At 36.6% G+C, this 49,065-nt stretch carries 37 protein-coding genes; 26 read left to right on the forward strand and 11 right to left on the reverse strand.

Annotated features, from left to right (window positions below; genetic code table 11):
- The 3 genes from SAGCYANO_RS06835 to SAGCYANO_RS06845 form a co-directional block, all read left to right on the forward strand.
- Nucleotides 1-2,415: AAA-like domain-containing protein (locus tag SAGCYANO_RS06835; protein WP_202219393.1), on the forward strand; the 2,415-nt coding region annotated here is incomplete at its 5' end.
- Between the two features lie 320 nt (nucleotides 2,416-2,735).
- Nucleotides 2,736-3,818, forward strand: a complete 1,083-nt coding sequence (locus tag SAGCYANO_RS06840) for an amidohydrolase family protein (protein ID WP_202219394.1) — start codon at nucleotides 2,736-2,738, stop codon at nucleotides 3,816-3,818.
- A gap of 443 nt (nucleotides 3,819-4,261) precedes the next feature.
- Nucleotides 4,262-5,452, forward strand: coding sequence for a transposase (locus SAGCYANO_RS06845; RefSeq protein ID WP_237395885.1), 1,191 nt, complete (start codon nucleotides 4,262-4,264; stop codon nucleotides 5,450-5,452).
- A gap of 23 nt (nucleotides 5,453-5,475) precedes the next feature.
- On the opposite strand, the gene SAGCYANO_RS06850 is transcribed toward SAGCYANO_RS06845, so the two are convergent.
- Entirely contained in the window at nucleotides 5,476-6,471 is a 996-nt protein-coding gene (locus SAGCYANO_RS06850) for a glycosyltransferase (protein WP_202219395.1), read from the reverse strand.
- Nucleotides 6,472-6,940: 469 nt separating this feature from the next.
- A complete protein-coding gene (alr, locus tag SAGCYANO_RS06855; RefSeq protein ID WP_202219396.1) occupies nucleotides 6,941-8,158 on the reverse strand; it encodes an alanine racemase in 1,218 nt (405 codons plus the stop codon).
- Between the two features lie 339 nt (nucleotides 8,159-8,497).
- Here alr and SAGCYANO_RS06860 point away from each other — a divergent pair, with 339 nt between their 5' ends.
- The 11 genes from SAGCYANO_RS06860 to SAGCYANO_RS06910 all read left to right on the forward strand — a co-directional run bounded on the left by SAGCYANO_RS06860 (nucleotide 8,498) and on the right by SAGCYANO_RS06910 (nucleotide 19,538).
- Nucleotides 8,498-8,995: an HNH endonuclease gene (locus SAGCYANO_RS06860; RefSeq protein ID WP_202219397.1), complete on the forward strand. Its 498-nt coding sequence runs from the start codon at nucleotides 8,498-8,500 to the stop codon at nucleotides 8,993-8,995.
- Between the two features lie 179 nt (nucleotides 8,996-9,174).
- Nucleotides 9,175-9,402: a hypothetical protein gene (locus tag SAGCYANO_RS06865; protein WP_202219398.1), complete on the forward strand. Its 228-nt coding sequence runs from the start codon at nucleotides 9,175-9,177 to the stop codon at nucleotides 9,400-9,402.
- A gap of 212 nt (nucleotides 9,403-9,614) precedes the next feature.
- Nucleotides 9,615-10,160 (forward strand): phosphohistidine phosphatase SixA, encoded by a 546-nt coding sequence (gene sixA, locus SAGCYANO_RS06870; protein WP_202219399.1) that lies wholly within the window; start codon nucleotides 9,615-9,617, stop codon nucleotides 10,158-10,160.
- Nucleotides 10,161-10,824: 664 nt separating this feature from the next.
- Nucleotides 10,825-11,967: a citrate synthase gene (locus SAGCYANO_RS06875; RefSeq protein WP_202219400.1), complete on the forward strand. Its 1,143-nt coding sequence runs from the start codon at nucleotides 10,825-10,827 to the stop codon at nucleotides 11,965-11,967.
- A 410-nt stretch (nucleotides 11,968-12,377) separates the two neighbouring features.
- Nucleotides 12,378-13,865: a chloride channel protein gene (locus SAGCYANO_RS06880; protein WP_237395887.1), complete on the forward strand. Its 1,488-nt coding sequence runs from the start codon at nucleotides 12,378-12,380 to the stop codon at nucleotides 13,863-13,865.
- Between the two features lie 473 nt (nucleotides 13,866-14,338).
- Nucleotides 14,339-14,800, forward strand: a complete 462-nt coding sequence (locus SAGCYANO_RS06885; RefSeq protein WP_202219401.1) for a GAF domain-containing protein — start codon at nucleotides 14,339-14,341, stop codon at nucleotides 14,798-14,800.
- Nucleotides 14,801-15,168: 368 nt separating this feature from the next.
- Nucleotides 15,169-16,287, forward strand: a complete 1,119-nt coding sequence (gene nuoH / locus SAGCYANO_RS06890) for an NADH-quinone oxidoreductase subunit NuoH (protein ID WP_202219402.1) — start codon at nucleotides 15,169-15,171, stop codon at nucleotides 16,285-16,287.
- Nucleotides 16,288-16,605: 318 nt separating this feature from the next.
- Complete coding sequence (gene ndhI / locus SAGCYANO_RS06895; protein WP_202219403.1) at nucleotides 16,606-17,220, forward strand: NAD(P)H-quinone oxidoreductase subunit I; 615 nt, start codon at nucleotides 16,606-16,608, stop codon at nucleotides 17,218-17,220.
- A 469-nt stretch (nucleotides 17,221-17,689) separates the two neighbouring features.
- Nucleotides 17,690-18,307: an NADH-quinone oxidoreductase subunit J gene (locus SAGCYANO_RS06900; RefSeq protein WP_202219404.1), complete on the forward strand. Its 618-nt coding sequence runs from the start codon at nucleotides 17,690-17,692 to the stop codon at nucleotides 18,305-18,307.
- A 27-nt stretch (nucleotides 18,308-18,334) separates the two neighbouring features.
- Nucleotides 18,335-18,640: an NADH-quinone oxidoreductase subunit NuoK gene (gene nuoK, locus SAGCYANO_RS06905; protein ID WP_202219423.1), complete on the forward strand. Its 306-nt coding sequence runs from the start codon at nucleotides 18,335-18,337 to the stop codon at nucleotides 18,638-18,640.
- Nucleotides 18,641-19,337: 697 nt separating this feature from the next.
- Nucleotides 19,338-19,538, forward strand: coding sequence for a hypothetical protein (locus SAGCYANO_RS06910; protein WP_202219405.1), 201 nt, complete (start codon nucleotides 19,338-19,340; stop codon nucleotides 19,536-19,538).
- Between the two features lie 457 nt (nucleotides 19,539-19,995).
- Here the strand turns inward: SAGCYANO_RS06910 and SAGCYANO_RS06915 are convergent, their stop codons facing one another.
- The 3 genes from SAGCYANO_RS06915 to SAGCYANO_RS06925 form a co-directional block, all read right to left on the reverse strand.
- Nucleotides 19,996-21,180 (reverse strand): transposase, encoded by a 1,185-nt coding sequence (locus tag SAGCYANO_RS06915; protein WP_237395889.1) that lies wholly within the window; start codon nucleotides 21,178-21,180, stop codon nucleotides 19,996-19,998.
- A 207-nt stretch (nucleotides 21,181-21,387) separates the two neighbouring features.
- A complete protein-coding gene (locus tag SAGCYANO_RS06920) occupies nucleotides 21,388-21,636 on the reverse strand; it encodes a helix-turn-helix domain-containing protein (RefSeq protein WP_202219407.1) in 249 nt (82 codons plus the stop codon).
- 367 nt (nucleotides 21,637-22,003) lie between these two features.
- The gene (locus SAGCYANO_RS06925; RefSeq protein ID WP_202219408.1) at nucleotides 22,004-22,909 is read right to left on the reverse strand and encodes a hypothetical protein; all 906 of its coding nucleotides are present in this window, start codon (nucleotides 22,907-22,909) and stop codon (nucleotides 22,004-22,006) included.
- A 1,015-nt stretch (nucleotides 22,910-23,924) separates the two neighbouring features.
- On the opposite strand from SAGCYANO_RS06925, the gene SAGCYANO_RS06930 reads away from it, so the two are divergent.
- A complete protein-coding gene (locus tag SAGCYANO_RS06930) occupies nucleotides 23,925-25,193 on the forward strand; it encodes a ribulose bisphosphate carboxylase small subunit (protein ID WP_202219409.1) in 1,269 nt (422 codons plus the stop codon).
- Between the two features lie 556 nt (nucleotides 25,194-25,749).
- Here SAGCYANO_RS06930 and SAGCYANO_RS06935 read toward each other — a convergent pair.
- Nucleotides 25,750-26,658, reverse strand: coding sequence for an ABC transporter permease (locus SAGCYANO_RS06935; protein WP_375339889.1), 909 nt, complete (start codon nucleotides 26,656-26,658; stop codon nucleotides 25,750-25,752).
- Nucleotides 26,659-28,161: 1,503 nt separating this feature from the next.
- On the opposite strand from SAGCYANO_RS06935, the gene SAGCYANO_RS06940 reads away from it, so the two are divergent.
- Nucleotides 28,162-29,373, forward strand: a complete 1,212-nt coding sequence (locus tag SAGCYANO_RS06940; RefSeq protein ID WP_202219411.1) for an HhoA/HhoB/HtrA family serine endopeptidase — start codon at nucleotides 28,162-28,164, stop codon at nucleotides 29,371-29,373.
- A 1,039-nt stretch (nucleotides 29,374-30,412) separates the two neighbouring features.
- Here the strand turns inward: SAGCYANO_RS06940 and SAGCYANO_RS06945 are convergent.
- On the reverse strand, nucleotides 30,413-30,556 hold the full coding sequence (locus tag SAGCYANO_RS06945) for a hypothetical protein (protein WP_202219412.1): 144 nt from the start codon (nucleotides 30,554-30,556) through the stop codon (nucleotides 30,413-30,415).
- A gap of 15 nt (nucleotides 30,557-30,571) precedes the next feature.
- Here SAGCYANO_RS06945 and SAGCYANO_RS06950 point away from each other — a divergent pair, with 15 nt between their 5' ends.
- The 3 genes from SAGCYANO_RS06950 to SAGCYANO_RS06955 all read left to right on the forward strand — a co-directional run bounded on the left by SAGCYANO_RS06950 (nucleotide 30,572) and on the right by SAGCYANO_RS06955 (nucleotide 33,515).
- Nucleotides 30,572-32,197, forward strand: coding sequence for a calcium-binding protein (locus SAGCYANO_RS06950; RefSeq protein ID WP_202219413.1), 1,626 nt, complete (start codon nucleotides 30,572-30,574; stop codon nucleotides 32,195-32,197).
- Between the two features lie 186 nt (nucleotides 32,198-32,383).
- Nucleotides 32,384-32,644, forward strand: coding sequence for a helix-turn-helix domain-containing protein (locus SAGCYANO_RS44260; RefSeq protein WP_237395891.1), 261 nt, complete (start codon nucleotides 32,384-32,386; stop codon nucleotides 32,642-32,644).
- Nucleotides 32,586-33,515 (forward strand): transposase, encoded by a 930-nt coding sequence (locus SAGCYANO_RS06955; protein ID WP_237395892.1) that lies wholly within the window; start codon nucleotides 32,586-32,588, stop codon nucleotides 33,513-33,515. Before SAGCYANO_RS44260 ends, SAGCYANO_RS06955 begins: the two co-directional genes overlap by 59 nt.
- A 226-nt stretch (nucleotides 33,516-33,741) precedes the next feature.
- Here the strand turns inward: SAGCYANO_RS06955 and SAGCYANO_RS47370 are convergent, their stop codons facing one another.
- The 3 genes from SAGCYANO_RS47370 to rd all read right to left on the reverse strand — a co-directional run bounded on the left by SAGCYANO_RS47370 (nucleotide 33,742) and on the right by rd (nucleotide 35,724).
- Nucleotides 33,742-33,867 carry a hypothetical protein gene (locus tag SAGCYANO_RS47370; protein ID WP_255502479.1) on the reverse strand — a complete coding sequence of 42 codons (126 nt, stop codon included), beginning with the start codon at nucleotides 33,865-33,867 and terminating at the stop codon, nucleotides 33,742-33,744.
- Between the two features lie 120 nt (nucleotides 33,868-33,987).
- Nucleotides 33,988-35,232, reverse strand: coding sequence for an NAD(P)/FAD-dependent oxidoreductase (locus SAGCYANO_RS06960; RefSeq protein WP_202219414.1), 1,245 nt, complete (start codon nucleotides 35,230-35,232; stop codon nucleotides 33,988-33,990).
- 327 nt (nucleotides 35,233-35,559) lie between these two features.
- Entirely contained in the window at nucleotides 35,560-35,724 is a 165-nt protein-coding gene (gene rd / locus SAGCYANO_RS06965; protein ID WP_202219415.1) for a rubredoxin, read from the reverse strand.
- 605 nt (nucleotides 35,725-36,329) lie between these two features.
- On the opposite strand from rd, the gene SAGCYANO_RS06970 reads away from it, so the two are divergent.
- From SAGCYANO_RS06970 to SAGCYANO_RS06985, 4 genes are all read left to right on the forward strand, one after another.
- The gene (locus SAGCYANO_RS06970) at nucleotides 36,330-36,935 is read left to right on the forward strand and encodes a hypothetical protein (RefSeq protein WP_202219416.1); all 606 of its coding nucleotides are present in this window, start codon (nucleotides 36,330-36,332) and stop codon (nucleotides 36,933-36,935) included.
- A 726-nt stretch (nucleotides 36,936-37,661) separates the two neighbouring features.
- Complete coding sequence (locus SAGCYANO_RS06975; RefSeq protein ID WP_202219417.1) at nucleotides 37,662-38,771, forward strand: CAP domain-containing protein; 1,110 nt, start codon at nucleotides 37,662-37,664, stop codon at nucleotides 38,769-38,771.
- A 476-nt stretch (nucleotides 38,772-39,247) separates the two neighbouring features.
- Entirely contained in the window at nucleotides 39,248-39,934 is a 687-nt protein-coding gene (locus SAGCYANO_RS06980; protein WP_202219418.1) for a polysaccharide deacetylase family protein, read from the forward strand.
- A 1,680-nt stretch (nucleotides 39,935-41,614) separates the two neighbouring features.
- Nucleotides 41,615-44,653, forward strand: coding sequence for an S-layer homology domain-containing protein (locus tag SAGCYANO_RS06985; protein ID WP_202219419.1), 3,039 nt, complete (start codon nucleotides 41,615-41,617; stop codon nucleotides 44,651-44,653).
- Nucleotides 44,654-45,226: 573 nt separating this feature from the next.
- Here the strand turns inward: SAGCYANO_RS06985 and SAGCYANO_RS06990 are convergent.
- Nucleotides 45,227-45,478: a hypothetical protein gene (locus SAGCYANO_RS06990; RefSeq protein WP_202219420.1), complete on the reverse strand. Its 252-nt coding sequence runs from the start codon at nucleotides 45,476-45,478 to the stop codon at nucleotides 45,227-45,229.
- A 342-nt stretch (nucleotides 45,479-45,820) separates the two neighbouring features.
- Between SAGCYANO_RS06990 and SAGCYANO_RS06995 the strand changes: the two genes are divergently transcribed.
- The 3 genes from SAGCYANO_RS06995 to SAGCYANO_RS07005 all read left to right on the forward strand — a co-directional run.
- The gene (locus SAGCYANO_RS06995) at nucleotides 45,821-46,480 is read left to right on the forward strand and encodes a PhnD/SsuA/transferrin family substrate-binding protein (RefSeq protein ID WP_237395894.1); all 660 of its coding nucleotides are present in this window, start codon (nucleotides 45,821-45,823) and stop codon (nucleotides 46,478-46,480) included.
- Nucleotides 46,480-46,659, forward strand: a complete 180-nt coding sequence (locus SAGCYANO_RS44265) for a hypothetical protein (protein ID WP_237395896.1) — start codon at nucleotides 46,480-46,482, stop codon at nucleotides 46,657-46,659. The genes SAGCYANO_RS06995 and SAGCYANO_RS44265 overlap by 1 nt, the downstream gene beginning before the upstream one ends.
- 1,157 nt (nucleotides 46,660-47,816) lie before the next feature.
- Nucleotides 47,817-49,065, forward strand: a 1,249-nt coding sequence (locus SAGCYANO_RS07005; RefSeq protein ID WP_202219421.1) for a sensor histidine kinase, incomplete at its 3' end; no start/stop codon positions are given.

Genomic DNA, 49,065 nt, shown 5'->3' on the forward strand with positions numbered 1-49,065 from the left:
CTCTTCAAAGATTACATTCAAGCTTTTAAAAATAGTCAATCTGCAGATATATATGTTGCTGAAATGATCGGATTTTTATGTAATCCACAGCATAATTTTTACTATTCCCTTACTTGTCTTGCTCATCACAATAATTGCGACGCAGAACAGCAAAAAGAATTACTAGAACAAGTAGAAAAAAATCAAGAGGATATGAAAATATGGGCTGGAAATTGCCGAGAAAACTTCCAACATAAATACGACCTAGTAGAAGCAGAAAAAGCCAGAATATTAGGACAAACTTTACAAGCACAAGAACTGTACGATCGCGCCATTCAAGGAGCAAAAAAATATGAATTTATCCATGAAGAAGCTTTAGCTTACGAACGAGCAGCAGAATTTTATCTCGCCCTCGTCGGTAGAGAAGAAATAGGTCAATTTTACCTCAAAAATGCCCATCATTGTTACATCCGTTGGGGAGCAAAAGCTAAAGTCAAACAGTTAGAATCAGAATATCCCCAATATTTATTAAGAGTAACAAATAAAAGTAAATTAAAAGGTATTAATCCAACTCTTTCTACCTCTAATACTGATGGAGAAATTCTCGACTTAACCACAGTAATGAAATCATCTCAAGCAATTTCTGGTGAAATTAAGCTCGAAAATCTCCTGTACAACTTAATGAAAATTACCATCGAAAATGCTGGAGCGCAAACAGGATTTTTAATTCTCTACCATCAAGGAAATTGGGCCGTCGAAGCTCAAGGAAAAATAGATAGCGACGAAGTAACTATTTTACAATCAATTCCTATAGAATCTACAGACCCCCAAACATCACTTCCCATTTTACCAACTACTGTTATTAACTATGTCATTCGCACTCAAAAATATATTGTACTTAACGACGCAGCTAACCAAGGAGAATTTATTAATGACCCTTATATTATCGCCACAAAATCTAAATCAATTCTCTGCACTCCCCTAATTAACCAAGGTCAATTAAGTGGAATAGTTTATTTAGAAAATAATTTAACCACAAATACATTCACTTCAGAAAGAGTCGAACTATTAAATATTTTATCTGCTCAAGCAGCAATTTCCATCGACAATTCCCGACTTTATCAAACCCTAGAACAAAGAGTAGAAGAACGCACAACAGAACTATCTAAAACCTTAGAGGTTCTCAAAGCAACTCAAGCAAAACTAATCTTTGAAAATGAGCTACTAAAAACTGGCAAACCCGCCTCTGATTTTAATTATAAAGTAGGTGGAAGTTTGCCCAATAATTCCCCTACTTATGTAGTCCGGCAAGCCGATCGCTCCCTCTATCAAGCCTTAAAACAAGGTGAATTTTGTTATATTTTGAATGCCCGACAAATGGGAAAATCTAGTCTGATGGTCAGAATGATCCACCATCTCAACCATGAAGGACATCATTGTGCAGCAGTAGATTTAACTCAAATTGGTAGTGAAAATGTGACCGTAGAACAATGGTATAAAGGATTAGCAGTGGATCTATTGCGTAGTTTTCGTTTAATGCAAAAATTTAATTTAATCAAATTTAAAACTTGGTGGAATGACAGATTAGATATTTCTCCCGTACAAAGATTAGGTCAATTTCTTGAAGATATTTTATTAGTTGAACTGAATAATGAGAACGATGAATCTATGAAAAAAGTCTTCATTTTTCTAGATGAAGTTGATACAATTTTAAGCTTAAAATTTCCAGTCAATGACTTTTTTGCCCTAATTCGCTCTTACTACAATAAACGAACCATCGATCCAGATTCTAGATATCAGAATCTCACCTTTGCTTTTTTTGGGGTAGCAACTCCTTCAGAATTAATGACTGATATTAGAAGAACCCCTTTTAATATTGGTAAAACAATTGAACTAGAAAGCTTCAAAAAACATGAAGCACAACCTTTATTATATGGAATAACAGAAAAAGTTAGTAATCCTCAAACTATGCTGCAAGAAATATTAAACTGGACCGGAGGACAACCTTTTTTAACTCAAAAATTATGTCAGTTAATTCGTAATTCAGAAATACCAATTCCGGTCAATGGTGAAGCTAAGTGGATAGAAAATTTAGTAGAAGAAAAAATCCTCAAAAATTGGGAAACTCAAGACGAACCAGAACATTTAAAAACCATTCGCGATCGTATTTTTCATAGTGAAAATAGAAGACAAATGCTCGAAATTTATCAACAATTATTAGAGCAAAAAGAGATAATGAGAACTAACAGTCCAGAAGAAAAAGAATTATGTTTATCAGGACTAGCAATTAAGCAAAATGAATTACTAAAAATTCATAACCGAATTTATGAATTAATATTTAATCGTAGTTGGACAGAAAAAATCTGCTTGAATTCAGGAGTCAGGAGTCGTAGGGGCGAATGGCATTCGCCCAGTCGTAGGGCGCGACACGCCTAAAATGGTGCATCGGGTAGGGGCGGGTTCCGCGGTAGGGGCGGGTTCCGCGTTAACTGAATGGTTTTACCCAGGACCTGGTGAACCCGCCCCGGTTTTACCCAGGACCTGGTGAACCCGCCCCCGCACCAATAATCGCTCCGCACAGTTTTAGCTGTGTCGGCCCACTACTGGATTGTTTCACCTAAAATAGTACATTAGCTTTTTTCGTAACCCCCCAATTCCCCTCCTGGGAGGGGTTAGGGGTGGGTTCCCATCACCCCATTTTCTAATGCAACATTTAAGATGAAACAGTCAACTACACGCTAAAATAGCCAATAAAAATGCTCAACGGATACAAAATTATAGACGCAGACTCCCACGTTATTGAACCTCCCCAGATTTGGGCAAAATACCTCGAACCTCAATTTCAAGACTTTGCCCCCTCCCTGGACATGAAAATTAAAGGGGAACCCATCAATGAAAAAATCTCCCAGCAAGTAGAAAAAGAGGGAAATAGACAGATGATGGAGGCTCACCCCCACGCTTATTTGAACCACTACGATGTTGAATCTCACGTCCAAGAAATGGTATTGATGGGAGTGGATATTGCCTTTATTTATCCTACTTCTGGACTGTGGTTATTTGCGATCGATACTTTGCCCCCAGCAGTCATCGGCGCTTTTACCCATGCCTACAATACATGGCTCTATGAAGAATTTTGTAGCTATGACCCCAGTCGGTTAAAAGGAGTAGGGGCAATGAATCTCCATGACCCCCAGGAGATGGTGAAAGAGCTACATAGAATTGCAAATTTTGGCTGGAAGGCGGTTTTTTTACGTCCTAACCCTGTCAAAGGAAGAATTTTGAGCGATTTAGAATACGAACCCTTTTGGAGTGCTTGCGAAGAATTAGATATAGCTGTAGGCATTCACGAAGCAACCCACGGTCGTTTACCCACCACAGGAGCAGATAGATTCAATAGTCGTTTTGCCCTCCATGCTTGTTCTCACCCCATGGAACAGATGATGGCACTATTGGCCTTAATTGAAGGAGGAGTATTAGAGCGTCATCCCAAGCTGAGGGTAGGATTTTTAGAGTCTGGTTGTGGTTGGTTGCCTTATTGGTTATGGCGGTTGGATGAAGAATACAAAAATTTACATTGGGAAGTCAAAGATATGGTAAAATTGCTGCCTTCAGAGTATTTTCGCCGTCAATGTTATATTGCTTTTGACCCATCTGAGGCTTATCTGACTCAGATTATTGATTACATTGGTTCTGACAATTTAATATTTGGTTCAGACTATCCCCACATGGATCATCAGCCAGATATTGTTAAGAATATTGTAGAGCTTGAGAAGAATTTATCTCAGGAGATAGTGAATAAGATTGTTTGGGATAATCCTAAATGTTTCTATAAAATGTAAAGAGGGAGTAGGGAACCCACCCCTAATATAAAATCCGGTTGAATACTTATCATATATTTGGGGGTGGGAAGTGTGGGGAGGGTGGGGAGTCTGGGGAGAAGGGGAGAAGGGGAGATTGAAGGCGAGAAAGTGTGGATAATTATAAACATATACTGTATAACCGGATTCTATATAATATCATGTTCCCCCTCCGGGGGAGCTACGCTAACGGATAATCAGTTATAAAAAAAACTTTATCCCTTTTAACCTTTTCTTCCCTTCTGCCTCCAGCATAGCTGCCTTCTGCCTTCTTCAACTCAGTAAATAAAGGAGTCCCGCACTATAATTTTTAATTTAGTGCCGGGAGGAATTTATAAATAATATTAATATCTGTTTTCTTGTTATTATTTCACCTTTTGAACTATAATAGAGTCATGAAACAGATAACGACTATATCCTGCAAATTGAAGATTACTCCAGAGTTGGCAAAAGAGATAGAAGCAACACTGGTAGAATATGCAAATGCTTGTCAGTTTATTCACGAAAATAGTGATAAAAAATTGACAAATAATGTAGCTATGCAATCTTTGATGTATGATACAGTTCGAGAAAACTTTCAGTTATCAGCACAAACAACAATTCATGCAATAAGACGAGTATGTGGTAATAGAAAAACTTCTATTACTAATCATATTAAAAAGGAATTAAGTTTTAGCCCAACATCAGTAGATTATGATAGTAGAACATTTAGTCTAGATACAAAAACATGGATTGTTAGTGTAAAGCTGCTAACTAAAAGAACTAAAATTGAATTACTAATAGGGAACTATCAACGTGGAATATTAAAGGGTAGTAAGTCTAAATCTGCTGTATTAAATAAAAGGAAAGATGGTAGCTATTACATAAATATTAATATTAATAATATAGCACCTGACCCAACAGATACAGACAAAGTAATTGGTATTGACTTGGGTAGAACAGATATTGCAACAACTTCCGAAAGTGATTCATGGTCGGGTAAAAAAATCACCAATAAAAGAAATCATTATTCTCAAATGAGAGCAGTTCTACAACAAAAAGCATCAAAAGGCACTCGTAGTAGTCGGCGTAGATGTCGGAAACTACAGCAACGGTTATCAGGCAAAGAACGACGCTTTCAGAAACATATTAACCATGAAATTACAACTTATTTAGTCAAGAAAGCAGCGACTAATAAGACATCAATCGCTATTGAAGATTTAACTAATATTAGAACTAGAACTAATCAACAACGTAGAACTAAGAAAGAAAGAAGATTGTCTAATAATTGGGCATTTTATCAGTTTCGGATGTTTCTAACTTATAAATGCCTGTTGAATGGAGTAAGACTAATATTAGTTAACCCGGCTTATACTTCCCAAACTTGCCACAAATGTTTGCATATTCATCCGACAAAAGGTAAATCATATAGGAATGGTAAGAATTATCATTGCAATCATTGTGGATGGGAAGGTGATGCTGACTATAATGGTGCTAAAAATATAGCTGCTTTGGGGCTGTCTGTAAACCAGCCTGGAGGCTCCTGGTTATTTTGTCAAGTTAGTAATCTTGATTTTAGACCAAGACAACTAACTATATGGGATATACTGGAGGGCTACAAAAAGCCAGCATCATAATCTTTGATTTGATGCCTGGTAGTTTACGAAACCTCACTATTACTGATCGCCCAACTCATTAAATTTTGCCACTCAGAAGTTTTAGCCAATTTATCGGCATCTAAATCATCCCCCACATTCTCAGAAAATCCTGTAAAACTATCAATCCAATTAATCACTGTTCCCACAGGTAAAAAAGGAGAATATTTCCAAGACCTTTGTAAATATTCCACCATTTCAGAATAGAAACCCGTATAGTACAAATACCAAGAACTCCAGACCAAAGTATTGTAACGCACCTGTTTTTCTAACAACTGAACCTCCAAAGGTAGAGACTCCGACGCAAAAAACTTATCCAACACCCCATTAATACACCGTGCCTGAGATATCCCATCTCGCATCGTATTTTGGTCGTGCTGGCGATAACAAACAGTAGACTCTCGCAACCAGTCCGCCTCACAACCCCGCAAAGCCAAACGCAACACTAAATCTACATCCTCCGCATGACCTAATCCTGGCTCAAAACTCCCCACCTGTTGTAACCAATATCGCCGAAACATCAAAGTACCCATTGTACCTATTGGTTTCCATCGCAACCACCCCTCTAAATCCAATTTCGGCACATAATCCCAAGGTGTCTCATCTTTAATAGTTTCACCATCTTGATTCACTCTGCGCCACCCACTGTGAACAATTCCCAAATTCGGTTGCGCATCAAATACTCCTACCTGAGCAGTCAGTTTATCCGGTAGAAAAAAATCATCTGCATCTAGAAAAGCAATTAACTCTCCCCGCGCCAGATCTATACCATGATTCCTAGCTGCTGAAACCCCTTGATTTTTTTGATATATATAACGGATAGTCTTAACATAAGGTTCCAAGACTAAAGAAGTATTGTCTGTGGAGCCATCATCAATGACAATTATTTCATAGGATTGATAAGTTTGGGATAAAACACTTTCGATGGCCTGGCGAATATAGCGATCGCCATTGTAAACGGGTATAATTACGCTTACCCGTGGAGTTGTAGTAGTTGACATCAATTTATTTAGTGGTAGGTCTTAAGTCTTAGGTTATAGGTTTTAGGTGGAAATTCAAGAGGGAACGCTGGATCTTGTAGAGACCTTCCATGGAAAGTCTCTATATTCCTTGAGAATTACAGCAAGTTCAAAAAATGGTAGTAGTGCATTGTAATTATAGCCAGTGGGAGCATCTTGCTCCCGTTCTAATTATTTTTGTCACGGTACAGACAGTGGGAGCATCTTGCTCCCGTTCCAATTATTTTTGTCACGGTATAGACAGTGGGAGCATCTTGCTCCCGTTCTCAGTTTTCCCGATCTCCACCTACCATTACTGGTGTTGATGATTTGAGGTATTACATCATGTCCGGATAATTAGAGATAGAACTCAGTTAAGGTCTGTTGTGCGCTAGCTAAACAAAAAACTTTCTCCTTCTATTCTTCTTTCTTCCCTTCTGACTCCTGACTCCTGACTCCTGACTCCTGACTCCTATTTCTCAACTCCTACACGAGGTAGTCGATGCTTAAAACTACAAAGAATTTCCCAGGAAATAGTCCCTAAAGTATTTGCCCAGTCTTCAGCAGAAATTTGATACTTACCTTGCTCCCCCAATAAAGTTACCACTTCACCTGTTTCTAGATCGGGAAGATCGCTCACATCCAACATCAATTGATCCATAGTAATAGCTCCCACTTGAGGAATCAATTTATCGCGCACAATAACTTTCATTTTATTAGAAAGGTTACGAGGTACACCATCAGCATAACCAATACCTACTACTGCTAAACGCATCCGCTTTTTGGCAATAAATTGATAACCATAACTAACACCAGTACCTGCTTCAATAGTTTTGACCTGTGTCACCCTAGCTTTAACCTGCATTGCGGGTTTTAAATTAACTTTCTGATGGAAGTGAGGTGCTGGATAGAGACCATAAAGAGCTAAACCCACTCGCACCATATCGTAATGTAAAGCAGAGTCAGTTAAAGTTGCTGCCGAGTTAGCAAAATGAAACTGTACATCACTAGAAAAACCTTCTCCATCAATACGACACGAACGTATTGCTTCCTCAAACCTGTCATGCTGCTTTCTCATCACTGTTTGGTCAGGACTATCTGCGGTAGCTAAGTGAGAATAAATACTAGCAATTTTTAAATTTGGTAATCTCTGGACAAACTGTACAAATTCTACTGCTTCTTGCCAAGGCATTCCTAACCGAGACATTCCTGTATCCAACATCAGATGCACTGGCATTGCTTTAGTGTAATGGGAAAGAGTCTCTGAAAAAACTAAAGCTTGCTGAGGCGTACAAATAGTTGGTTGAAGTTGCCAGTGAGCGATCGCTTGAATTTGCTCTGGTCGGTCTGTTGCCCCTAAAATTAAAATTGGTGCTTCAACTCCAGCTAACCTTAACTCTATTCCTTCTGGCACTGTTGCGACTGCCAACCAATCTGCACCTGCCTCTAAAATAGTTTGAGATACTTGACACGCTCCATGGCCATAAGCATCTGCTTTAACTACTCCCATTAATTTAGTTTTTGCTGATAGAATACTCTTAAGCTGTCGCACATTATAGGCCAATGCCCGGTCATTAATTTCTACCCAAGCTCTTTGACAAATTCCTCCATAAGCATCACTTTCTATGGAGTCCTGATTTAAGCTTTCTGTTACTAGAGTTTTAAAAGAAGCGTTTTCCCAACTCAACATTTTGACTCACTCCTCAATTAATTAACTTTCCGGTCTAAAACTATTTGCTACTATAATTAGCGATTATCAGGTTATATCGCTACAGCTTGAGAAGATTATTTTTATAGGGGATAGGGAATAGGGAGTAGGGAACAGTTAGTCTTAACAACCGTAGTTCAAACAATCCAAAATACAAAATTAAAAATACAAAATTATCAAATCATACCCGCCCATCAGCAACGCCAAATTTTTTATACCTTAATTTTGTCTGTCAGGAAATTGTTTAACTCTCAACTTTTGTCCCAAGGAAAGATTGATTGTGTTAACCTATGAGAAAATATTATCTTTTCAGAAATATCAATGGCCAATGTTTTAGTGTTGAACGCTTCTTATGAACCGCTCAATATCACGAGTTGGCGACGAGCGATCGTCTTGTTGCTCAAAGGTAAAGCGGAGCAGATTGAACATAACGGGGTATATATCCTGCCAGATATTCCCTTGCCCACAGTTATTCGACTGCGATACTATGTCCGAGTCCCTTATAAAGATATTCCTTTGACGCGCCGAAACATTATGCACCGAGATGGTAATTCCTGTCAATACTGTAATTATAAGGGCGATGATTTAACCTTAGATCATGTAATACCGCGATCGCGTGGTGGTGGCGATACCTGGGAAAATCTTGTGACTGCTTGTGTTCGCTGCAATGTCCGAAAAGGTAATCGCACTCCAAAAGAGGCTAATATGACTTTGCGTAATCTTCCTCGAAAACCCTATAGTGGCCTTTACTTTGAATTGACTAAACACGTTAAAAGTGGTAGGAATAAAGAATGGAAAAAATATGTGATTGGTTTATAAAGCCCCTGTCTATCTGAAGGCAGGGGTTTTTTGTATCTAAGTAGGGTTAGGAGACAGGAGACAGGAGACAACCCACCCCTAACCCCTCCCAGGAGGGGAAGACAGGAAAAATAGGAGGAGGTAGGAGTAAGAATTGTCCCAAGATTTTTCTGCCCAACTATGAGCCTAAAATACCCTCCATGCATGAGCATGAAGAACTGACTCCCAGGCACTTTTTTCGACCTCAAAAAGGCACTTGTCTTTATCTGTCAATGCTTTTAGATTTAATCAGTAAGCCCTCAGTAATAGTAATGCAAGGCAGAAGGCAGAAGGCAGAAAAAAATCTGGCTTTGTCTGAGTTTTTAGCTCTTTCGACTGCTATTAGACATCTCCGGTCATCAAAAATCAAATCAATGATCGTGCAATAAATTATCAATTCTTTCCCCCTATTCTGTATGGACGTTCCATGCAAGGTCTCTACTGCCTACTCCCTATGCATGGAGAAGATGTCTATTAGTTTTTTGATTAAAGTTGACTTTTATTATATAAAGTGGTATTGGCAGTTTTGGATAGCAGTTGCACTAAAAGTTCATTATCTCTAACAAAAGTTTGATTATATAGTTTGAATGCGGAACAGCTTATGAGTATAAATATTTATTTCATCCGTCACGGTATAGCAGCAGATGCAGAAAATTATCCCACAGATGCAGAACGCCCTTTGACAGAAACAGGCGATCGCAAAACTCACAAAATTGCTCAACAACTCAAACAATTGGGCCTTCATTTCAACCTAATTCTTACCAGTCCTCTAGTTAGAGCGCGTCAAACTGCTAAAATTCTTCAAGAAAATAAATTAAGCTCTAAAGTAGAAGAATTTTTACCACTAGCTCCTGATGGTGAAATTAATATTTGGCTGAAATGGCTCAAAACATGGCAAACCCAAGAAAATAGAGAATTAGCCCTTGTAGGCCATCAACCAGACTTAGCAAATTGGGCAGAAATTTTAATCTGGGGAGAAGCTAGACAAGTATTGATACTAAAAAAAGCAGGGGTTATAGGCATTTCTTTACCTGAAGTTGGTTCACCAGTAGGCAATAGTCAAATGTTTTGGTTGACACCACCAAAATTTCTACTTAGGGAAGAAGGAAGAAGGAAGAAGGAAGAAGTAAGAAGGAAGAAGGAATAAGGAAGAAGTAAGAAGGAAAACTACTACGTTATCTGAGTTTTAAACTTTGGAACTGTCCGCGCCTTTTGCTTCGACTGCTATAATTTTTATTTGGTGGTCATTTCAGCGAACTATCGTGTATAAAGTGGCAATGTCTACCGCATAGAAGTCATCTTTAGTCATCTAAAGATCACTGATTTATTATGGTTACTTAATGATAATTGATATCAAACACCAAAGAAGGTACTGCTATAAAAATAAAAATATAGGTTAAAATAATTTGCTAATACTCCAGAATGAAATAGCAAAATTACATAAAAAAATAGCCAATACGAGACATAATTATTATCTTAAATTAACTCATAAACTTTGTGAATTGGCAGAGAATATTTTTACTGAAATATTAACTTTAAATATTGGTTCATAAAGATTGTGAAAAAGTAATGTTTAGACTTGAGAATAGTTATATTTATTAATGAAATACTTTACTGATATTTGCTAGAAAATTTGATTTGTTGCCTAGTTAACAATCTCAGAAGCAATCATCTCCGATTATTATTTCTGATTTATAAGGTGGGAGTGTCAATAGCCAGAATTATTAATAAATTATTGTCAAAACCACGACACAACTAAGCTAGTTGATAATGTAAGTTGAGAATATTCTAACTAAGTAAAAGGTATAGTAATGTCTGTCGTCTGCATAGAATTTAAACCAGGTTTAGAAGGTGTTCCCGCTACCCAATCAAGTATCAGCTACGTCGATGGACAGCAAGGAGTACTGGAATATCGAGGCATTAATATTCAGGAACTGGCAAAAAAGAGTTCTTTTCTGGAAACAGCATACTTATTAATTTGGGGCTATCTTCCTAGCAAAGAAGAATTAGAAAGCTTTGAGCATGACATTCGCTATCACAGAAGAATTAAGTATAGAATTCGGGACATGATGAAATGCTTCCCAGAAACTGGACATCCCATGGATGCTCTACAGACTTCAGCAGCAGCTTTAGGTTTATTTTATTCTCGCCGTGCTCTTGATAACCCAGAATATATTAGGTCTGCAGTCGTCAGGTTACTGGCTAAAATCCCAACTATGGTAGCTGCTTCGGAGTTAATGCGTAGAGGTAACGATGCTGTACAGCCAAAAGATGATTTGGACTATGCAGCCAACTTCTTATATATGCTGAATGAACGGGAACCCGATCCACTAGCAGCACAGGTATTTGATGTTTGTCTGATTCTTCATGCTGAACATACTATTAATGCTTCTACATTCTCAGCTATGGTAACTTCTTCTACTTTGACAGATCCTTATGCAGTTATAGCTTCGGCAGTGGGAACTTTGGCAGGTCCTCTACATGGGGGTGCTAATGAAGACGTTATTACTATGTTGTCCGAAATTGGTTCGGTAGAAAATGTTAGGCCATATCTAGAAAAATGTTTGGAGACTAAGGCAAAAATTATGGGTTTTGGTCACAGAGTCTATAAAGTGAAAGACCCGCGAGCTATTATTCTTCAGGAACTAGCAGAAAAGTTATTTGAAAAGTTTGGCTACGACAAATATTATGAGATTGCTTTAGAGCTGGAAAAGGCTGTAGAGGAAAAATTAGGCCACAAAGGGATTTACCCAAATGTGGATTTTTATTCTGGTTTGGTTTATCGAAAATTAGGCATATCTAGCGACCTATTTACACCAGTATTTGCTATAGCTCGTGTAGCTGGTTGGTTGGCTCACTGGAAAGAACAGTTAACAGAAAATCGGATTTTTCGTCCTACACAAATTTATACAGGAGAGCATAATATTTCTTATACTCCTATTCAAGAACGTTAAGTATTTTAGAATTCAGAATTTAGAATTTAGAATTCAGAATTTAGAAATTGTTTTTCGGCTGTCGCGGAGATGAAATGCTATGGCACATGAAAAGTTTCATTAATGGATAATTGATAATTGATAATTACCTCGGGTTTTAACAGAAACGGAATTGAATATAAGGAAATATTATTTCTTTTTCCCCTTAAAAGGGGAGGCTTTAAACCAGAATTATTTAATTATTAATTATTAATTCTTAATTATTCGGTAACTCCTCTGGAAGAAATAGTATGACAGAAGGAAAAAACTTATAAGTGTATAGCATAGATTGTTTCTCCTTCACAGCATCTCAAGAGCAGCTTCGGGAAGACATCAAAGATGTGACGAAAAGTAGCTATTAGCAGGAAACAATTAATGATTTTTTTTAACCTATGAATATCTTTGCTTCTGCCTTTGTAATAATCTTTCTCGTACTAGCAGTTGGATTTTTCACCCAGAAGATTTTGATTAAGCGGGAGATTCAATGGTCTTTTCCCAATATGAATAATCAAAATGTCAAAGACGACGAACTAGAATTAAGCAGTCTAACTCAAGAGTTGTTGTACTCCAAAATTCTGCTTTATACCAGTGCTGTTGGAATTATGGGAGGATTAGTTGCTACAGCTTACTACTTTGTTTTAGAACATTTTTTGGAGTTTGTTTGGGAAACAGGGAAGCACTACTTCACAGGAATTTTCCCGGATTGGTTCCCAGCATGGAACTATACCTGGATTGTATCAACAATTGGAGGGTTTGGGGTTGGCTTGTGTCTCTATTTCTTTGGTCAACCAGGAGAAATGGCAAAGGTGATTGATAAAATTCACGATCCTGGTCGTTTGGAACCAAGTCAAACACCAGGAATGATTGCCACATCTTTAGTATCAATTACTGCTGGTGGAAGTTTGGGACCTGAAGCACCCCTGGTACAAATTAATGGTAGTTTAGGAAGTTGGATTGCAGACAAACTGAATTTGACTCTCAAGGAAACAAGAGTTCTGACCTTTTGTGGTATGGGTGCAGCATTAGCAGCATTCTTTGGCGATCCGGTTGGTGGCCCGTTATTTGCCCTGGAGATTCCCCATCGTCGCGGAATTCAGTATTATGAAGCAATTATTCCGGCAGTTGTTGCAGGAATTTTTAGTTTTGGTGTGTTTCGGTTTGGCACTGGGTTAGAAATTGGAGGTATCTATCACTTTGACTATTTTGATAGTATTCCTGCTTTGAGTTGGCTCAATCTTCTGGAAGCTGGAGTTCTAGGAATAGTAGGTGGTTTAGCTGGAATTTTGTTTATTGGGATTTTTCGACTCACAGAATTTGCCATCCAACCTATTGAAAATAGGCATATTTGGCGAGCAATTTTGGGAGGATTGGGGATTGGTTGGTTAGCAGTTTTATATCCTCAAACTCTTTTCTTTAGCGAGCAACAAATTGAAACTCAATTAATTGAGCCAGCTACTACACTTACAGTTGTAACATTACTCGGAATTTGTTTGGCTAAAATGATGGCCATTAGTTTCACTATTCATGGTGGATTTCGAGGGGGTTTTATTTTTCCCCTATTTTTCACAGGAGCAAGTTTAGGGTTGGCTATCAGTTTTTTAATTCCAGGAGTACATCCAACTATTGCAATGTTATGTTGCATGGCCGCCATTAATGTATCGATTACCAAAACTCCGATTAGCACCTCAATTATTTTGAGTGTTTTATCTGATACATCGATAATTCCGATTATAGCGATCGCTAGTTTTACCAGTTTTATATTGACTAGCAATATTGGTTTGTTAAGAACTCAACGCCCTAGAAAACAAGTCGAACATCCACAGTGCCTTATTAAAACAGTACTACATGAACAGGGAGTTTCATTAATGGATAATGGATAATGGATAATGGATAATGGATAATGGATAATGGATAATGGATAATGGATAATGGATAATGGATAATTACAAGAAGGTTAAAACCGAGAGGATTGAACATAAGGAAATATTATTTCTTTTTTACCCTTAAAAGGGGAGGCAACAGAGGCGCGAATTATTTAATTATTAATTATTAATAATCCGGTAAAACATATAGTTAGGGTTTGCGTATGGAAAGTCTTTTTGTTGAGGTAGAAAGTAGTTAAGAGTCAGGATAAATGCGAGTTATAGAGGAAGTGGTCGAAAGAATAATCTCCTGATTTTTCTGCCGAACTATGCGCCTCGAATACTAACTTTTTGAGTATTTTAGACGTGATAAAAGGCACTTTTTAAAAGCCACAAAAAGGCACTTTTCTTCATAAGTTAATGCTTTTGTAAGCCCTAATTATAACTATTAAATATGACATTATTTAATTTGATAAATCAAACCTATATCGATGAATGAAAGTATTACTATAAGTCTAGAAAAAATTTGTGTATCAACTAATTTTCCCTATGGTGAAGCTTGGATTCCAGATGAAGATAAAAATCTACTACAACTTAGTTCCAGCTATTATATTAATTCCGGTTTTGGCAACAAGGATTTAGAACAATTTTGGGTTTGTAGTCAAGATTTTATATTATCTAGGGGTGAAGGCTTACCAGGACGAGTTTGGTTATCAAAACAACCGGAATGGATTATAGATGTAACTATCGAGTCTGAGGGATATTTTTTACGCAATCAAATTGCGAAAGCTTTTGGAGTCAAAAGCGGCTTTTCTATACCTGTAATTACACAAAATAAAGTTTTGATAGTGTTGGCTTTTTTTACGGCACAAACTCGTTCTAAAGATACAAAAATTATAGAAATAGCAACAAGTCAAGCCGAAAGTTTAGGGCAACTTCTATTCAATTTATGATAGATATCTCCAACAATAAAAAATTAAATCAATTATTTCCCCCTATCCCCTATTGACTCTTTTGTAAGTTTATAGACCAATATTCATTACTTAACTCACTTGGACAGGCGTTATCCTGAATGGAATTACTCCTAATCCCTCTCCATACATCAGAATAAGGATGATTGAATTGCCTTTCGCATGGGTATTGTAACTGCTGTTGAGGTCAGCATTAATTAACCAGCCATTTTTTGAAAAGTGTAAACCTCTTTCATCAATTATCAATTATCCATGCTCTATAAAAATATCAGGTTTGGCTAATCTCAGAATCCTATCTTTCTGATAAAATCAACAAGCAAAGTAATAATACTTATTTAACCCTACTCTAAATGAATTCAGGAATCGATCTACAAAGAACATTTATTGAAGCTCTCGTAGACTTGGGCCTATCCCCAGAAATAGCCAGAACCGTTTGGCTACCATTACCCATGTTATTGATGATTATAGCTGCTACTGTTAGTGTTCTAGTAACAGTGTGGCTAGAGCGAAAAATTTCCGCAGCAGCTCAACAAAGAATTGGCCCAGAATTTATCGGTCCTTTGGGAACTCTAGCACCTTTAGCTGATGGCTTGAAGCTAGTTTTCAAAGAAGATGTTGTTCCTTCTAAAGCAGACCCTCTACTTTTCACTCTAGGTCCTGTAATAGTAGCCATCCCAGTATTTTTGTCTTATCTAGTAGTTCCTTTTGGACAAAATTTAATCATTACAGACCTGGGGGTAGCAATATTTTTATGGATAGCTCTTTCCAGTATTCAGCCAATTGGTCTGCTGATGTCTGGCTATGCATCCAACAATAAATATTCTCTACTAGGAGGTTTAAGAGCAGCAGCACAATCTATTAGTTATGAAATACCTTTAGCTTTAGCTGTACTGGCAGTAGTAATGATGTCCAATAGCCTCAGTACAATTGATATTGTTGAGCAACAATCAGGCTATGGCATTTTAGGATGGAATATTTGGAGACAACCAGCAGGTTTCCTGATTTTCTGGATATCAGCATTGGCAGAATGTGAAAGACTTCCGTTTGACCTTCCTGAAGCAGAAGAAGAATTAGTAGCAGGATATCAAACAGAATATACAGGGATGAAATTTGCCCTTTATTACCTAGCGTCTTACATTAATTTAGTTCTATCTGCTCTGTTTGTCGCAATTTTATATCTAGGTGGTTGGGAGTCCCCTATACCAGTTGGACTTCTCAGTGACTGGTTAGGAGTAAGTGAAACAACTCCCTGGCTACAAATAATTACTGCTACTTTGGGCATTACTATGACATTGCTCAAAGCTTATTTTCTAGTATTCATTGCTGTGTTATTACGTTGGACATTACCAAGGGTCAGGATTGACCAATTATTAGACTTGGGATGGAAGTTTCTCTTACCCGTCGCTCTGGTAAATCTACTGTTAACTGCAGCCTTAAAGTTAACCTTTCCATTTGCTTTTGGTGGATAAATCATAAGTCAGAAGTTAGAAGTCAGAAGTCAGAAGATAGAATTAATTAGTCCCTGGTTTGTAGACATGGAGGTACTTTTCCTGAATATCCTCTAATAAATTCAAGACCAGCAAATATTAATGTTTGTGAGGGGTTTTAAAGATATAATCCAATTCTTAAATTATGTCTTTTAATCCTACTCCCTACTCTTAAGGAGATTTAGCAAGACTTTTGAGAAATGGTATAAATCCATAGCTGATTTTAGACTTTTAGACTAAACTATATCGAAAATCTAAAATTACTTTTTCCGCTAATTAGATTTCATAGGAGAAAACGCCATGCTCAAATTCCTCAATCAAGTAGGCGAATACGCTAAAGAAACTTTTCAAGCTGCTAAATATATTGGTCAGGGTTTATCTGTAACTTTTGACCACATGAGCCGTCGTCCTGTTACTGTACAATACCCCTACGAAAAACTTATTCCTTCTGAAAGATTTCGAGGCAGAATTCACTTTGAATTTGACAAGTGTATTGCCTGTGAAGTTTGTGTGAGGGTTTGTCCGATTAATTTACCTGTAGTTGATTGGGAATTTAATAAGGAAACCAAAAAGAAAAAGCTTAAACACTACAGTATTGATTTTGGTGTTTGTATTTTCTGCGGTAACTGTGTGGAATATTGTCCAACTAACTGTTTATCCATGACGGAAGAGTATGAATTAGCAGCTTATGACCGCCATGAGTTGAATTATGATAATGTTGCCCTGGGACGATTACCATATAAGGTGACAAATGACCCAATGGTAACTCCTATGCGAGAATTAGCTTACTTGCCTAAGGGAGCTATAGACCCTCATACAGTTCCTCAAAATGCACGTCGCGCTGGTCTTCGTCCGGAAGAAATTCTTGAACAAATGGAAGCTGAAAAACCAGTAGCAGAGACTACAGAAAAATAGCTATTAGTTTGTTAATCAGGACTTACGCAAATTAACCTTTAAAACGACAACATATCTAGGGGCGAATAGTATTCGCCCTCAATTGATTGAGTTTCTGTGGGTAGGTTCTGTTAATTATTAGTTGTGAAGTTAAGATTCAGCTATTAACGGTCAGCTTTTCGGTGAGCAATACGCTCGCATTCAGCTTTTGAATTAATGAAGCAAGCATTAGTTTAACTTCTACTACATTTTCAACTATATGAAAAGAAATGTAGATGTGGCTTGATAAACTGTTAAGGTTAAGTGATGGACTTTTTTCACCCATACTTTTAATTCTTGGAAATTTATCAATTGCTTTTTTCTCCTTTTTGTAAGGTAATAAAGCTAATAGCTGATAGCTGATAGCTGACTGCTGTTTGCGGAGCATTCCGTAGGAAATGCTTAAGATGAAATATCATTCAAAATAAACAAATCTCTAAAGGAATAAAAAGTGGATTTAGCGCAAGGAGTTCAATTTGTTTCATTTGCTTTATTAAGCATAATGATGATTGCTGCTGCTTTGGGAGTAGTGTTATTTTCTAATATTGTCTACTCAGCATTTTTGTTGGGTGGAGTATTTATGAGTATTTCTGGTTTATACCTTTTATTAAATGCTGATTTTGTGGCTACTGCCCAAGTTTTGATTTATGTTGGAGCTGTTAATGTCTTGATTTTATTTGCAATTATGCTTGTAAATAAACGAGAAGATTTTAAGGCTTTGCCTAATGCTTGGTTTAGAAAAATAGCTACAGCTTTAGTTTGCGTTGGTTTATTTGCCCTACTAAGTACCATGGTATTATCTACTTCTTGGTCAATTCCTGGTGCTAGTATTGCTAATACAGAAAGTTCAATTGTTTTAATTGGTAGACACTTTTTTAGTGATTTTTTACTTCCTTTTGAACTTGCTTCTGTGTTTTTGTTAATGGCAATGGTGGGTGCTATTATTTTGGCTCGTCGTGATATTTTGCCTGATGAAGTACCGACTGATATGCCTCAAACACCTGTTTTAAGTTTGCCAGAACGCCCCCGTGAATTAGTGTCTGGTTCTAGTGAAATTTCTAATAATTAAATTCAAAGAGTTGATAAGTTTATGCAATTGCAACTGGAGTATTTTTTGTTATTAGCCGCAGCACTTTTCTGTATAGGTATTTATGGTTTAATTACCAGTCGCAATGCAGTTAGGGTGCTGATGTCTATTGAGTTACTGCTTAATGCTGTAAATCTAAATTTGATGGGTTTTTCTAATTTCTTAGATTCTCAGAATATTAAAGGTCAGGTTTTTACTGTGTTTGTAATTACTGTTGCTGCTGCTGAAGCGGCTGTTGGTCTAGCGATAGTTCTTGCAATTTATCGTAACCGTGACACGGTAGATATGGAACAGTTTAATTTATTAAAGTGGTAATTATAATTTATAATTTATAATTTATAATTTATAATTTAGAATTACCTCTCCTTTAAAAGAAGAAAATTGACTCAAAGGAAAATTTTTCTTTTTATCCTCTTAAAAGAGGAGGCTTTCAAGCATAATTTTTCGGTAAGCATTCACCTATTAGCATTCAGCGTTCAGCTTGAGTTGATAATCTTTGAATGCTTACTTTTAATACTATAAAATGTTTTATTTGAGCAGTTTTTAACGTCTCCCTGTGCATCTGGATTTCAATAATTTAGAATTAAGAGTTTAGAATTTAGAATTACCGAATAATTAATAATTAATAATTAAATAATTCACGCCTTGAAGCTTCCCCTTTTTAAGGGAAAAAAAGTGCTAGGATATTTCCTTATATTCAATTCCGTAACGGTTTTAACCAGAGGTAATTATCAATTATCCATTATCCATTAATGGACTCTCCTTTAAAAGAAGAAAATTGACTCAAAGGAAAAATTTTCTTTTTATCCTCATTATGAAGAGGAGGCTTTCAATCACAATTTTTCGGTAACTATTTATTGTCGGGAAAAATTTTTTTAATACTATGTAAAGAAATATAATTTTATTTACTGAAAAATATTAAGCTTCGTTACTAAGCTGCAACATAAAATAATTTCCGTGCTACCGTTTCTAATCAGAAACAAGTTCAAATAATTTAGGGGAGGAAAAAACTTTGAATTCAGAAATTAAAAAATATCCATCTTGTTCTTTACATCAAGATGTTAGTGAATATGTGGCTGATTTACAATTTCACATGACTTTACACGCTCGTAATTTAGTTCCTTCTCTTAATCAAGCAAAAGATGGTCGCGAGCAAATGTTACAGCAAACTCAAGCTCATTTTGAAAAGCTTATTTCTAGACAGACTCTTTAGTTATTTTTATATTTATTTTTATTCAAAAACCCAGTTTCAAGTAGCGAAGGAGATTGGGTTTTTTGGTTTGTTTGAAAACTTCAAGGACTCCACATTCTATAGAACTCCTAACCGTATCTTTTACATTAACTTTACTTTCTGCAAACTGAGCGATCACTGAGAAACAACACTTATGTTGAATAAATAGTCATGGGTATAGACGAATAACCCTATTTAATATTTAAAATATCACAAAAATTGTGAGGATGCAACGGAAAATCCTGTGCAAAATTTTTATGAGCTTCATAAAATGAAAATGTTGGTAATTTTCCACTGAGGAAGGATAGATGGAAAGATTTGATGAGGGCAAAGTAATCATAGTATAGCTAATTTCTCTTTCTGCTGTACAATACCTACACAATTCCGGCAAAACCAGGTAATATTTGGTAGTGTCGGTCAAAGATGCTTGCTTCTTGCTTCAACCTGGGAGGACGGCCTCTTCCAGTTCACAAGCGTAAATTCGGGTACAGCCTACCCTATTTTTTTGATTAACTTCCCCATACTGAGATAACACAAGTGCCGCATTCAAGTCTCGGTCTATTCTTACTCCACAGTGAGGACAATCAAAGGTGCGATCTTTTAACTTTAATTCTTGATTAATATAACCGCAACTATGACAAGTTTTGGATGACGGAAACCACTGGTCAGCTAGCACTACCGTCCCACCAGATCCAACGATTTTGGTTGTCAATCGTTGTCTAAATTCATAAAACCCTTGCCTGGCTATTGATGCTGCTAATTTACCATTTTGCATTATCCCTTTCACGTTTAAACTCTCTAAGCAAACGTGCTTAACTTGACTTACTAAATAATGAGTAGTCTTCTCAATAAAATCTCTACGCACATTAGCAATATGAGCATGGTACAAGGCAAGTTTTTTATAGTATTTAATCGCATTTTTTGAAGGTAGCTTACCTTTATTTCCTATCTGTTTATTACGATTACGCCATTGAAATTTAGAGAGCTTTAATTGATCTGCTTTAATCGACTCTGGCAAACTTACAACTTCGTTTTTCTCCTTTTCTTGGTCAGCTATACTGGCAAATTGTTTGAGCCCAACATCTATACCAAAAGTTTCTTGAAGACGTTCATCTAATAAGGGATGAAATGGTAACTTCTCGGCTTCAATACTAAAACTAACAAACCATTTGTTCCCTGTTCTACTAATAGTAAAAGTCTGACTTGCTGTGGTATAAGGTATTGATTCTAATAATCGAAAAGTTCCTAATGTTGGTATTTTGATTTTCTTACCAGAGGGAATTGTGACTTTTCCATTACCGTCATAAACAGTAAAAGATTGTCGGTCTTTTTTACTTTTCAATTTAGGATATTTACTGATTCCTTCTTTATACTGTTTAAATGCTTCAGCTAGATGTTGAAAAGCACTTTGATAAATACGAGACGAATAATTATTCGTCCAGGCATATTCTGATTGCTTTTTTACATAGTTAGTAAAAACTTTTTTAGCTTCTAAAATGCGTTGGTTGTAACTAAAGCTAACTTTTTTACCACCCTTGTTAACTTTCGTCATACCTGAAGTTCCGTTAACCATACTCAGGCCATAGTTGTAAATGAAACGAGCATAACCAGCGCATTGAGCCATTTTTGAACGCTCCTGGTTACTGAGTTTTAATTCAAGTTTTTTGGCATACAATAAAATCACCTCCAACCACATTGTCAACTATTTTTTCGGCTAAGTCAAAAAAATCCCCATTTTTAAATTTAGGGCTTTATTGTTGTTGGGTTAAGGAACAAAACCCCACCTAACTGGATCGTCTGGACTAAAATTTTGGGCAAATTTAAAGACCTTCTACTCAGGAAATTTGTCTTTGGTATTTACCCAATCCTTTTTCTGAGAGTAATAATCTCGATTATCTGTGAGTTGAGGAATTGGTGTTATTAACGGACAACCATTAACCGGACAACGGTTTTCTTCGCACCATGAGAACCGCTCGCCCAATCTATAGTTGTACTGCCGACGCAACAAATCTAACCACAACTCTATCGTGGCAATTTGGTCTTTGTTGGGTTTAAGCTTGTATTGATAGGCAGTCCGCATAAGGGCAAATTTCCCTGTTTATAAAAAAAAATAGCACAAGTTTTTTTTAAAGACCAAAACTTGAGATAAATCGGCGATTTAGCTAAATTTACCGAAAAATTGGGTTTAAAGCCTCGCCCTTGTAGGGCGACTTTTTATTTTATTTGCAAGTGAATTGAATATATGCTACACTATTATTAGTTGCCGAGGGGCACTCGGAAACTCTAAACGGACGTGGAGGGAAGCGTCAGACTACCGCCAAGGAAGCAGCACCCTGTGTTAGCGACAGCTATGCGAAGCAAAGCGTCAACCCGCCGAAGAGCTACGGCTCAGTAGGAATCCCCGTGCCTTTAGGCCGGGGAGGATGTCAAACTCAACCTGGAGTAGTTTACTTGAGTGGTGGGTCACATTTCTCGCAAAAATAAAGAGTTGGAACTTCAAAGGTCTCTGACTTAAATGTACAGTCAGGCATACCACTGTATTGCTTTAAACCAAATTCAAAATTTTTTTCAGCTATGTTTGCTTTTTCTTGATCTGCAATGTCTGCTTCTACTTTATCTGCATCTGCTGCTAAAGATTCTGCAAGAGGTTTCAGCAAAGGCTCTGCTACATCATATAGAGCCTTTGATGGATAAAATAAATGCGGAAATACTAACTTGAGTGCGTGTTCTACTTTACCTGAATGTTCCGCTAAAGGTTCTGCTATAGCCTTTGCTGAAGCCTCTGCTGCAGATAATAAAGGCAGTAAAGGCAGAGTGCACAAGTCAACCAAGTTTGGCTTTCGCCTATAATTTACTGGCCTATAACGCACTGTATTAATTGTATATACATCTATTAGTTGGTAGATGACAAAATACCACTCAAAAGACTGGGGTGGAATTTTAGTTATATGTTGCTTAGAAGTTTTTTCAGAAATAGTGACACTCTCACCTGTTAATCTACTTAACTCCTTGGACACCTCATTTCTTAACTTAAAACCATCAACTCCTACTTCTTGAGATGAGCTAATACCTAGCTTTGAACCAATTTCTTCAAAGCTATGAAGTTCCAAACCAGTTTCTCTAGTATAGCTAATTTCTTTTTCTGCTCCAGGTAATCCAGGAACAAAATCTACTAATTTCCAGTATTGCTCTTTGACAAATTCCTTTAATTCCCGCAGACCATACCTATAAACATAACGACTAATAAGCTTCTTCTGTGTTTCTGAAGGAGGGTAAACACCAAACCTAAGTTCTGGCTGAACTAAAGTCGTATTTTTATTTTTATACTTATAAAGTAATTCAGAGTCATTCATAAAGTCATTCAGAGGGTAACATCGTTGTATTTTTGGATGATATAGCTATTCCCATTACTATTATATAAATCTATCGCAGGCAAGATGACCGCACGATAAGGATTTTACTATTCACCCCTTGTAGATCATTAGTCTGAAATATGCTGTATTTGAGAAAGACATCTAATTATAGATGTCTTTTTTTCTCAAAATCTTTACCTCAATAGCAGTTAGAGATATTTGACAAGTTTTAATTATACTTTTCAGGTTATATATTTTAAATTTTAAAACTTTGTTATCAATCCCTAACAATAATATCGCTCCATAAACTAACAAATTTTCAATACTTTCAGCGATTTTTCTCAATTTCGTGATATGGTAAATTTAATTATAATCCAGGGGAGTTTTATGGCTTAATGGAAAAATAAACTTGTAAACGCTTATTCTGTCGTTATTTTAGGTAGCGATCACTCTTCATTGCTTGAAGGATGACTAACTAATTTTCTCCACCCTATTTAACCAGCACTTGACAAAAATATATTTATGTGAATTACATAAATTAGCAGTACATCAGGAAAAAAATTAATAGTAGGAATAGAAGTAAGTAGGTAGGCACGAATAAACATCACTATGTAATAAAATGTTAAAGCAATTAAAACCCTTGAGATTGCTTCCTTCCACTCCGTTCCAGTCGCAATGACATACCTGTAAATTTTTTCACCTACTTACTTAGACTTTTTATCAAATAGTTAATAATTAGGGCTTATTAAAAAATCTGTTAGGAGTCAGGAGCAAAAATAAATAGTTTCAATATCATTTATTGATTTGAATATCCATCTTTAATCAAAGGTAAATCTGGTTAAATTATTTTTATGACTCTGATTATTAGTACCGTTCTTTGTTCAAATTGCCATTAAACCTCAACAAATATTAACTCGATCAATATTGCCCGAAAAATGATATGGTGACTAAGAAATAAAGTTTGGAACCTACCCTTTCAAACTGAGTTACTGATAACTAATAACTAATAACTGAAATGCCATATTACATATCACCAATATTCATAGATAAACTAGCAGTTCATATTACTAAAAATTTCTTAGACTTACCTAGAGTAAGAGTACCTTTAATATTAGGAATACACGGACGAAAAGGAGAAGGAAAAACTTTTCAATGCCAATTAGTATTTGAAAAAATGGGAATAGAACCTGTCACAATATCTGGCGGAGAATTAGAAAGTAAAGATGCAGGAGACCCAGCACGTTTATTACGTTTACGTTATCGAGAAGCGTCGGAAAAAATCAAAGTTCAAGGTCGAATGTGTGCTTTATTTATTAATGATTTAGATGCAGGTGCTGGTAGATTTGATGGAGGTACTCAATATACAGTAAATACTCAATTAGTAAATGCTACTTTGATGAATATTGCTGATAATCCTACTAATGTACAATTGCCTGGTAGTTATGATGAAACTCCTCTACATCGAATACCTATTATTGTGACTGGAAATGATTTTTCTACTCTCTATGCACCTTTAATTAGAGATGGTCGAATGGAGAAATTTTATTGGGAACCAAATCGAGAAGATAGAATTGGAATAGTAGGTGGTATTTTTAAAACTGATGAACTTTCTGCGGGAGATATTGAGAATTTAGTAGATGAATTTTCTGACCAAGCTATAGATTTTTTCAGTGCTTTGCGAAGTCGAATATATGATGAACAGATTCGTGATTTTATTCATCAAGTAGGAATAGAAAATATTTCCAAGCGGGTAGTTAATTCTGTAGAAAAAATTCCAGATTTTCCCAAGCCTAATTTTAATCTCTCCCATCTTCTGGAATATGGAAAAATTATGGTTGGAGAACAACAACGGATTCGAGAATTACGATTAGTTGAAGAATATAATCAATCTCGATTATTCGGTGGTACTCAGGTAGAGCGATCGGAAAAAGTTACGCCAAATTCTAACTATTTATCTCCAGAAGCAGCTACATCTAATCAGTTAATAGAAAATAGGATTAATCATAAAGTTACAAATAATCATCTCAGTTCAGAAGTTAGAGAAAAAGTGCAACAAATTCTCCAAGATGGTTTGAAAATGGGAATGGAATATGCAGATAAGCGTAGATATAAAACTGGTTCATGGAAAAGTTGTGGAACAATAGATAGTCAGGGAGAAAAAGAGGTGATGAATGCTGTAGAAAATTGTTTAGCTGAACATCAAAATGATTATGTGAGGTTGATTGGAATTGATTCTAATGTAAAGCGCAGATTAGTTGAAAAAATAATTCATAAACCAAGTTAAATATTTGAAGGAAGAAGAAAGAGGGAAGAGGGAAGAGGGAAGAGGGAAGAAGGAAGACGGGCTAAATATTGAAAACAAGGGATAAACGATAGAAATAAATATCTAAAATCAACTGGATAGACTATTTTTAAGCATATCCTCCTGACTCCTCACTCCTGACCAAAAAATAAGGTCTCAACCCTACCCTTTCAAGAGGATGAAAAAAAATAAAGTTCAATATTTAAGCTTCTGACTTTCCTACGGAATGCTGCGCAAACAGGTAGAGGTACTGATAACTGATAACTGATAACTGAAATGACTCCTCCTAAATTTTAACTAGAGCTTGCTGAATAAACTTGAAAGTATTGACTGATATTGGTTTTAGCATTTTAGAGTTGAAAAAAGTACCAGCTTTTCGGCGGAAAAAGCTCAAAAAGCTAGTATTTTGAGATGATTATGGCAGAAAAATTGAGAGACAATTCTTACTCTTACCTCCCCTCTCATTCCCATTTCTTTTGTCTCCTGTCTCCTGTCTCCTGTCTCCTACCCCAGCAAAAAGACTTTCCTTGAGCAAACTCTAACTATCTTTCTGTACAGAACTTTCATGCCAATCTTTTAATAGAAAATCTGATAAAACTGTAAATAAAACAAAGATAACTATTCCTAAACCTGTAGTTAAAAATAAAGCAGCAAACATTCTGGGAATTTCTAAGTTGTAACTAGAGATTAAAATTTGATAAGCAATACCGGAACGAGTACCCCCTGTACCTGCAACAAATTCTGCTACTACAGCACCAATTAATGCTAAACCGCCACTAATTTTTAACCCACCTAAAAAATAAGGTAAAGCACTAGGAAATCTCAAATAAATTAGAGTTTGCCAACGAGATGCTCCATATAGCTTAAACATATCGCTCAAGTTTTTATCAACACTATTTAATCCCAAAGTAGTATTAGAAATAATTGGGAAAAATGCTACAATCCAAGCACAGAAAATTAAAGCCGCAAAAGTATTATTTTTGAACCAGATAATAATTAGAGGAGCAATAGCAACAATAGGAGTAGTCTGTAAAATTACTGCATAGGGAAATAAACTTCTTTCAATTAATTTATTCTGAGCAAATAACATGGAAATTAACACCCCTGAAACTACTGCCACTACTAAAGCAACAACTGTAATTTTGACGGTAATTAGCAGAGAAGCAAATAGTTGATTCCATTCCTGAATCATTGTCTGAAATACTAATATTGGGCCTGGCAATAAATAGGGAGGAATATTCATTACTCTCACGGAAATTTCCCAGGTTAGCAGCACTATAATTCCTAAGATTACTGGAGCAATTATCTCAAGAGAAAAGAGCTTATCCAGAATTTTATTTTGTGGTTTTGTTTGTGTTAATGGTTGTTTTTTGTTCTTAGTAATTTCAGTAGGTATCATCGGAGAATAGATTCTATTTTTATCTGTAGTTTTATTGTATAATACCAATTTATCTAAAAGAAAGCTACCAAAAGGAAGTTGAAAAATTACAGCTTATTTTATCAAGGATGAGGTAGACCAGTCGCGGGAAAAATACCCCCACTATAAACACTCCTTCGTTCATATTTGTACCTCATACACCTGCAATCTGCTGTGTATTTAAAAGTAGATTTTTTAATCTTATTTGCTGCCTATTTATAATTGTTTTCTTTGATTTTCCTTCTTTGTTATCTTGACTATTGTCATTTTGCTTAAATGCCCTTAGTCTGGAGTCCCATTTAATATAGTTGTTGCAAAACTGTTGAGTATTTAAACTATATAAATTCCCCATAAACGTGAGGTACAACATTCGTTTGTTGCGCTGGAGTAGGGAGTTGTATACAACCTTCGTACAGATGTAGTAATTCGGGCAACAGGGAATAGAAAATAAGAAAAACAACTTTAATAATTTGAGAAACGCTATATATAAATTATTTGTAAAAAGGAAGGCTTAACCCTTAACAGAGAATATAAAATCTAAATACATCTTAGTTTAAATAAATTTTAGCTATTGTTAAAATCTATAGGTCAAAATAATTTTAAGCATTTTTACCGAAAATTTGTGGTCCAAAGCCTCCCCTTTTAAGGGGATAAAAAAAGAGAATATTTCAGATTTAAAGCCTCCTTATTGCAGAGGTACTGATAACTGATAACTGATAACTGAAATGACCGGATAAAACGATCGCTCTAATCACAAATCCAGTTTACTTGTATAGCCAAAGATAAAACAGAGACACAGTTAACAATTCTAAATCTCTTTTGATATACCGAACTTGATATAATTTTGTTTTTATGAGAGATATCCGAGGGTTTATCGTAAAAAAATAAAAATTAATTTATTATTTTGCTTCTTCCCAGAAAATGTTTGCCTGATTATGTAGAAGTACAATGATATTAGTAGATATAAGTAGGCTAAGATTAGTTATTACTAAAGATTAAGGCCACAAGCTAAAGAGTAAGTATAATTAAGCATCTCAAACTCCCACATCTAGATTTTATCACCGAAAAATTCTGGGTATGCGCCTCCTCTTTTAAGGGGATAAAAAAAGAGAATATTTCAGATTTAAAGCCTCCTTATTGCAGAGGTACTGTTGACGCAGTTCCTCCGGAGGAGGCTAACTGATAACTGATAACTGAAATGACCTTCCATCCAAGTGCAACAAAGCCCAAAATAACTTTAAAGGTAGCTGAATTATCAAAATTACAGATATAGCGTTTCTCAGACTAATGACGTACACCTATCTTTATCTCTATTCTATTCCCTGTTCCTTGTTCCCTAAAACAAACGAATTTTGTACCTAACGCTTTTTGGGAACTGCTACATAAAATCCACTAATTTTAACAAATACTTTTAAAGTCCTTAAATTACATAAACAATCGAATTACTTTTGTTAGCCTGAAACAAAGCAATCCTAGCACTCTTCTCTCTTAAATATCTATATCTATTCTAAAGAATTATCCAGCAGAAAAAAAATGACTTTATCCTTCAAACAATTGACCTTATATTTTTCTCTATTATCTATTGGTGGTGGCACAGGATGGTTGGGTCATCGTTATGTCCAAGCCAAAGGTTTGACCATAGACTCTAATGTAATACCTGTAGTCAAGCAGCAACCGCCAAATTACTTGTCACGTTCAAATTCTGAAAATGCTGTACTTGAACCGACCAACTATAACTTTATTGCTCAAGCAGTAGAAAAAGTAGGTCCAGCAGTAGTCCGTATTGATGCAGCTAAAAAGTTAACAACTCAAGTTCCAGAAGCTTTTCAAAATCCCTTATTTAAACGTTTCTTTGGGGAAAATTTGCCTATTCCAGAAGAGCGTGTTAAACGTGGCACTGGTTCTGGGGTAATTATTAACTCTAATGGTCGCTTAATTACAAATGCTCATGTAGTTAGTGGAGCTGATACAGTTCAGGTGACACTGAAAGATGGTCGAGTTTTTGAAGGCCAGGTTAAAGGTGTAGACTCACTCACAGATGTGGCTGTAATTGAAATTGAGGCCACAGGTCTACCAGAAGTGTCCATTGGCAAATCAGAAAAATTAATTCCGGGACAATGGGCGATCGCTATTGGTAATCCTCTCGGTTTAGACAATACTGTAACGGTAGGAATTATCAGTGCTATTGGTCGTAGCAGTTCTCAAGTAGGTATTCCAGACAAACGAGTCCGTTTTATTCAAACAGATGCCGCAATTAATCCTGGCAACTCTGGCGGGCCACTTTTGAATAGTCGTGGTCAAGTAATTGGCATCAATACAGCTATTAGAGCTGACGCCCAAGGATTAGGATTTGCTATTCCCATAGAAACCGCAAAAAGAATTGCTGATGAGTTATTTGATAATGGGAAAGTAGAGCATCCATTTTTAGGTATTTCAATGGTCGATTTAACGCCGGAAGTCAGAGATGAAATTAATAAACGACTAGAAACGAATATTCAGCAAGACCGGGGTGTTGTGATTATGCGAGTTATAGAAGATTCTCCGGCAGCTAAAGCTGGTTTACGTCAAGGAGATGTAATTCAGAAAGTAGGTGGAGTAGCAGTTAAAAGTCCAGTAGAAGTTCAGCAACAGGTAGAACAAAGTTTAGTTGGAAAAGATTTAGCAGTAGAAGTAATTCGTAATCGTAAAATTGCTAAAATTCTCGTGAAACCCGATACTTTTCCCCTCTCAGTCGAATCAGAATAAATAGACATCTCCATAAAATAGGGAGTAGGCAGTAGGGAACCCACCCCTAACCCCTCCTGGGAGGGGAAATAATTGATAATTTATGTGTGATAATTGATTTTATTTTTGATTTTTACCAGATGTCTAATAGACATCTCTGAAAAAGAATAAACTTTTTGCAGAAGTAGGCAAAAGCTTATCTGGCAACAGGGAAGAAAATTTCTGAAAAAAGTACACAAAACACAATCCATAAGTGTAATTTCCACTCCTATGTCTAGTGTTGATTTAATTAATAATAATAGAGTTTGTCTTACATTTAATCTTAACTTAATACTTAAGTAGGTAGGTGCAATTAAATGTAGGATTTATTATCATAAAAATAGTAGGGACGTTCCATGGAACGTCCCTACAAAGGTTTAAGAAGAAGTTTCTTTGACTTTTGGAAATATAGCACAAGGAAGAAGGTAAAATGAGGTGTTATTTGAGTTTTAAGCTTTTGATATATCTTAACCTTTCCTTACTAGAGAGTACAAAGTTATTCAAAAAAACGATTTGCTTTGAAGACCAAAAGTATTACTGGAAAGGGCTTACAGTACTTACAGTTTTGAATAAAGAGTTTTTAACCTTTAGATAGCTGAAAGTCTTAGCTAGCAATAGTTATTTCAATAACTTTGCACTGCCTAGTTTCCTTAGACTTCTATATCTATATTTGACTATTATAGAAATACAGAAACTAAGTATTTTTTAAGTTTAACATTAGCTATTTATCAAAATTTATCTTTTTTTTTGAGTTTAATACCAATTTAAAAAAAGAATGTTACGAATAGTAAGAAGAAATAATATTTCCTTATATTCAATTCCGTAATGGTTTTAACCAGAGGTAATTATCAATTATCCATTATCAATTATCAATTAATGAAAGGATATTCCATTTGACAAAAAAGATGATTTATGACCTGAAAAATGGTATTGAAGCCATTCCCATACGACTCCTGACTCCTAAGAAATATCCTAGCTATTTGTAGCAAACATTTATCAATTTGATATAATACCCCGCCGTCTACAGAGTGTTTACAATTGGTTGAGGTTTGTAGACGCGGAGCGTCTTGTCGAAGACTATCCCCATCCACTTCTTCCTTCTTCCTTCTTCCTTCTTCCTTCTTCCTTCTTCCTTCTTCTTTCTTCCTTCTTCAACAAATATCAACTAAAATCATAAATTATGACAACTATTATTACCAGCTCCCAGTTAGAATTAACATTAACAGAAGTCGCAGGAACAATATTTTCTATTACTGGTAATGATACTTTTATTTTGACCGCTGACAATGGTCAAAACTTCTTTGTTGACCTCATAGATGAACTAAATACTTCAATCTTAGGCTTACAAATTGGTCAATCAATCACAGTAACAGGATTTATAAACTTAGAAGATAATCGATTAAATCTAATAAATACTATTCTGATTAATGATGATTCGACCAGACCTCCACCACCAATTTTCGGACAACAAACTATATTTGGAACTGTTGGTTTTGTAGTTGACGATCGCCAATTTATTTTGAATTCTAATGGTCAAATATACTTTGTTAACTTATTAGATGAATTTAATGCTATAGCTTTAAATTTACAGCAAAATCAACCCATCGCAATTTCTGGAACTGTAACTCTAGAAAATGGCAGAATAGATGTTAATAGTACCAGTATTATTGATGGTGTAAATATTCCTACTCCACCTCCTTTTATACCAGACGGTCAATTTCCACCTGGTTCCATTATTGGCAATAATACTCCTCAGTTTATTCAAGGCACTCCTAACAATGACACCGTTTTTGGACTAGGTGGTAACGATACAATTGATGGGCAAGCAGGTGATGATAGTTTGTTTGGTAGTCCCGGGAGTGATAGTATTTTTGCGGGGATAGGCAATGACACCATTTTTGGTAATGAAGGATCTGATACCATTAATGGCGAAATAGGAGATGATAGTATTCTGGGGAACATTGATAACGATCTTCTAGATGGTGGTGAGGGTAATGATACTGTCCTGGGTAATGAAGGTAGTGATGAGATAGATGGGGGTGGGGGTGATGATAGTCTGGTCGGCAATGTGGGTAGCGATAGTATTTTTGGTAATGTCGGCAATGATAGTATTGGTGGGAATGAAGATAGCGATCGCCTGGATGGTGGAATAGGGAATGACAGTGTTGCTGGAAATGAAGGTAATGATAGTATTTTTGGCAATGATGGTAACGATAGTATTTTTGGTAATCAAGATAATGACCGTCTGGAGGGAAATTCAGGTAATGATACTATTCGTGGAGGTAAGGGTAACGATATAGTTGATGGTGGTTTTGATTCTGATTTCATTTTAGGAGAGTTGGGTAATGATGAGTTGAGTGGGGGAGAGTCTGAAGATTTAATATTTGGTGGTAAAGATAATGATTTTCTTGATGGTGGTGGAGGAAATGATACCCTCAGTGGAGATTTGAGTGATGATACTATTGTTGGTGGTATTGGTGATGATTTGATGATTGGTGCAGGTCGTCAGTCTGGAGAAAATGAGATTGATTTTTTGACTGGTAGTGCGGGTGCTGATACGTTTGTTTTGGGTAATAGTGATGTTGCTTTTTATAGTGGTGCAGGTAGCAGTGATTATGGAGTGATTGTTGATTTTAATAATCTCGAAGGTGATGTAGTTATTGCATTTGGTGCTGATGGAGTTGTGTTGGGTCCTTCTCCTATAGAGACTCAAGGAGGTACTGGAGTTTTTGTAGGTGGGGATTTAATAGCGATTTTTATTGGTGTTACGGAATTGGAAGTTCAAAGTGGATTAATTTTGATTTAGCAAGGAAGAGAGGATAGGGAGTTATATCATATCCAGTTGAATAGTTAGGGCTATCAACAGTATTAAAATAATTGGAAAAATCAGACACAATTAGACATTTACTGTGATACACTAGATTTATGTCTAATCTTATTAAGTATACATGAAACAGCAGAACTGCTAGAAGTGCCAACAAAAACAATAATCATGAAATCCTTTAAAACTAAGTTAAAACTTAACAATTACCAAAAAACCATACTTGCCAAACACTCAGGAGTTGCTCGTCATGCTTATAATTGGGGGTTGGCAACTTGTATTACTGAGTACGAAGAAACTAAAAAACGCCCAAGCGCCATCACCCTGCATAAACGTTTAGTAGCTGAAGTCAAATCAATTAATCCCTGGTATTATGAGGTGTCGATCGGGTGCTCCACAACAAGCATTAAGAGATTTAGAGAGGGCATTTAAAAACTTTCTAACTATTCCTGAACGTGGATTTCCAGTCTTTAAAAAAAAAGGTAGAAAAGACAGCTTTTACTTAGAAGGAAGTATTAAGATTTTCCAAGGAAACTACATACAATTACCCAGAATAGGAGTAGTAAAAACTTATGAAATCTTACCTTCTGTACCAGTAAAAAACGTCACTATATCAAAAAAAGCAGATAGTTGGTACATCAGTTTTAAGTACAATTTTGAACAAGATACAACAGAAAAAGTTGGAGAAACTATTGGTGTAGATATAGGTATAAATACATTAGCAACCTGTTCTGATGGCAGCAAGTTTGCTAATGTCAAAGCCTACAAACAAGCCAAAAAACAATTAGTTCGTCATCAACGTGCAGTCAGTAAAAAAGTTATTGGTTTCCTGCGGAATGCTACGCAAACCAAAAACAGACGCAAAGCAGTAAAAAAACTAGCAAAAGTACACAAAAAAGTCGTTAATATCAGAGCAGATGCACTACATAAACTCACAACATGGTTAGCTAAAAACCACAGCACCATAGTAATTGAGGATTTAAACGTAAGTGGAATGCTAAAAAACCATAAACTAGCAAGTGCCATAGTAGATTGTGGATTTTATGAATTTAAGCGTCAACTTACATACAAATGTGAATGGTACGGCAGTGAATTAGTCATAGCGGATAGATTTTATCCAAGTTCTCAAATATGTTCAAACTGTGGACATCAACAGAAAATGCCTTTACATGAGAGAACTTATAATTGTGCTAACTGTGGATTTTCCTACGGAATGCTTCCCTACGGGATGCTACGCAAACGCAAACAAGCTGACAGAGACTTTAATGCTGCTGTCAACCTAGAAAACTATGTGAATAAGTAGGTGAAGTTCTCACCGATTTTAAGCCTGTGGAGAAGATAAGTTGCAGACTGCGGTCAGTGGTCTTCAGTGTTTGCGCAGCATTCCGTAGGAAAACAGGAAGCTAGCTCCAAAGCTCATGCGATAGCTTACGCTTAACCGAAGGTTATCATGCATGGGTAAGTTTGGGTAAGTTTAGTAGAACGGAAGAGTCAGTAGCATTCTTTTTTATATTTCATATTATTAAACTTTAATTGTATCTATAATTTTGGCGTTGATAAATCACAAGATGAAATTTTGGTAGTGGTGCATTGTAATTATCGCCAGTGGGAGCATCTTGCTCCCGTTCCAAGTGTTGCTTGTCTCCACTTATCATTACAGTTGCAGGACTACCAAAATTTGTAAGGACAATCTAGCGTAATGGTGAAAATATATATTTTTTAATTTCTCCCCACCCTCCCCAAACTTCCCACACTCCCCACACTCCCCCGCTCCCCTACTCCCCTACTCCCCTAACCTTCATCCCTTGACCTGCTAACCATCCAGTTGTCCATGCACTTTGAAAATTAAAACCTCCTGTAACTCCATCAATATCTAATATTTCACCAGCAAAATATAACCCCTGACAACAACGACTTTCCATAGTTTTAAAATTAATTTCTTTCAAACTCACCCCACCACAAGTAACAAACTCTTCCTTAAAAACCCCTTTACCCTGAACTTGATATTTACCTTGAGTCAATTCTAGAATCAACTTGTTAATAGCTTTCTTTGATAACTCCCCCCAACGTTTTTGCGGGTCAATATCCGCAGCAATAATTAAACTTTCCCACAAACGACGTGGTAAAGAAAACGGACAACTATTAACGATCGCTTTCTTTTCCTGAGTTTTAAGTGCTAATAACTCTGTTCGTATATCCTCTGGGTTAAGGTCAGATAACCAATTAATCAATAAATCAGCTTGATAGTCATTTTCATGGAGAAATCTTGCACCCCAGGCGGATAATTTCAAAATTGCCGGACCACTTAAACCCCAGTGAGTTACAAGTACAGGTCCGATTTGTTTTAATTTAGCTGTCGGCAATTGTAAACAGACATTCTCAACCGAAATACCTGCCAACCCTTGGAAACGTGGGTCAGAAATCTTGAAAGTAAATAGAGAAGGTACAGGTGCTGCAACCTGATGACCCAACGCTTTTGCCCAACGATGACCAAGAGGACTACTACCAGTTGCTAAGAGCAGGCGATCGCATTCCACAATTTCTCCTGATTTTAATCTGATTTCAAATAAATTATTATCCTCTATTGTTGACTTTCGTGTTATAGAAACCACTGCTGCACCCGTGCGAATATTCACACCTCGGTCTAATGCGACCCTAGTTAAACACTCAACAATTGTAGCAGAATCATTAGTAGTGGGAAACATCCGTCCATCTGCTTCTGTTTTTAACTGTACCCCTCTCGCTGTAAACCATTCCACAGTATCACGAGCCTGAAATTGACTAAATGCACCCCGAAGCGCTTTACTTCCCCTGGGGTAATTTTGAACAAAAATTCCTGGGTCGAAGCAAGCGTGAGTAACATTACAACGACCACCGCCAGATATACGCACTTTAGCCAGAGTTTGCCGCCCTGCTTCTAAGATGGTCACATTAGTGTGGGGGGTGCTACAGGCGATCGCTCCAAAAAAACCTGCCGCTCCCCCACCTACAACTACAATTTTAAGAGGTGGGAAAGACATTTTATCAATGGATAATGGATAATTGATAATTGATAATTAATAGTTGTTTAATTTGGTCTAAGACCTCTTCATTTATGAAGAAAATCAAAAGAAAATATTTTCCTTAAGTTCAATCCTCTTCTTTCAAAGAGAGGTAATTATCCATTATTCATTGTTCATTATCAATTGTTGAAATATATATTATAGCAGTCTATATATTATAGCAGTCGAAGCATAACTTAGGACATTACTAAATGTTGTTTGCACAGCATTTTCGCAGAAAAAACTAAGTCAGAGATTACTTCTGACTTCTGACTTCTGACTTCTGACTTGCGCGTAGCGCTATAGTTACTCTTCTACTGGTTCAAAATCATCTTTGTCTACTCCGCAAACTGGGCAAACCCAATCATCGGGAATTTCTTCAAAGGGTGTTCCTGCTGCTATTCCTGAATCTTCGTCTCCTTCTTCTGGGTCATATATATATCCACAAGCATTACAGACATATTTTTTCATTTTAATCTATTCCTTTCTAATAGTTCACCTGGATTTTACAAGTTTGTGGGTTAGAGGTTCCACTGTCAAATTGCAAAGTTTTGTTAACTTTTTGGGTTGTCCTGCTCGCGTAATGGTGAACAGATATACAGTGCTTCCCGTTGCCCGTGAGGTACACCCATCGATGGCAAGATGCCCGCACTACATATATTTTCATCATTTACCCTGTACCTCATTTGCCAGAAATAAGCTATATTTTTTAATTTCTTCCCAAACTCCCCACACTCTCTCTACCATTACTATGCACCACCACAACTTTTGATGGTCTTTTTTAGGTCAAAGTAGACCAGAGCAAGAATGTTTTCCGGAATGTCTGTGCTGTTAATTGTAGTTTTGGCTTTGTGGTTTATCTATCTGAAAAATGGGAGATGAAGGGCAATTTTTACTACTGTCTTCTGACTCTTTTCTTCCAGATATCTAAGATATGTATTTTTACAGTTAAAAAAATATTTAGAAATGCATTATTATAAATCAAATTAACTACAGGCGTATCTCAAAAATTCATACTAGAGCTTTGACTTTTTGTGAGAATTAATTTATCCTGATCAACATAATGAATTGAGGTTATGATGATGAATATTGCTAGTTTCTTTCAGTCGTTAATAAGACTGGTTGCTCTGAGTCTTCTCGTTGCTGTCTTAGTAATTGGAGGCTTTCAAACGTCAGAACTTTCTGCCTATGCACTAGGTTATTCTGGGTCTAGTGATTGCAATTATCTAAATATAGATGATGTTGAAGGAAAGTATGAATGCGAGGGACAGTGTGTTGTTAAAGGGATTTCTGGGTTGGAATTTTTAGGGGTATTGGGAGAAACTGATACTATAGAATATCTAAGAATCAATAATGAAGATTTAGATCCCTATAATTATTACTATGATGAATATAATCCCTATGATTACGAGAATAGAGAAGATTTTTACCGAGTAACAGTTGAAGGAAAAGATAACTTTTCTGAGGTAGAAATCGGCCCACTTGTTGGTACTACTATGCAAACCGCTACAACACAAGTTTCTGATAACAAATTCCCTGTGGTTGAAAAGTATTTATTTGATGCTCGTCGCTATGAAGGATGTGAAGTTAAAGGTTTCACAAAAATCGTCAGTAACCCAACTGAAGAAAATTTCAAGAGTTGTGTCGTAGAGTGTAGTAAAATTACTGATAGTCGCTTTTAAAAGGGATTTCATTAATTGATAATTACCTCTGGTTAAAACCGCTCTTGATTAAATATAAGGATATATTATTTCTTCTCTTGGTCGATTGGATATGGTTCCGAGAACTCACTATCCCTCGACCGCTTTTTTTCTCTTAAAAGGGGAGTGAACCAGAATTAAGTAGGTAGGCGTTAAAATTTATGGTTTGTTAGATGAAGGTAGGAGGCAAAGGGCATAAGGTAGAAGGGAAGAGGTTTTAGAGCTACTGTACTTTTTGTTACGTACTTAGTTTTTTTTTGTGCCAAAGAAATAACTATCTAAAGTGAACTGAAGCAGCTATTTTTAAGCATATCCGATCAATATCTACCTTCTTGTAGCATTCTTTTTTTAAACTGGTATAAAAGCCTCCATCCTCGTGTCTCCGTGTCTCCGTGTCTCCGTGTCTCCGTGTCTAAGTGCGTCCCCAAACTCCCCACACTCTCTCTACTATTACTATGCACCACCACAACTTTTGATTGTCTTTTTTCGGTCAAAGTAGACCAAAGCAAGAATGTTTTCCGGAATGTCTGTACTGTTAATTGTAGTTTTGACTTTGTTGTTTATCTATCTATCTGAAACAGGACTTACGCAAATTCTTAGACAATACGCTATCCGTAGGGGGCTAATGGCATTCGCTCCTACGAGATACTTATGAGGGTTGTGCGTAAGCTCTGATCTAAGTAAAAAAACTAATAAAGCAGGTAACAAATGGAAACTGAACTCACGCCTAATGGCAATAACTTACTCGCCACCGATAATGCAGAAGCGATCGCTCTTTCCTCTGGAGAACTGGCTAATTTTACCGATGGGTTAGCTGCTCTTAGTGGCAACGATACAGTTACGGGGTCTTCAGACTCAGAATTCATCCTGGGGAACCGGGGTGAAGATAGTATTGTTGGTGGAGGAGGTAATGATACTCTAATGGGTGGCAAAGACGATGATACAGTAGAAGGAGGCAATGGTAACGACTTAGTCCGTGGCGATCGCGAAGCTGATGTTGTTAGAGGGGGCAATGGTGGGGATAGTTTATTTGGGGGCAAAAATAATGATCGCCTCTTTGGAGACGGCGGTAATGATGTTTTATTTGGCGATCGCGATAATGATACTCTCAGTGGTGGTTTGGGACAAGATACTCTTAATGGTGGAGCAGGTAGCGATGTCTTTGTCTTAGAAAATGGTGCAGGTGTGGATGAAATAGCTGACTTTGAAAATGGTATCGATATAATTCAACTACCCGATGGTTTAAGTTTTGACAATATCAGTCTAGAAAATAGTAGTGGTAGTCAGCAAAATACTGCGATAGTCGATCGCCTCACTGGAGAAACTATAGCGCTAGTAAATAATGTATCTGCGGGAAGTCTCAGCAGCGCGAATTTCTTATTTGAACCCTCTTCAAATGCTGAAACAGATAATCAAAATTTCATTAATAGAGTTGTCGAACTGACCAACCAAGAGCGCACCCAGTTGGGTTTGTCTCCCCTGAGTACAGATCCATTATTAGGTCAGGCGGCACAAACTCACACAGAGAATATGGCACTGCAAGACTTTTTCGAGCATACAGGGTTAGATGGTTCTTCAGCAGGCGATCGTATTGAAGCTACAGGTTATGATTTTTCAGCTTGGGCGGAAAATATTGCGGTAGGGTATTTGACACCGGAGGAAGTAGTAGAAGGATGGATGGATAGTCCCGGACATCGCGCTAACATTCTCGATCCAAATTTGCAGGAAATTGGTGTTGGTTACTATTTCTTGGAAAACGATACTGGTAGCGTTAATTTCAACCATTATTGGGCACAAGTATTTGGAACATCTTTGTAGAGGGGGGATGGGGGATGGGGGGATGGGGTGATAGGGTGATGGGGTGATAAATTTGATATAATATAGCAATCCTATTTTATTCGTGTCAAAAATCTTACTGCTTTTTAGGGAACAGGGAACAGGTAAGAGTTTCAGTTTTTGGCGTTGGTGATTTCGGCTATGATTGTGCTTTAATGGCGATGGCCTAACTATTAACTGAAAAACATTTTATATTTGGCAAAATTTAGGTTTCATAGCTTGATTCACCAACGCCCAGTTTTTTTATTTACTTTTTGATTTGTCACGACCTATTTAGGATTTCAGTTATAAAAAAAGCTTCTGGCGTTGAACCAATATTCCCTTATGCCTACTGCCTACTGCCTTCCTTCCTCCAAAGTGTAAGTATTCAACCGAACATGATATAAAATATCACTTTTGACTTTTAACTTTTAACTTTTGACTTTTGACTTTAACAACTTCTGACTTCTGACTTCATTATGGCACTAGCACCTTTATTTCCTATTTTACATCCAATATTAAAATCAGCTTTTCCTAATTGTTTATGGCAAGGAAATACACAAAAATCAGAAATTACTCTTACCTTTGATGATGGACCACATCCAGAATATACACTTCAATTATTAGAAGTTCTAGATAAATATCAGATTAAAGCTAACTTTTTTTGGTTAGGTATATGTATAGATCGTTATCCAGAAATAGCTAAAACTGTATATGAAAAAGGTCATTGGATTGGTTTACATGGCTACGAACATATATCATTTCCTCAACTAACTCCTATTCAACTTAAATCTAGTTTAAAAAAAACACAGCTTTCTATTTATAATGCTTGTGGATTAGAAGCAAAATTAGTTTGTGATGTTCGTCCTCCCAATGGTGTATTTCTACCTCAAACTTTAAAATTATTACAGGAATGGGGATATCGAAATGTTATGTGGAGTGTAGTACCTGAAGATTGGGTAATACCAGGAATTTCAGTGGTAGTTAATCGAGTAGTTCAGCAAACCTCTAATGGTTCTATTATTGTTTTGCATGATGGATGTTATGGCGGTCAAGATGTGGCAAAAATAGCTGCTGAAATAATTCCGATTTTACTAGAAAAAAATTACGAATTTATTACTATAGAACAAATGTGGCAAACAAACAAAACAGATAGAATTAAGTAACGAAAGATAGATCGATAAATACAGCGTACTTCATATTAGTAAGGTACATCATTCGCGGGCAAGATGCCCGCACTACAAACACTTTGCTCTTCATGTTTGTACCTCATTGACCTGAAATATGCTGTAGATTTATCATTTTTTTCTTCTTGCTTCTTATATCAAGGGTGAAAAAAGAATGTTTAGAATAATCAGGGCTAACAAAAGAGTATACAGGATATTTTTATTCAAAGAAAAATATAAATTACAACCTCAAAAATGGTATCAAAGCTATTCATTATGAATCCTGAATCCTAAGAAATAGCATAGTTATTTGTAGCAAATAATGGCTTTGTTGCATGAAAGTAGCGTTTTTAACATCCATTCCGCAGCTTAATCACTCTAAGCACGCGATTATTGATGTTCTATTTACTATTGTCCAATAGTTATTGCTCTGCTGAGAAAGCGTTGGCGGAGCAAGTGCGGCAGCTTAATCGCTCTAAGCACGCGACTATTGATGTTCTATTTACTATTGTCCAATAGTTATGGCTGACCGTTCAAAGCTCAAAGCTTTAAGATGTAAAGGTTTCAGCTTTTTTATTTCAAAGACTGATGTTCTATTTATTTATTGTCCAATAGTTACAGCAGTTTCAGCGCGTTATTGTTGTAGATATGCGGAGCAAGTGCGGCAGCTATATACTTTCATGCAACAAAGCCGCAAATAATTGTCAAATTGGTATTAATTAGGGTTTGCTGATTAAATCTAAAAGCATTGACATACAAAGGTTTTAGTATTTTTTAGTTGAAAAAAATCCAACCTTTTAGGTCGCTTAGGTTCAAAAAATTAGCATTTTAGGCGCATAGTTGCGCAGAAAAATCAAGGGACTATTCTTCCTCTTACCTCCTCTATAATTCCCATTTCTCCTGACTCGGTCCGACTGACTTCCCCTCCTGGGAGGGGCGGGGGTGGGTTGACTCCTACCCTCACCCATAAGACTTTTTCAGCAAACCCTAATTATTCAATCAATAGAACTCTCCAGAAATTATCGAATAATTAAGTTTTAAAATCTCTCCTTCCCTGGGATACTGGTTGTCGCCCTACAAGGATAAAAATATTTTTAATCAATCCTACAATTTTAAGAAAAGGTAATTTTTAATTGTTGAAATAATACCAATTTGAAAAAAGAATGCTAGAAAAACGTAGACCTCAATCGGATATTCTTAAAAATAGCTACTCCAGTTAATTTGAGATAGTTATTTATATTTTTTTCCCTTTTAAAAAAAACCTTCTTCCTTCTTTCCTCTTCCTTCTTTCTTACTTCTACCATTTGTAACAAACATTTATCAAATTGGTATAAGCCTTTTCTCGTAATCCTGAATAAAACATTGTAAAAAGCACCCATTTTGTGATTGACAAATGTCTAATAGACCTCTCCAAAATCAAAAATAAAATAAATTATTATCCATAAATTATTAATTACTTCTCCCTATTGCCCATTGCCTATTCCCTATACCTTCTTTTCTGGAGATGTCTAATGAAAATGGAACCAAATATAATTTTCTTTGGTCAGAGATAGAATAAACTGGCTAGAATAAGGAATTGTCAGTCTGTAATCAGAGTTTTCTTCTCAAGGTATTCTTGAGTAGTTCAGATGACAAAAGTTGAGCTATTTTTTAGAGTTCAAAAGTGGTGGAGGAAATTTAATGATAAAAATTTATAAATGGCATCCTGTTGTTGCTTTAGTCGTAGCATTAAGTACTATAATCAATCCCAAATTATTTGACAATAAAATCATCAAACCAGCACTTGCTGAAACGACCTTAAAAGATATACAAAATCATTTTGCTCAAGCTTGTATTGAAGATTTATTAGACCGAAGAATAATATCTGGCTACAATGAAACTCAAACATTTCGCCCTAATGCACCTGTAACTAGAGCGGAATTTGCTGCAATGATTACTAGGGCTTTTCCAGATGCAAAATTAGTCCGCGACCCGATGAAATTTGTAGATATTCCTCAGAATTATTGGGCTTATAATGCCATTCAAAAATCTTATGAAATGGGTTTCCTATCAGGATATATTGGCAAAACTTTTAACCCTACTCTCAAGATTACAAGATGGCAAGTATTAACAGCTTTAAGTCAAGGATTAAATTATAGAGCAAGTACATCTGTAGAACGAAATTTAAACGCAATTTTTGAAGATGCAGAAGCAATTCCTGAAGAGGCAAAAAAATCTATTGCCGCAGCAACAGCAAAAGGTATTGTTGTAAATTATCCAAATGTGAGAAAACTAAATCCTAATCGAGATGCTACTCGTTCAGAGGTAGCGACTTTTCTCTGTCAATCTATTGCAAATACTGAAACAAATAATGATGGTTTAGTTTCTCAAGTCCCCTCAGAATACATTGCCAAAATTGAGATAGATACTCAATCAACAACTACCGCAACTGCACCAGAAACTACTCCAGAATCTACGGCAAATACTAACTCAGAAACTACTCCAGAATCTTCTACAGAAAATACAGATCCACCAGGAATAGTAGAAAGGTTTGGCAATGGTAATTTACAAGCAGAAATTATTTACGAACAAGCAAATAATACAGATTTAGTCAGCAACTTAAATCTGAAAATTATCAGAGGTGGAGAAATTATTTTAAATGAACCAATACCAGTTAAATCTTTAGCAGACGACTCAGAATCTGACACTGAAACGGAAGTATTAGCAGGTAGATTTGTGAAAGTACAATTACTAGACTTAGATGGAAATGGAGAATCAGAAGTATTAGTAGATTTAGTGACTATAAATAATAGTGATGTTGTATTTGATGGTGGTACTTATTCATTGATTTATCTCTACGAACCAACACGAAATAAATATTCTATGTTGCGTCATTTCTGGGGAAATGTAAATTATAGAATCACAGATTTAGATAAAGATAATATTCCAGAATTTCAAAGTGTTGATAGTCGATTTGCTAACGTATTTTCTAATATAAATGATGCAAAATTTCCCGTTCGTATTTGGCAGTATCGTCAAGGAGAAATGTTAGATGTTACCAGGCAATATCCAGTACAAATAAATACTAGCGCTTCAGAACTTTGGCTAGAATTTTATCAGCGTTCTAGTCAAAATAAAAATGTCAAAGGAGTTTTGGCAGCTTATCTAGCAAATAAATATTTGTTAGGCCAAAAAGAAGATGGTTGGAAATTAATAGAAAAGGTATATCAAAACAACGATCGCGAAGTATATTTTGATAATTTGCGTCAATTTTTAGCAGATAAAGGTTATGATAGCGATGGACAAATTAGTGGAAATGTAGTTGTGCCTGAGAATTCTACTACAGAAACTCAAGAAACCGTTACCTTTGCAACTAATGAAACGGAAGAAAATTCACCCCAAGTAACTGAAAATACAGACACAACAGAAACAGAAGAAAACTCTGAAACACAACGACCAGAAACTTCACCTCAAGCAACTACAGAAACAGAAAATACAGAAACACCGATAACACTTCCACCAGAAACAACACAAACAGACAACAACCCTGAAACACAACGACCCGAAACTTCATCCCAAGCAACCACAGAAACAGAAAATACAGAAACACCGATAACACTTCCACCAGAAACAACACAAACAGACAACAACCCTGAAACACAACAACCCGAAATTTCACCCCAAGCAACTACAGAAACAGAAAATACAGAAACACCGATAACACTTCCACCAGAAACAACACAAACAGACAACAACCCTGAAACACAACGACCCGAAACTTCACCCCAAGCAACCACGGAAACAGAAAATACAGAAACGCAGCCAGATATTAGTAACGGTCTAATCCCTGCACCAAGGTTAGTTCGCTCTCTATCTAACCCGCAACCAGATTCTGCTTTCTCTGTAACCATTAGTTTTGATGGAGAAATATTAGCTAGTAGTCGCGGTCAAGATATCCAACTTTGGAACTTACAAACAGGCGAATTGCTAAATACTTTATCCGACCATCAAGCTAATGTGCGCTCAGTAGCAATTAGTCCAGATGGAAGAACTCTAGCTAGTGGAAGTGGAGATGGTACAGTGAAATTGTGGGATATTCCTACAGGAGAAATGCTCGTCAGTTTTTGGCATTCTGGAGTAGTAACTGCTGTTGGTTTCACTGCTGATGGCAGAACAGTAATAGGATGCAGCGCCGATCGCGGAATGAAATCTTGGGATATTTATACAGGGCAACTACTGCACAGGATGAATGGCACTCAACCTATTGCTTTTGGCGCTGGTGGTCTCCGCATGGCAGCTAGTGGAGGACCGAGGTTTATTCGACTTTGGAATGCAGAGCAAGGACAACTGTTGAGAAATCTTTCTATACCTAATACAAATAATAATGGTGGCATAGAAGCGATCGCTTTCAGCGAAGATGGGCAAACTATTGCTCATGCGATGAAGGGAGAAAGTAAGGTTTTAGTCTGGGATGTGGAAACTTGGAAAGTACGTTTTACTCTAGAAAAACATTCTCAGGCAATTAAGGCGATCGCCATTAGTCCAGATGGAAAAATACTTGCTAGTAGCAGTGAGGATGGTAACATTAATCTGTGGAGTCTTGGTACGGGAAAATTGTTGAGAAGTATTAAAGGTGATGGTGCAATTGTTTTTAGTCCAGATAGCAAACAACTTGTAAGTGTTTCGCAAGATAATATTATTCAGCTCTGGCAAATTTATGGCTCTGCGATTGAACAGTAGACATAGGCGCGAAAAAGAATGCAGAAACCGTGAGTACCAGAGCAGGGAGCAGGGAGTGGGGAGTGGGAAACAAGAAGCAGGGGTTATTTTACAGCGGTTTTCATTTGGGTAGACCACAGTAGGGACGTGCCATGGAACGTCTCTACAAAGTTTGATGTATGAAGATGTGGTTCATCAATTTGAAAAGCGCTGTAATGCTAATTAAACTGACTGTAGATAAACCCTCTAAAAGGGTTGCTCGAATAGGAATATTTAATTTCTGGAGATGTCTAGTAAATTTATCAGGACTTACCCAAATTCACCTGAAAAACGCCATATGTAGGGGCGAATGGCATTCGCCCTCACTGGATTTAGTATCCATGCGTAAGTCCTGTTTATATAAGTTTTGATTGGGAGTAGAGTAAACATAAGACATATTTAGATTTTATTTTCTCTGTACCCTTTTTCCTTTCAAAAAAATAGTATAGCAGGGAACCCGCACCAAGAGAGGCAACAGGCAAAAGTGGGAAAAACACCCTGTCTAAGGTTTTTCATCAGTCTATATCTAAGCAACTTGTTCTTTGCTATATTATATCAAATCCGTTTAATTCGGCACGTAAAAAATGTTCCATCTTCAACCATTACCAAATATTTCTTAATCTCCCCATCTCCCCATCTCCCCATCTCCCCATCTCCCCATCTCCCCATCTCCCCATCTCCCCATCCCCCATCTCCCCATCTCCCCATCTCCCCATCCCCCATCCCCCATCCTCCATCTCCCCATCTCCCCATCCCCCATCTCCCCATCTCCCCATCCCCCCATCTCCCCATCCCCCATCCCTCCATCTAATTACACCGATGCTACCGGATTTGATATTATACATATCAGGATAATTAAGTATAATAAAAATGTTTTATTGAAGCTATCTGGAAGGAATTTACCAAATTTATGCTCCGTTTCCAGAGTTCGATCCTGTAGGGTAAAACAGCCGTTTGTCCCTACAACTGACTTTTAATAAATAACCTATTTATTTGTAGCAAATATTTATTGAATTGGTATTATGTACTCCAAAATCAAACAACTAACCTCTATATTTTCTACATATAATTTTAATAAAAATACATAAAACCATGTTTAGACGCTATTTTATTAAGTATATTCTCCTCTTTGTTGCTGGTTGTACTACAGTGACAAACAATCAGTCTAGCAACTCTAATAATTCTCTTCTTAAGAAAAAAGATAAACTGTTATTTGCAGTGAGCGATGCTGAAGGTATGGCAGAGTTGCAAAGCGAGTATGATGCGTTTAGAAATGCTTTGACAGAGGTGTTAGAAACACAAATTGAATTTTTTCCCGTTGATAACTTTGTGGAAGCAGCAGTTTCACTACAGCTAGGCTTAGTAGATTTAGTTTTGGCTGGCCCATCAGAATATGTAATCGTTAAGGCAAGAACAAATGCTGTACCAATTGTTGCTCTAACCCGTCCTAATTACCGTTCTATTATTGCTATTCGTGCAGATAGCGAAATTGATTCACTAGCAGACTTAAAAGGCAAAAAAATTGAGCTAGGTGAGATAGGTAGCACAGGAAATTATATAGGACCAATTAAAATGCTGATAGATGCTGGATTAAACCCACAGTCCGATATCACAATTGTTAACTCAAAAGAATATCAGCTAAAGGCATTAAAAAATGGTGAAGTTGATGCCTGGGAAAAGTTTGGCACAGATACCAAAGTTCTCTGCAAAAAGAGAGTTTATCTCAGAGCAATTATCCCCTACTTGCCGAGAGCAAGGCACTTCCCAATGATGTATTTATTGGTAGTAGCAAACTCGAACCAGCCTTAGTGGCAGAAATTCGCGAGCGGATGCTGGAAAATAAGGCCCAACTGTTGCAAGCTATTTTCTCTGTGCCACGTTTTGCTTCTAAGTTCAAAGGTGCTACCTTCGTTCCCGCTAACGACAGTGATTATAACATAATTCGCGAAGTTTATAAAGCTATGGGAGAAGAGAATTTTATTAAGTAATTAAGGTTTGCGTATGGAAAGTATGAGTGGTAGGAGTAGGAGACAGGAGACAACCCACCCCTAACCCCTCCCAGGAGGCAGGGTCTATTTATTGTCACGCTTAGAAAAATTTATAGGGAGATGGGGATGGGGGGATGGGAGATGGGGAGATGGGGAGATGGGGAGGTGGGGAGATGGGGGATGAGAGACTTGTATATTTGCACAATTTTTTGTATTTCATATCCATATGAATATTCTCTGCTACGACAAAGAATTAGCCCTGCTCCCAGGAGGGGAGGGGGAGACAGGAGAAATGGATCGGGAGCGAGGAGGTAGAAGCAAGAATTATCCCTTGATTTTTTTGCCCAACTATGCGCCTAAAATACGGGTGCATCTCATATTTGCAAAAATACTTTTTTCCTATATATTCCCTGTTCCCTGTTCCCTGTTCCCCGTTCCCTAAAAGCCATAAATTTTTTGCTTTATTCACGCATTGAGATGCACCCTAAAATACTAACCTTTTGAGCGTTTTACACTGAAAAACAGGCACTTTTTTCGACCCGAAAAAGGCTAAAGTTTTTATATTTCAATGCTTTTAGATTTAATCAGCAAGCCCTAATTAGACATCTCCTCCAAAAGAGGGAACAGGGAAAAATAATTGATAATTTATGGATAAGAATTGATTTTATTTTTGATTTTTGGAGATGTTTATTAGGAATATATAGTTTATACCAATTCCCATGCATTAATGCTATACTTGACTGACACTTCAGTTATCAAGTAATTAACATTAGTAAAATAACTTATTTGCTAATTATTAGCCAGTTAATGCTAATTATTCTGATGTTTACCGAAAAATTGTGGTATAAAGCTTCCCTTTTAAGGAGATAAAAGCTGTCGTAGCGGAGCTTCCCGTAGGGTGGGATGGCGCAATTCGGAGCGACTCTGATAAGAGCGGGTTTCCTCGCCATATCAAATCGACCAAGAGAAGAAAAAATTTCCTTTGAGTCAATCCTATCCGTTTTAAAGGAGAGGTAATTCTAAATTCTAAATTCTAAATTCTTGAATTCTCCCTGTACGGACGTTGCATACAACGTCCCTACCCACTCCCTTACTCCCCTACTTAAGAAAGTGTAGAAAAGTTTTTGAGAAATGGTATTACTAATGAGGTATAGAGTATGAAAACAGGGAAACTTTTCTCTGCAATCGATAAGTGGAGTAGAAGCTTAAGTATTGCCAAAAAAATTGGCTATGGCTATTCCCTGGTAATTGGTATTGCAGTGCTAGGTACAACAGTAGGGTTAATTGTGGGAGATTACTACCACAAACAAGCTCAACAGCAGCTAGAATTAGTACAAAAAAAGTATAGTTTGTTAAAAGAATTAGAAAGTGCGATCTGGCAAGTGCAATTCCATCCTCAACAGTTAGCTGCTGTAGTCGCCAACCCAGTATGGTTTAAGTATGAAATAAGTAAGTTTATGGTTAGGAGCGATCGATTAAAAGAAGTAATTAACACTCTCGATAATGTAATTGAAAATAACTCAAATCAGTTAGTAGTAAACCCGGAAATTTTGCAAACAGTATTACAAAATTATAATCAGACATGGAATTCTTATGCTCAACTAATGGAGGGAATTTGGCAGGGAATAGATCCAGTTAATTTGCAACCAGAAGATATCCTATTTACTCAGCAAAAAGTATTAGCTATCAACACAGAAAACAAAGCCATTGAGATTCGCGTTCAGTTTGAAAGGCTATCAGAAAGTTTAAATCAGCTAATAGCTATTGTAGAAAAACAACAAAATCAAGCCAACCAGCGATTTGTGCGTTCGGAAATATTACGCATCCAAATTATTATTGGTAGTATGGTCCTATCGGTAGCGATCGCTGCTTGTTTAGCATACTATACCAGTCGAGCGATCGCCCGTCCACTCAAAGCATTAACTGAGACGGCCCAAAGAGTGACAGCAGAATCTGACTTTAGTTTGCAAGCTCAAGTCAGCACTACTGATGAAGTTTGGTTATTAGCTGTATCCCTAAATCAGCTTATACGATGGGTAGGAGAGTACACTCGAGAATTAAAGTTAACTCATCAAAAACTAGAGAAACGTAGTACTGAACTCACACAAGCTTTGCAAGACCTAAAACAAGCTCAGACGCAACTAATTCAAACAGAAAAAATGTCTAGTCTTGGGCAAATGGTGGCGGGAATTGCCCATGAGATTAACAACCCAATCAATTTTATTGATGGTAACATCAACCCACTTCAAGAATATATACAAGAGGTTTTTGATTTACTAAATCTTTATCAAAGACTATATCCTGACTTACATCCAGAAATAGAAGATTTAATGAACGAGATCGATCTTAATTATATAATCAATGATTTGCCTCAGATAATTTCTTCTATACGGATGAGTACTGACC

Origin of the sequence: Okeania sp. KiyG1, assembly GCF_014132355.1 — a bacterium.
GTDB lineage: Bacteria > Cyanobacteriota > Cyanobacteriia > Cyanobacteriales > Microcoleaceae > Okeania.

Coding starts and splice junctions, on each gene's coding strand:
- SAGCYANO_RS06955 (WP_237395892.1), top strand. CDS start 32,586: ATGAGGTGTCGATCGGGTGCTCCACAACAAGCATTAAGAGATTTAGAG.
- SAGCYANO_RS06915 (WP_237395889.1), bottom strand. CDS start 21,180: ATGGCTCAATGCGCTGGTTATGCTCGTTTCATTTACAACTATGGCCTG.
- SAGCYANO_RS06920 (WP_202219407.1), bottom strand. CDS start 21,636: ATGCGGACTGCCTATCAATACAAGCTTAAACCCAACAAAGACCAAATT.
- SAGCYANO_RS06950 (WP_202219413.1), top strand. CDS start 30,572: ATGACAACTATTATTACCAGCTCCCAGTTAGAATTAACATTAACAGAA.
- SAGCYANO_RS06980 (WP_202219418.1), top strand. CDS start 39,248: ATGGCACTAGCACCTTTATTTCCTATTTTACATCCAATATTAAAATCA.
- SAGCYANO_RS06940 (WP_202219411.1), top strand. CDS start 28,162: ATGACTTTATCCTTCAAACAATTGACCTTATATTTTTCTCTATTATCT.
- rd (WP_202219415.1), bottom strand. CDS start 35,724: ATGAAAAAATATGTCTGTAATGCTTGTGGATATATATATGACCCAGAA.
- SAGCYANO_RS06865 (WP_202219398.1), top strand. CDS start 9,175: ATGCATGAGCATGAAGAACTGACTCCCAGGCACTTTTTTCGACCTCAA.
- alr (WP_202219396.1), bottom strand. CDS start 8,158: ATGTTGAGTTGGGAAAACGCTTCTTTTAAAACTCTAGTAACAGAAAGC.
- SAGCYANO_RS06970 (WP_202219416.1), top strand. CDS start 36,330: ATGATGATGAATATTGCTAGTTTCTTTCAGTCGTTAATAAGACTGGTT.
- nuoH (WP_202219402.1), top strand. CDS start 15,169: ATGAATTCAGGAATCGATCTACAAAGAACATTTATTGAAGCTCTCGTA.
- ndhI (WP_202219403.1), top strand. CDS start 16,606: ATGCTCAAATTCCTCAATCAAGTAGGCGAATACGCTAAAGAAACTTTT.
- SAGCYANO_RS06985 (WP_202219419.1), top strand. CDS start 41,615: ATGATAAAAATTTATAAATGGCATCCTGTTGTTGCTTTAGTCGTAGCA.
- SAGCYANO_RS06880 (WP_237395887.1), top strand. CDS start 12,378: ATGAATATCTTTGCTTCTGCCTTTGTAATAATCTTTCTCGTACTAGCA.
- SAGCYANO_RS47370 (WP_255502479.1), bottom strand. CDS start 33,867: ATGATAAGTGGAGACAAGCAACACTTGGAACGGGAGCAAGATGCTCCC.
- SAGCYANO_RS06840 (WP_202219394.1), top strand. CDS start 2,736: ATGCTCAACGGATACAAAATTATAGACGCAGACTCCCACGTTATTGAA.
- SAGCYANO_RS06885 (WP_202219401.1), top strand. CDS start 14,339: ATGAATGAAAGTATTACTATAAGTCTAGAAAAAATTTGTGTATCAACT.
- sixA (WP_202219399.1), top strand. CDS start 9,615: ATGAGTATAAATATTTATTTCATCCGTCACGGTATAGCAGCAGATGCA.
- SAGCYANO_RS06875 (WP_202219400.1), top strand. CDS start 10,825: ATGTCTGTCGTCTGCATAGAATTTAAACCAGGTTTAGAAGGTGTTCCC.
- SAGCYANO_RS06930 (WP_202219409.1), top strand. CDS start 23,925: ATGCCATATTACATATCACCAATATTCATAGATAAACTAGCAGTTCAT.
- SAGCYANO_RS06975 (WP_202219417.1), top strand. CDS start 37,662: ATGGAAACTGAACTCACGCCTAATGGCAATAACTTACTCGCCACCGAT.
- SAGCYANO_RS06850 (WP_202219395.1), bottom strand. CDS start 6,471: ATGTCAACTACTACAACTCCACGGGTAAGCGTAATTATACCCGTTTAC.
- SAGCYANO_RS06960 (WP_202219414.1), bottom strand. CDS start 35,232: ATGTCTTTCCCACCTCTTAAAATTGTAGTTGTAGGTGGGGGAGCGGCA.
- SAGCYANO_RS06990 (WP_202219420.1), bottom strand. CDS start 45,478: ATGGAGGGATGGGGGATGGGGAGATGGGGGGATGGGGAGATGGGGAGA.
- SAGCYANO_RS06860 (WP_202219397.1), top strand. CDS start 8,498: ATGGCCAATGTTTTAGTGTTGAACGCTTCTTATGAACCGCTCAATATC.
- SAGCYANO_RS44260 (WP_237395891.1), top strand. CDS start 32,384: ATGAAATCCTTTAAAACTAAGTTAAAACTTAACAATTACCAAAAAACC.
- SAGCYANO_RS06925 (WP_202219408.1), bottom strand. CDS start 22,909: ATGAATGACTCTGAATTACTTTATAAGTATAAAAATAAAAATACGACT.